Here is a 42,468-nt window from a genome sequence, read left to right as displayed (position 1 = left end):
GGCCAGGTAGGGCGATAATCTGGAACAGCTTTCCCGACTTGCGAGAGGTTTGGATATGTTTCGGGCATAGCCAGAAGATCGCCGGAGTAAAAAATCGTTGAGGGTTTGCCTGGCTGCACTTTCACCGCCGGTTTGAAAGTTGCTCTGGGCTGATCGCCAGCTGCTGGGTAAATCTCGCAAATGAAAGCTTGCGAGGCAGCTTTCGTTTGAAAGCTTGCCGCGAATGAGCTCGGGGTCAATAACATGGCAGGGTGCGGACATATGCTGCATCCAATTACGATTCCAGCCCCGACGATTTCGTCGACCGCGTTGCACGCCGTTGGTCGGAAACTCACCCCATGGGATTGCGTGTTCCTTGAGGATCTTTCCCACGTCGCGATCCCGGGCGAAGGTTTTCTCCAGCCCCGTTTCTTCGTAGGAATGAACACTTTGAATCTGTCCGTTAGTGGCGAGGGCCTGAAAAACTTCCCGCGGGTCTCCACAGCAGACTTGCAGGGATTTGCTCTCGGGCGCAAGAGCACGATGCATATCGAGGAGTGATTGCCAAACAAAGCGCCAGTGGCGCTCGTCATAGTGCGGGTCGCTCAGGAGTTCCGGTTCAAAACAGTAGAGCAGCAGCACCGGAGAGCCCGTGGCTAAAGCGGCCTCGATAGCTGCGTTATCCTGAAGGCGTAAGTCTCGTTTCAGCCAGACAAGGGCGTTCATGCGGATTGCTGATCTGCGCCGTTGTCCACGGGTTTACTGATCGATGAATTCCCCGTCGCGAAAGGATTCGCAATAGCTTCGCCACTGAGTCCATCCAGTAGCTGACCAGAGCTTTGACGAAGAGAGCGTACCGCTATTCGGTAGGTATCCCGATCAAAGACTAAATCGCTGCCTCGTTTGGCACTCTGACGAGCGCGATCTCGCCGCTCATAGGTCCCGAGGTAGGACCAGTGATTAATCAGATGAAACTGTCGCGGCGGCTGGAGTGCCGTATTTTTGCCGTCGTACTTACTATCCCTGGCGCGTTCTTCCATTAGCAGTACAGGACCTGCAAAGGGCCAGGCGGCGATGCGCTGTTTTTCCAGAGCCAAGAGCAGTCGCACATTGTGTTCCTCTGCAGTTTCTTTTCCGGCGCAAGCGCCGTTACAACGACCTACCTGATGCTGGAAGCATGCTCCGCGTCCGCGCTCAGCACCCAGCATGCGGAGGCATAGCCCGTGATCTCGTGCAATGCTGCGGAGGGAATCGTCGATGTGCTTCCGTGATCGAAACAGGCCGAATACGGATTCGATGCGCTCGCCCGCGGGGCAAAAGTCGCTGGGGATTACCTGCAGGAAGCCTTCAACATCCTGCTGCAAGCGTTGGGTCCAGAGCTTTCGGCTGCGCCTCTGACGCCGGTTATACAATGGCGCCTCATCCTTGATCGCAGCGTTTTCGATGAGCAGTGCACCGATCTCTCCCGCGGTGAGCTGACAATCGATGCGATGCACGCCGGACATCATGCTCTGCTGGCGCCCTGGCTCCCGGGCGTCGGCAAAGTGGCTGTTCAAACGCGTTGCAATGTCTATGCTTTTGCCGATGTAAAGCAAAGCGTTTTCCTTGTTGTAAAAACGATAGACACCGGAGCATCGTGGCGCAGCATCAACGGCTACACCGTTGCAGCTGTAGCGGGTTTGTTTACGATCTATGAGCATCAGTTCTTCGGGGTTTGTCCTTGGCTGCAATGGTGACGCAAATGTTCCAATGGCGATGGGTGATGATTGGGATCGTCCATCTTTTGTCAGAATCCTCGCGGTAACTCTTGTTCATTTTGCCGGTTTGTCGGCGATCTTTCCCCTTAATCGGGGCACACTGTCGCTTCCTGCGACAGGTGTTGGAGCTTTTCATGAAAGTAACGCTTAAAGAGCTTAAGTCCCGATCGATTGATCGTGTTGTTATCGAATCTGTAGATTTGAGTCTCTACATCGCGCATGCGGATTCGGCCGAAGGCCGGCTACTCATTGTCGATGGTGATGGAAAGCCCCTTAAGACAAAGAATCTTCTGGATATGAAATCTGCACTGTCGAGCCTTCGTGGTGTCGATATGGTGCTGGTGCAACGCAGCGCTTATGACGAAATGGTCGGGCAGTCCTACATACCCACGGACAATGCCATGGAGATCTCTCTGGCCCCCGGGTTCGAGACCTTACCCAGCTGGGAGCACTGAGCTCTAGGGATATTGGCGCAGGGTCAGGGTATTGCCTCGCTGCGTGAACTCTATGTATTTCAAGAAGCTCATACCGAGGAGTACTTCGCGCATTTGCAGTCCCGGTGTGATCGAAGCCTCAACATTCTGCAGGCGAATATCACCGACAGCGACTTCATCGAGTCGTGTGAGGTAGCTGCGGGTACTGCCGTTAGCCGTGTTGGTCATAATCGAGCGTCCTTTCGGCAATGAAAGACGCTCGGCGAGCGCAGCGGGGATGGCGACACCCGTTGCGCCGGTGTCCAGGAGGAATACGACGTCTTCGCCGTTAATGGTGCCCGCGCTGACGTAGTGCCCCATACGGTTTCTTTTGAGCTCTACTTCGCGCACACCCGCGGCTGTCACTTCAGTATCTACGCTGCGATTGGGGTTGCGCTGTCGTTCAAGAACATCCCCGAAGTACAGCATTAGCAGCGCCATGACCGCCAGCCACGCAAACACCTGCATGACGCGGCCCATGCGCTGACGTTCTTGTCGTGGTTCTTCCACTGGGGGTAACTACCTCTTGAAGATGCTTAGTTTGGTACGTTTCCTGTACAAGATAGACCAGTTTACTCGCGCTTAGTTGCTCCACCGCAGGGACGTTGTGACTGGTATGATGAACCGGAGCAGGTTCAGCATTGTGCATAATAAAAAACCACCGCGTACGCCGCGGACAATAAGGGCCCCTTTATGACAAGCCAGCCCTGGCAGAATTTGAAAGACAGTGAACAGGTCATTGCGGTGCTCGATGTTGCGCACGGCGTTGAACAAAGCGAGCTCGAGCAGTTTCTGCGAAATTCCATTAGTGAACATGCGGTCACCGCTGAGGTTCATGAATGCGTTTTGCCGATGGTGCGGGACCGGGAAAATCCCGTGACGACTAATTTGCGTCCGCTTTTGGAGCTTCCCGGCGACACAATGGTGCTTCCTTTGCGCGTCGTGTGGCGTACTTCGTTGCAGGAGAAAAACACACGGCCGAGACCACGCGACCTGCTTTTTGGTAACCCGCGACATCCCGGCCCCTTGCGTGCGCGTCGCATCTTGCGTCAGCACCCTGAGCGCGTGGTGTGTATTGCGGGAGAGCCGGCAACGATTAATCAATTGAAGGATCGCCTGGAGCAGCTCCGAGGCGGTGATGTAACCACTGATGAACTCGCTTCCTTTGTCGCGGGGCAGGCGGGCCTGGCTCTGGATGTTTCTGAGCGTCGTCTGCGCGGAAGTCGCTACAAGGTTCCTTTGCGAGTAGCCGACACCTTGCTGGCAAGCGCGAAGTTTCGCGGGTCTTTGGAGCAGGTGTCCGCTGAGACCGGCCGCAGTATGGACGATCTCCTGCATGAGTCCGAGGAGATCATGAAAGAGCTGATCTCGAAACCGCAGCCTTTTTGGCTTGATGTTATGGCGCAGCTGAATCACTGGGTGATGCGGCTCGGCTACGACGCAGATGTGGTCATCAATAAAGAGGGTTTGGAGCGGGTGCGGCAGTGGTCCCGCGAATACCCCACGGCTCTACTGTGGACTCACAAAACTCACGTGGATGGTTTTGCCGTTAATGCCATGTGTGCAGACAATGATTTTCCGGCACCGCATATTCTTGGTGGTGTGAACATGGCCTTTGCGGGATTGGGGTTTATTGCCCGTCGCGCCGGCGCCATTTTTATCCGACGTAGTTTTCAGGATGATCTTCTTTACAAAGCGGTGTTACGCCAATACATCGGCTATTTGATGGAGAAGCGCTTTCCTTTGTCCTGGGCCTTTGAGGGAACCCGTTCCCGCGTAGGAAAACTCATGCCGCCGCGCTACGGACTACTCAAGTATGTGATGGATTCTGCGCATGCAACGGGTGCCGAGAATCTCCACATCATTCCTATTTCTATCAGCTACGACATGATTGGGGATGTGAAGGACTACGCTGCCATGGAGTCCGGCGCCACCAAAAGGCCCGAGAGCCTCAGTTGGTTTATTGGGTATTTGCGCGGCCTTCGCCAGCCCATGGGGAAGATCTATTTTGATTTTGGAGAGCCCGTAGTTCTGCCTAAGGCGCCTTCACCTGATGATCCCAGGGAGTTGCAGCGAGTTGCCTTTGCTGTCGGCGTTGCGGTGAATAAGGTATCCCCGATTACGCTTCCCTCGCTTATCAGTATGGTTTTGTTGGGAGCGGCGCCTCGTGCACTGACAGCAGATGAGCTTCGTTTAGAGGTGGTCGCTCTTACAGACTGGGCGCGCAAGCGACACATTGGGCTTACCCGGGATTTGGACGATCAGGATGCGGCGCAGGTCTCTGATCTGATCGACAAAATGATCGCCAGCGGTCTTTTGACGCGCTATGACGACGGTCCGGAGCAGGTGTTCACCATCGCGGCAGAACAACACGTGGTGGCCAGCTACTATCGCAACATGGTGATTCATTACTTTTTAAATAAGTCGATCATCGAGCTCGCATTGATGAACATGGCGCAGCTGGAGCAAAGCGGCAGCGATGCATTCTGGGAAGAGGCTGAACGTCTCCGTGACTATTTTAAGTTCGAGTTTTTCTACGCACCTAAAGATGAGTTCCGTCGGGATGTCAGTGAGGAGCTGTCCCGTTACCAACCCGCATGGGAGGCGGCGCTTGACGAGCCCGGCGCTGCGCAGGCTATTTTTTCACGACTGCAACCGCGTATGGCGCACTCCGTTTTACTACCTTTTGTAGAGGCATACCGGGTGGTAGCCGATGTGTTAGCGAGGCAGGCTTTGGGTGATCCTCTGGATGAAAAGGATTGCATTCAGAAGTCCCTGGCTTATGGGCGACAGGCTTACCTGCAGCGGCGCATCAGTTCCGAGGCCTCTATCGGTAGATTGTTGTTTAGCAATGCTTACCGACTTATGGACAATCTAGAGCTGATCAAAGGTGAGGGCGATGATCTGGCAGAGCGTCGTTTACAGCTCGCGCAGAATTTTAGGGAATTGCAACGACGGATTGAACGTGTGCGCGCGGCAGCGTTGCCTTAATGTCGGCGCTCATATTTGCGAGATGCGCTAAGCGGAAAGACGAGGTGGAGAGATATGCATCAGCTTAGTCCCCAGGATGCCCAGTTTCTTTATGCGGAGACCGAGCACAACCTTACCCATGTAACCAGCGTCGCGATTTACGATCCGTCGACGGTTCCCGGGGGCGAGACGGTGCGATTTACTGACATCATCGCGCACGTTCGGGAGCGTCTGGCTTACAACCCGGTGTTTTTCCGTCGCTTGTTACGGCTGCCTTTGGAAATAGACTACCCCTACTGGGTCGAAGACGAGTATTTCGATCTTGAGTACCACATGCAGCATGGCCGCCTGCCTGAGCCAGGCGACTGGCGGCAGTTTTGTATCCACATGGCTCGATATCACAGTCGGCCCTTGGACATGAATCGCCCGCCATGGGAGATTTTTGTAGTTGAGGGTCTGGATCACGTCAAAGGACTCCCAAAGGGCTGTTATGCCCTGGCGACAAAGATTCACCACGCCGCGGTCGATGGTGCATCCTTGATGAAGTTCTTTGCGAGCATGGCGGACGGGGATAATCTCGGCACGCCTTTGGTGCCGCTAGAGTCAGTAGATGTGGGGTCCGGAGAGATTCCCGCAATGCCAGCGCTGATTTCCCAGGCCTTTAAGAACAACCTGCGTTCCCCCCTGCGGGTCGCCGAGACAGTGATGCGTGCAGCGCCGGGTTTGGTGCAAGCGGCCCAGGATTCCATAGCCAAGCGCGAGAGCAGCGACAAGCATCCGGTCCCGCCCACACGTTTTAATGTCGACCTTTCGCCGCACAAAATGTTTGATGCTCGGGTGGTGCCGCTAGATGATCTGAAGCGTATTCGGCAATTGCATCCCGGCGTCACCATTAACGATGTGGTGCTAGCCATTTGCTCGGGCGCTTTGCGACGCTATCTATCCCATCATGATGAATTGCCCGAGGAATCGATTATCGCTTGGGTGCCCATCAACGCCCGGCCCCGCGGCGCTGATGGGAAGGATCTTCCCGGTAACAACATCTCGGCGATGACGACGCCGATTTTTACTAATGAAGAGAACCCCGTTGAGCGGTTGAGGCTTATACGCAAGTCTACGCAGGCGAGTAAAGAGGCGCGCTCGGGAGTGTCCGCGCGTTTAATGACTGACATCACTCGTCATGTGCCGGCTGCAACCCAGGTCCTTGCAAGTCGTCTTCTCCTGCGCAGTGGCGCGGCAGCGCGCATGTGTAACCTGTTTATCTCTAACGTGCCGGGGCCCCAGATACCCATGTATATGAACGGCGCGCGCATGGTTCGTAGCGTAGGTCTGGCTCCCCTCGCTGATGGTATGGGCCTCTTTATTGGCACGCCCAGCTATGACGGGGAGATGAGCTTCAGCGTCATTTCGACGCGGGAACTGCTTCCGGATATTGAGTTCTTCATGGATTGTCTCGAAGCTTCCGTCGCGGAATTACTAGCGCTGGCGGATGCAGCGGCTAAACCGGAAAAGAGAGCGAAAGCGAAAGCGAAGGCCAAGACGAAAACCAAGGCCAAAGCTCGTCCAAAGGCTTCCCCCAAGGCGCGATCAAAGGCCGCGGCCAAGAAGCGCCCGACGGCCAAGAAGAGCCCCGCAACCAAAAGAGCGCCGAGCGCTAAATAGAACCAAGAAAGACACCCGAATCCGGCCGCAATGGAGAACGTGAGTGATGATTACTAGAGCAAGGCTCATGGTCTTTGGCGATTATCTGTACAAGGCGGTGTTCGTGATGCTGTTTTGCGCATCAGGAGCCGCGAGCGCGCAGAACCTGTATCTCACTCTCGCCAGTCAGCCTCCCACGAGTGGCGTGATTAGCACGCGGGACAGTGACAGCCTGACGTTGACGGTGATGTCCGGGAGCCGGGTGAGCTTTGCACGGGCGAGCGGTCGGGATTATCAGCTGCAGGCCAGCGGTGGGTTTTTCTGGACCCAGGTTCAGGAGCAGCCTCGGGATGCGGATTCTGTCGCCTTGGCGCCGACTTTGCGTGATGACGGCGCTATTGAGGTGATTGTGGACGTTGCGCAAAAAATCGACCGGCGACAGCAAAGCTACAGTTCTACGCTGCTTGCACAGCCGGGTGAATGGTTGCAGCTGTTGGGTCCCTCTCAGCAGCAGCCAAGAGGGACGAAGGTTTACGGCACGCAAACCGTTGCCGAAGAATCACTGTTCTTGTTGGTTGAAACTCGCTGAGTGATTCCATCGGGGAATCTGGCGTTCGTTATCTGTCTTCAAGCGTATCGACGCTGCGCTCCAGTCGCTGGCTGACCTTCTCCAGTCGTTCGGTGAGTAGCTCAGCATCGCTGTTGGGACGATCATTGTCGTGCAAGCCCTCCCAGATCGGCACGAGCAAGGCATCGACATAGTCTTCCATCCCCTCGTTACCATGGTGATACAGGTGGGTGCGCATACCGTACTCGAGGGTTCCAAAAAACAGGTCTCGCAGGGGTCGTACTTGCAGATTACTGCGCAGGTCTCCCCGCTCAATGCCTTCGCGCACAGCCCGATCCAGATGACCAACGTAGCGCCGGTTGAGGGGGCGAAGAGAAGAGAGCTGGTCCTGGCCTACGACTTCAAGCTCTACTCCTACATAGACCTGAAGTAAACGCAGCATCAGGGCGTTGTCTGCAGAGAGGGCAGCAACATGATGAAGAGCGAACTCCCGCAACCGGCTACGGGTGTCCATTACGGTATCCAGTATCTCCGCCGCTCTGGGATTCAGCACTTCGTTATAGAAACGGTCGAGAATCCCCAGCATCAGCTCATTTTTACTGCCGAAGTAATGAAAAACGGTTCCTTCAGAAACCCCCGCAGCCGCTGCTATCTTGCGAGTAGATGTTGCATGAAAGCCGGCGGTGGCAAACAGCTTGGTTGCGGCGTCGAGAATGCCGCGTTCGCGTTCCTCAAGGCGTTCCCGTGATCGTCGCCGTGCATTGTCAGTCATGGAGACTCCAGCTCATGATTCTCTCTTCAGCATAAAGGGTGGAAATACCGACGTAAATGAAATATTGAGCGATACTTGATAATTGTTGAGTATTGCATAATTATTCGACCTCCCTCGGTACTTGAGTAGAGATAGCCATGACAGCTGACGCACGTATTCGAATCGGTGGTGCCTCAGGCTATTGGGGTGACGCGGCCCTGGCAACTCCGCAGTTGCTTGCGACGGGCAATCTCGATTTCATCGTTTACGACTATCTAGCCGAAGTCACGATGTCGATTATGGCGCGAGCTCGCGCAGCAGATCCTCAAAAGGGCTATGCAACAGACTTTGTAAGCGCCGCGATGAGGCCGAACCTTCGGCAAATCGCGGATCAAGGCGTCAAGGTTCTGGCTAACGCGGGAGGGGTAAACCCCCGTGCCTGCGCCGAGGCGCTCAAAGCTTTGATTTCCGAGGAGGGATTAGACCTCAAGGTTGCCGTGGTTTTAGGCGATGACCTTGCTGATCGAGCAGGCGAATTTGCCGGTGCTACCGAGATGTTCTCGGGCGAGGCATTTCCGGATCCATCGCGCGTAGCGAGCATCAATGCCTACCTGGGTGCCTTTCCTATTGCGGCGGCCCTTGATGCCGGAGCAGACATCGTCATCACCGGTCGTTGCGTTGATAGTGCAGTTACCCTAGGCGCGTGTATTCATGCCTTTCAGTGGCAGCCCTCGGACTTTGATCAGCTGGCCCAAGGGAGCCTCGCGGGGCACATCCTTGAGTGCGGCACCCAGGCGACGGGCGGCAATTTCACTGATTGGGAGTCTATCGTCGATACCTTGGGATCCGCTGGCTACCCCATAGCAGAGCTCTCATCCAATGGCAGTTTCACTGTCAGTAAGCCCGAGGGCTCTGGAGGTCTGGTCAGCGTGGGAACTGTGGGTGAGCAAATGCTGTATGAGATCGGCGATCCCGGTGCTTACTTCCTCCCGGATGTTGTCTGCGACTTTACTCAGGTAGAGCTCTCTCAACTTGGACCTGACCTTGTGAGTGTCAGCGGGGCTCGAGGGCATGGAGCTCCCTTTAGCTACAAGGTGAGTTCAACCTGGTCAGATGGATTCAGGGCCGGGCAAATCTGGACAATGATTGGTAGGGCGGCCCCGCAGAAGGCACAGCACCTGGCTGAAAGCATTTTTGCCCGTACAGAGCTCATGTTGGCTCAGGCGGGACTTGAGCCGCTCCAGGAAACCAGTGTTGAGGTATTGGGTGTCGAATCTCACTTTGGTGCTGCCGTACGCTACTTCAGAAGTCGCGAGGTGGACGTCAAGATTGCGGTTAAGCACGCCAGCCCCAAGGGCGTGGGGATTTTTTTGAAAGAGATGGTGGGTCTCGCACTAACCGCGCCGCCGGGCCTTGCAAGCTTTGCCGGCGCAAGACCGAAGCCCACGCCGGTGGTTAGGCTGTTTTCCATGCTGATTCCCAAGGATCAGGTGAACATTGTCATCGAAGTTGATGGTAAGACGATAGCGACGCCGCAACAGTTGCCGGGTGATTCCATCGCTCTGCCGCAGCCCATGGCTGTCCCCAAGTCAGATACGCCCCTCGACGATAGCGTGTCAGTTCCTTTGGAGCTCCTTGCCTTTGGCCGCAGTGGGGATAAGGGTGATAAAGCCAACATTGGGGTCATGGCCAGGCATCCGGATTTTTTGCCGTGGATAGCCGCGGCCCTCTCTCCCGAGAAGATCGCAACTTATTTCGAGCACTTTCTGAAACCCGGCCAGTCAGTTCCTGTGGAGCGCTTTTATCTGCCGGGCACCGATGCCCTTAATTTTCTGCTTCATGATGTTTTAGGTGGAGGTGGCGTCGCTAGTTTGCGCGCAGATCCTCAGGGCAAGGCCTATGCCCAGCTCCTCCTTACGGAGCGTGTTTCTATTCCCCGAGAACTTGCTGAGCGTCACCGCTTGGCGATTCCCGAATAACGTCGAGAGAATATTCCCATGGCCCATCAGTCACAGCCCTTTCGCTCATCGATCAGTAATGCCGCCGACACTTTTGCGCGCAATACAGAAGACCACCTTGCGCTCATAGACAAAATGAACGGCATTCTTGAGCGTTCCAGAACCCTATCCGACGCTGCGCGCCCGCGCTTTGAAAAGCGTGGTCAGCTCTTACCGAGAGAGCGATTGGCGCGTCTTTTGGATCCCGGATCCCCGTTTCTGGAAATCGGCAATATGGCTGGTTATCTCCTGGATGACAGTAATCCCGATACCTCTGTTCCCGGGGCAACGCAGATTGCCGGCATCGGTTATGTGTCGGGCACCCGCTGCATGATTCAGGTGGATGACTCCGGAATCAATGCAGGATCGATGACGCGCACATCGACGCGCAAAGGTTGCCGGGTCATGGATATCGCCCTGCAACAGAAGTTGCCCTTCGTGCACCTTGTCGAGAGCGCTGGTGCGAACCTTCTGGAGTACGAGGTTGAGATGTGGATGGCCGGTGGCGGAATCTTCGCCCGCCTGGCGCGCTTATCCGCCGCGGGTCTTCCTGTCATCACCGTGTTGCATGGAGCCTCTGCCGCTGGCGGGGCCTATATGCCGGGCCTCAGTGATTACGTGGTGGGTGTGAAAGACAATGGTAAGGCCTATCTTGCGGGCCCCGCGCTACTAAAAGCCGCGACTGGTGAAGTCGCCGATGATGCGGAGCTTGGAGGTGCAGCCATGCACTCCCAGGTGACTGGCTTGGTGGAGTATCTGGCGGAGGACGATGCTCATGGTTTGCAGTTGTGTCGCGAAGTGCTAGGGCGCATCAACTGGAACAAGCGCTGTGCGCAGCCGGGGGCACAAGAATTTGATGAGCCGGTGTATCCCACAGAAGAACTGCTGGGCGTGGTGCCTGTCGATTACCGCCAGCCCTATGACGCCAGGGAAGTTATCGCCCGGTTAGTGGATGGTTCCAGCTTTTTGGAGTTCAAACCAGCCTACGGGATCACGCTGGTGTGTATGCAGGCCAGCATCTACGGCATGCCTGTGGGGATCGTTTGTAACAACGGTCCCATTGACCCCAACGGGGCCACCAAGGCGGCGCAATTTATCCAGCTCTGCGATCAGTCTGATACACCTCTTCTGTTTGTGCAGAACATTACCGGCTACATGGTGGGTGCCCAGTACGAGCAGGCGGGAATGATCAAACACGGCGCGAAAATGATTCAGGCCGTGACCAATGCCCGGGTGCCTCGTTTAACCCTCATGATCGGAGCAAGTTTTGGCGCGGGCAACTACGGCATGTGTGGTCAGGGCTACGATCCTGATTTTGTCTTTTCCTGGCCGAATATCCAGATCGGCGTGATGGGCGGTGAGCAAGCAGCAAAGACTATGTCCGAGGTGTTCCGAGCCGGCGCGGCACGCAAGGGAAGGGAGGTCGACGAATCAATGTTGAGCGCCCAGGAAGAAAAAGTGATCGCCCATTACGATCGTCAATCGGATGCTTTTTATACCTCGGGTCGCATGCTGGATGATGGTCTCATTGACCCGCGGGATAGTCGCAAAGTTATCGCTATGGCATTGCAAACTTGCTGGGAGGGTCGCAATCGTGAAGTGAGCCCGAACGCCTTTGGCGTTGGTCGAATGTGATCGATCTGAGAATAACCTGAGAATAACGACAAGGAAGCGCCATGTTACCCGCTGTTGAAAATTTATTACTGGAGCCGAAGGGTGACACTCTCGTCATCTGGTTCAATCGCCCCGAGACCCGGAACGCGCTGTCCGCGGCGATGGCTGATGAACTGGCCGCCGTGCTTGAGGCGCTCCCAAGCGCTCCCTTCCGATTTGTCGTGCTGCGAGGGAAGGGCGGTGCATTCTGCTCTGGCGGCGACCTGAAGATGTTTCGTAACGTTTTCCAAGCGGGTATGCCGCGAGAAGATATTGTCGCTTTCAATGCGGATTTTGGACGCATGATGGTAGCGATTCGCCAGCTTCCACAGTTGTTTATCGTTGCGATCGAGGGGGCGGCTATGGCGGGTGGCTTGGGTATCGCATGCTTGGCTGATGTGGTGGTAACCACTGCCGATGCCAAGTTTGCGCTTACAGAGGTCACCTTGGGTATCCCACCTGCTCAGATAACGCCGGTCGTGATTAGCCGTATTGGTGCTTCCCAAGCGCGGAGACTGCTTCTGACTGCCCAACGTTTCGATGGCCTGGAGGCCCATCGTTTGGGTTTTGCACACTTTGTGGAACCTGACAGAGAAGCTCTGGAAGCGCGCTTAACGTCTGTTTTAAGTGACGCCCATAAGGGTGCTCCGGGAGCTATCGCCCTCACCAAGCAAATCATCTCGGCAAGCGAGGAGTTGGAGTGTGGAGAGCTCGTACAGTTCGCGGCTGAACGCTTCGCCGATGCCATGCTGGGGGATGAAGCGCGCGAGGGTATGCAGGCTTTTGCCGAGAAACGACGTCCGTCCTGGGGATCAGCCGATACCAGTACAAAAGGAAGCAACACCGGGAGTCAGTCATGACTAAACAGTTCGACAGCGTATTGGTCGCAAACCGCGGTGAGATTGCGGTACGCGTGATTCGCAGCGCTCAGGCCTCAGGCTATCGCACCATCGCGGTGTACTCGGAAGCCGATGTAGATGCGCCCCACGTCGCTCTCGCGGACGAGGCTGTGCTCATCGGTCCAGCGCCAGTGAAGAAATCTTATCTTGACCCCCAGCGGATACTCGAAGCCGCGGAGCGAACGGGTGCGCAGGCTATTCATCCGGGATACGGCTTTTTGTCCGAGAACGCGGAGTTTGCCCAGGCCTGCGTAGACGCGGGCCTGGTGTTTATCGGTCCCTCCGCTGAGGCGATTGATCTCATGGGGAATAAGGCCGCAGCAAAGCGACGCATGCTGGATGCGCAGGTCCCCTGTATTCCCGGATATCAATCCGAAGATCAGTCAGACGACACACTCCTCGCGGCGGCAGCCGAGATTGGAGTGCCCATTATGGTCAAAGCGGCAGCGGGTGGCGGCGGACGAGGCATGCGCCTGGTCACGACGATGGAAGAGTTTATTCCGGCGCTTGCGGCGGCGCGCTCCGAAGCAGAGAACGCTTTTGGCAGCGCAGAGTTGATTTTGGAAAAGGCGGTAATGCAGCCTCGCCACGTGGAGTTGCAAGTTTTTGGGGACTCTCAGGGAAATGTCATACACCTTGGTGAGCGTGACTGCTCTGTGCAGCGGCGACACCAAAAAGTCGTCGAGGAAGCGCCTTGCCCTGTCATGAGTCCGGAGCTGCGCGCCGCGATGGGCGCTGCTGCGGTTGCTGCCGCAAAGAGTATCTCGTATGTCGGCGCCGGCACGGTGGAGTTCCTCCTTGATGCCGATGAGCAGTTTTACTTTCTCGAGATGAACACGCGTTTGCAGGTAGAGCACCCCGTAACCGAGTTGGTTACCGGTTTGGATCTGGTGGATTTGCAGTTGCACGTTGCCCAGGGTGGCGCGCTTCCCTGCACGCAGGAAGAGGTAGGTTTAAGAGGGCATGCCATTGAGGTGCGGCTCTATGCTGAGGACACGCTGAATGATTTTTTACCGGCAAGCGGACAAGCGATTGCCTGGGAACCTCCGGTTGGAGTAGGAATAAGAGTTGATCACGGTTTGTTTCCAGGTCAGATGGTCTCTCCCTTTTACGACCCTATGGTTGCGAAGATCATTGCCTATGGCGAGGATCGAGCCACTGCCAGACGACGCCTGATTCGAGCCCTGCGTCAAACGGTGCTGTTTGGAATTTCCACAAACAGGGAGTTCCTTATCGATGTTCTGGAGCGCGAAAGCTTTGCAAATGGTGAAGCAACAACCGCCTTCATCGCAGAGGAGTTTCCCGATGGCATTCAGGAGGCCTCACCGCAGGAACGAGAACTCTCCATTGCGGCGCTGTTGCACTACCTTCAGGGAGAAGAGAGCGGTCTGGAGGAGCGTATCTTTGACGATGCACTGCTCACCGGCAGTACTGGCGCGCGGACCATCGACAGCAGCTTCGCGTACTTTGTCGACGGGGATTTGCGACCTGTGAGCGTCCGGTCCGATGGGCTCGATAGCTACACGGTGAAAATAGCTGAGAGTCAGCGACAGCTGGAGCTTTTGGACTCTTCGCGGGAGGGATATTTACGTGTAGCTATCGACGGTTGGCAGCAGGACGTTGCCTACTGTTTTGTTGATCAGAGCGCCGTCGCCCTGCAGAGTCGGGGAAGAGCATTCTTAATGACCAACGAGCTGGCACTCTCGGCTGCAGATCGGGATGCTGAGGGTTCCGGCGCGGTCACTGCTCCCATGCACGGTAATCTTCTCGCGCTGCGGGTTGCGGTCGGAGATAAGGTTAGCGTCGGTGACGAATTGGCCATCATGGAGGCCATGAAAATGGAACATCGGCTGGTCGCACAGATCGACGGCTTGGTCAGTGTGGTCTTTGGCGTTGAGGGTGAGCAGATGGCTGCTGGCGCAGTGGTGCTGGAGATCGAGCCAGAGGAGGGCTAGGAGTATTGCCAAATGCTTGCGTCTAGACGCTAGTCATTAGCCTCAGAACGCCAGTGCTCATCGCTGGTATTGCCCAATAGCCCCTCGAGGAAGTCCACCGCAGCGGTGATACTTGCATCCACACTGGGTGCTATATCCTCCGTCGATTCATCAGAGGGTAGCGGCAGGGTGAGTCGAAAACTCGGCGGCAAAGTCCCCTGACGACCGATGGTGGCTAGTGCGTGGAGGAGATCTCCAGGGATGACGGTGTCGGCCACGGGTAGTATCGGTGCCTTTCCATCACCGGGGATCTCCATGAATTCAAACGGTGCTTTGCCGTGTAGGTGCGTGTCGATAAACACCGCAAGGTCGTTGGGCCGCAAGTCCAAGGCATGTTCCAAACGAAGCGCGGCATCTTCTATGAGCGTCAGCCACCAGCTATCTGCGATTGAACGTTCTCTAAGCCTCTCCAGAAGTAATGACGCAACGCGAGAATCAGCATCGGCGTCTCTTCCATAGGCGATAATAAGTATGCGGCGCAACTGCTTATTTGCGTTATTAGCTGCGTCGTTGCCTGCACTCATAATGGCAGCCCCTTAACAACAACGAGGGCGAAGTATAGACCAAGGAGGGCTCTTAAAAACCCAGCAATGCAAAGGGTCTTATACTTGACTAAAATAGTAGGGAATGAAACACTTCGCGACCCTCGCCGAGCCCCCGGGATTCTAAATATGCGCCTCACCACAAAAGGACGATATGCCGTTACTGCCATGTTGGACCTCGCCTTAAATGAGGCGCGGGGACCCATTCGTCTTGCAGCAATTTCCGAGCGTCAGGGTATTTCCCTCTCCTATTTGGAACAGCTTTTTGCTCACCTCCGTCGCCAGAATCTGGTGCGCAGTGTGCGCGGCCCTGGGGGCGGATATCGTCTTAAGCGCGATGCTCAAGAAATCAGCGTCGCCGAAGTGATATCGGCGGTCAATGAGGATACCGACGCGACTCGTTGCGGTGGTAAGGGCGATTGTCAGGAAGGTGATACCTGCCTGACGCACCACCTTTGGATGGACCTCTCCGATCGTATTAAGGAGTTTCTCTCCGATATCAGTTTGGCGGATCTCGTTGCTCGACGCGAAATCCAGGACATATCTGATAAGCAGGTACTGCGGAACCAGGCCGAGGATCAACTTGCTGGCATTCTTGTTCGAACCGCCTGAAGTAGACCTAAGAGTAGAAGGGAATAAAGCATGTCTCAGGAAGTAATCGACAGCCGCATTGATAAAGAGTACTCGGCGGGTTTTGTTAGCGATATCGAGTCCGATACGCTCGCCCCGGGTCTCGATGAAGATGTAATACGGTTTATCTCCAACAAAAAGGGAGAGCCTGAATGGTTGTTGGAATGGCGTCTTGAGGCCTACCGCGACTGGTTAGAGATGGAGACGCCGGAGTGGGCTCACGTCCATTACCCCCGAGTCGACTTCAACGCTCTTTCTTATTATTCCGCGCCCAAGAGCATGGAGGATGGCCCCCAGAGTCTTGATGAAGTAGATCCGGAACTTTTGGAGATTTACAACAAACTCGGTATTCCTCTCCATGAGCAGGAAATGCTCGCGGGCGTCGCCGTGGATGCGGTTTTTGATTCGGTGTCTGTTGCCACTACGTTTCGCAGCAAACTTGCGGAGGCTGGCGTGATTTTCTGCCCGATCTCCGAAGCCGTGCATGAATATCCAGAACTTGTTCGTAAGTATCTGGGCAGTGTGGTTCCGCGCCGCGACAATTTTTACGCGGCTCTGAACAGTGCCGTTTTTAGCGATGGATCTTTCGTGTACATCCCTAAAGGCGTACGTTGCCCCATGGAACTGTCTACCTACTTCCGCATTAACGAGGCAAAAACCGGGCAGTTTGAGCGAACCCTGATTATTGCTGACGAAGCCAGTCACGTCAGCTATCTAGAAGGCTGCACGGCGCCCATGCGTGATGAAAACCAATTGCACGCGGCGGTGGTCGAACTGGTTGCTTTGGATGATGCCGAGATCAAGTACTCCACGGTTCAGAATTGGTATCCGGGCGATGCCGAGGGGAAAGGCGGCATCTACAACTTTGTGACCAAACGCGGCGTTGCGCATACCAACAGTAAGATTTCCTGGACTCAGGTGGAGACCGGATCAGCGGTCACCTGGAAGTACCCGTCCTGCATTCTTCGGGGTGATAACAGCGTTGGCGAGTTTTATTCCGTGGCGCTGACCAACAATATGCAGCAGGCCGATACTGGCACCAAGATGATTCATCTTGGGAAGAACACACGCTCAACGATTATTTCCAAGGGTATTTCTGCAGGAAAAAGCTCCAATGCCTACAGAGGTCTTGTGCGCATGAGTCCGCGAGCTGAGGGAGCGCGCAACTATACCCAGTGCGATTCTTTGCTCATTGGAGATCGCTGCGCTGCACATACCTTCCCCTACATCGAGAGCAGGAACCCCAGCGCGGTGGTGGAGCATGAAGCGACCACCTCAAAGGTGAGTGATGATCAAATGTATTTATGCCAGCAGCGCGGCCTGGATGCGGAGAAAGCCGTGTCCATGATTGTGAATGGCTTCTGCAAAGAGGTGTTCCGGGAGCTTCCCATGGAGTTCGCCGTTGAAGCCGGAAAGCTGTTGGAAGTGAGCCTGGAAGGCTCGGTCGGATAACACGGTGCCCTTGAGCGTCGTTTTAGGAGTAGTGAAACAATGTTAAAGATCGACAATCTGCACGCGCGAGTCGAAGGTAAGGATATTCTTCGTGGCCTGAGTCTTGAGGTAGCGGCAGGAGAGGTGCACGCCATCATGGGGCCTAACGGCTCCGGCAAGAGCACTTTGGGGCATGTGCTGGCGGGACGTCCCGGCTACGAAGTCACGGAGGGCAGTATCACTTTTAATGGCGAGAATTTGCTGGAGATGGACACCGAAGAGCGATCTCGTTCCGGTCTTTTTTTGGCGTTTCAATATCCGGTAGAGATTCCCGGCGTAAGCAATATGGAGTTCCTTAAGGCGTCGGTAGATGCTGTGCGCGAGCACCGCGGTCTGGAAGCGCTGGATGCGGTGAGTTTTATGAAGCGCGCTCGTGAAGCGAGCAAGGCAGCAAATCTTCCCGCTGATTTTCTGAAGCGCGGCGTGAATGAAGGTTTTTCCGGTGGCGAGAAAAAGCGTAACGAACTTATTCAGATGATGCTGCTTGAGCCAAGCTTATGCTTATTGGACGAGACGGACAGTGGTCTTGATATCGATGCATTGCAGGTCGTTGCTCAGGGTGTAAACGCTATGCGCAGCGAAGATCGGGCTTTTGTACTGGTAACCCACTATCAGCGCTTACTGGATTTTGTCGAACCTGATCGAGTTCATGTGTTGGCTGAAGGGCGGATTGTTCGCTCGGGGGACAAAGAGCTGGCACTGCATCTGGAAGATAAAGGCTACGCCTGGCTTGAGGATGAGGTCGCCTGATGTCCAGCTTTATGCAGCAACCCCTGGCCGAAGCTAGTCGGCGAGTACCGCACTGGCTTCAGTCCGTGCAGGCTCGAGGTCTGTCGTTTTGGGAAGGCGCTACCATGCCAACCCGGCGGACGGAGAATTGGAAGTACACCGGTTTATCTGTCCTTCGGGATGACTACCAGCTAGCCGACGCCGGTGCGACTCTCGAAGTTCTGCCAGAGCAGCTCGCTGCAGGATTCGGTGGCAGCCGTATGGTGTTTGTGGACGGTGTCTATCAAGCGGAGCTATCCAATATCGAAAATGCCGAAGGCGTATCGGTTTGTCGATTTGAGGACGCCAGCGAAGCGCAGGCAGCGAGTATTGCCGGGCATCTTAACGGCTGCCTGAGCGTCGAGGATCATCTCTTTGCCGCTCTGAACACCGCAACTCTTCGAGATGGCGTGTTTGTAGAGTTCGCGGCCAACACCTCCAATAAGGCTCCCGTAGAGTTTTTGTGGTTGGTTAGTGCAGCGGACGCGCCGACGGCAATAAACCAGCGTTTACTGGTTTTGGCCCAGCCAGGATCCGAGGCAACAATTGTCGAGCACTTCGCGTCTTTGGACGGTGCGCAAGACAGTTTTTGTAATGGGCTGACAGAGCTCATCGTCGCAGCCAATGCAAAGCTTAACCACTATCGCATCCACGAAGAATCTGGAAACGCCATTCATATCGGCGGTGTACACGCGCGGCTGGATCGCGATGCCCAGCTGGAAAGCTTTCATCTGGCTTTGGGTAGCGTGCTTAAGCGTTTTGATCTCATCGTGAACCATGCAGGGCCGGGGGCCTATGCCTCCCTGAATGGAGTGTATCTACCCCGAGGTGATGAGCACATCGATTATCACAGCATCATTGAACACGCCGTGCCCCACTGCAGTTCCGACGAGGTCTTTCGAGGGATTATTGCGGATAGCGCGACGGCAGTATTCAACGGCCGTATCCACATTCACCCCCATGCGCAAAAGACCCGAGCAGAGTTATCCAACCGGAATCTTCTTACCAGCGCTGAGGCGACGGTAAACAGTAAGCCAGAACTGGAGATTTACGCCGACGATGTGCAGTGTGCCCACGGCACTACGGTTGCGCAGCTTGATGAAACGGCTATGCACTATCTTCGAACTCGCGGTGTGTCGCAGGAAGAGGCGGAGGTTATGCTGAGCTTTGGGTTCATCAACGAACTTATTGAAGGGCTGGCTCTTGAATCGTTGCAGAATTATCTGAGACCGCTGTTAGCGTCGCGCTTTGCGCGTAACTCTGAGTTATCGAGGCACTTGTTGTGAGCACCTTGAAAGCCGTGACATCCCCCGGTTTTGACGCCGCTACGGTACGCGCTGATTTTCCTATCTTTGGGGAGATGATTAACGGACAGCCCCTGGTGTATTTGGATAATGCTGCGACCACGCAAAAGCCCAACGCGGTCATTGACGCCATTGCTAACTACTACCGGCACGATAACGCTAATGTCCACCGAGGCGTGCATACACTATCGGATCGTGCAACGCGGCACTTTGAAGATGCCCGGGAGAAAGTCTCGGGCTTTCTAAACAGTCCTTCGAGTCGTCAGATTATCTGGACGCGCGGTACTACCGAGGCAATCAATCTGGTTGCCTACAGCTGGGGTCTGAGCAATCTGAAAGCCGGAGATCGCATTCTTGTGTCCTGGCTGGAGCACCATTCGGATATCGTGCCCTGGCAGCTTGCTGCAGAGCGTGTGGGCGCTGAAGTCGTGCCCATCCCCGTCACCAGTAACGCTGAGATCGACCTGGATGCGTTCGACGGTTTACTGGATGAGCGGGTGAAACTGGTAGCGATTAATCATGTGTCAAATGCTATCGGCACAGTGAACCCGGTAGAAGAGGTCTGCACCAAAGCTCGCGCGATGGGTGCCCTTACCCTCGTTGATGGTGCGCAGGCGGTGGGCCATTGGGATGTCGATGTGCAAGCCTTGGGCTGTGACTTCTACTGCTTCTCGGGTCACAAGCTTTTTGCGCCTACGGGGATTGGTGTGCTTTGGGGTCGCGAGGATCTTCTTGAGGCTATGCCGCCGTTTTTGGGTGGTGGCGAGATGATCGAAACAGTCAGCTTTGAGGGGACGACCTTCAACACGCTGCCCTTTAAATTTGAGGCTGGGACCCCCAATATTGCAGGAGCTGTGGGATTAGGCGCAGCTATCGACTACTTGTCACTCATTGATCGTAGCGCTGCAGCTGCACACGAAAATGCCTTACTGGCTGCGACCCTTGAGGCCGCGTTAGAGATTCCGGGAGTACAACGCATTGGTGCTCCGAAGCAAAGCGCGGGCATATTCAGCTTTGTTATGGAGGGATGTCATCCCTCTGATGTGGGTATGTTGCTGGATGAGCAGGGCATTGCGGTACGCACGGGGCACCACTGCACCCAGCCACTTATGTCGCACTTTGAGCTGCCTGGCACCGTTCGCGCATCGTTTTCGATGTACAACACGCTTGATGACGTAGATAGATTGATCGAGGGACTGAAGAAAGCACAGTCCCTTTTTGGTCCTCGCTAATAGGGCTTCAGTGGCCCCGCCGGTTTTGGATCGAGCGAATAGGAGATTACAGACAGTGACTGTCGAGACATTTGAAGTAGAAGGTCCGCTGCGTTTTACCGACGCGGCGTCGGAGCACTTCCGCAACAGCCTCTCATCTGCAGGTAAGTCGGCGGTGCGAATCAGCGTGCAAGAAAGCGGCTGCACCGGTTTCAAGTACGTTATGGAAGAGGTCGATGGCGGTGAGTCAAGCGATGCGCAGTTGGCACTGAGTAACGGGGTGACGGTTTTTGTGGCCGAGGATGCTCTGGAGTTTCTCCGTGGCACCGAGGTGGATCTCAGTCGTGAAGGCATCAACAAGGTGCTCAAGTTTAATAATCCTAACGTGGTTGCAGAGTGCGGCTGCGGTGAAAGCTTTAGCGTAGGCTAGGCATGTCTTCCCAAGAGAGAACACTACTGACAGTGCGTCGTGAAGTTCAGGGGCGTTTGGTACCCGTTGGCGACCCGGTCACGGTGCCTGCCGACAGCTTCGTAACTTTGACCCAATCCCTGGGTGGCAATTACACGATTGTTCACAATGGCAATATGGTGCGCATTGATGGCACAGATGCTGATGCATTGGGACTGGAGGGATTGTCCCTCAGCTTCGAACCTCCCGGTGATGGAAAGATTAGTGAGTCGCAGGTCTGGGAGGCTCTACACACCGTTTTCGATCCGGAGATCCCTGTAGACCTTGTTAATCTCGGCCTTATCTACAGCGTAAAGATTGATCAGGGTAGCCGTCGTATTGCGGTAGCCATGACGCTTACAGCGCCGGGCTGCGGAATGGGGCCAGTGTTGGTGGGGGATGTAGAGCATCGCCTGCGCATGGTGCCTTTTGTAGACGATGTGGATGTCGAACTTGTATTTGATCCTCCCTGGAGCCGAGACATGATGTCCGAGGAAGCGCAGCTCGAAACGGGCATGTTCTACTAGGCATCGTATGACTACTGCACAGAATCCTTTTGGAGTGTCGATCTCCGTCGACGACATCATCGAGAATCTCGGTTTCTTTGACAGCTGGGAGGACCGGTATCGCTACATTATCGATTTGGGCAGAGAGCTGCCGGAGATGCCAACAGAGCTTCGCAGCGACGATCGTCTGGTTCGCGGTTGCCAAAGTCAGGTGTGGATTGATGTCGCCGACAATGAAAACCGACTCCACCTAACCGTCGACAGCGATGCGTTCATTGTGAAGGGGCTGCTTGCCGTTGTGCTTGCCGCGTTTAACAACAAGACACCTTCTGAGGTTCTTGCCTTTGATATCGGTAACTACTTTGAAGAGTTAGGTCTGATGCGACATTTGTCTCCGACCCGCGGCAATGGGCTTCAGGCAATGGTGGCGCGAATTCGTGACGAGGCCACCAGGCGCCAGTAGCTCTGTGACTAGTCTTCGCGAGCGCGAAGCCGCCGCTCCGGAGCCCAACGCCTGATCAATGCAGCGGTGGTTGTTCCCTGGACCAGTAAGCTAAATAACACCACGCCAAACACCATGGACTGGATTGTGTACCAATAATCGAGTTCGGTCGGCAGGGACAGTGCCAATGCTAGCGCAATCACGCCCCTTTGCCCGCCCCACACCATGATGAATTGCCAAGGCCTTGGAATCCTTCGTCCCGTAAACCCGGTAATTACGCCACAGGCTGCGACAGCACAAAGCCGAGCGATGAGGGCTGCTCCAATGGCGATTAGCATTGCCAGCCAGTGTGATTCGAACATGCCCAAGGTAATCACAAGGCCCATAATCACGAAGAGAATGCTATTGAGAAGCTCGCCGGACCAGGCCCAGGTGTGCGCCAGTCCGCTAGCTACTGTGTTCTCGACCTCTTTGAGAAAGCTGCGCGCAATTAGAGCGGCGACCATAACTGCCATGATTCCCGAGACATGGAAAAAGTGTTCTGCGAGAAAGAAGCTGCCAAAGGCGGTGAACAATAGAACTATTGTGGTGCTGGATGGGCGCCCAAGTAACAGTAACAAGATGCTGGCGAGGAGTCCGGTAACAAGGCCCAGGCAAGCGCCACCAAGAAATACCGCAGTAAACAGGCTGAAGCCGTTACCGTGCATGACCTCCGGCGTTAGCGCCATCGTCAGCACTAATGAAAACAAGACAACTGCGGTCGCATCATTAAAAAGACTTTCGCCTTCGAAGAGCGTCGCTAGGTCTTCGGGTGCGCGAGCAGTTTTTAGTTGATCAATGACAGAGACTGGGTCCGTCGCAGCGAGAATAGCGCCGGTTAGCAGTGCGGCGACCCAGGGGAAACCGCTGGGATGATTAATGCCTAAGAAAGACAGCCCCGCCGCAACGATGCTGCTGATGAGCATGCCGAGGGTGGCGAGGAGTAGCACGGGCCACAACCAGCGGCGTAAAAGTTTTGCATCCAGGTGCCAGGCCGCTTCGAAGACGAGCACCGGAAGGATCACGTAGAAGACAATGTCCTGTAGGTTGCTGGCGCGTATTCCGGTGTCAAAGCCGATAAAACTTATGAGCTGTCCCGCCGCGAATCCCACCAGTACACAAGCTAGTGGAAGATCCAGCTTGGTAAGGCGTTGAACCAAGCCAGCGATCAGGGTAAACCCCACCAGCGCGAGGATTTGCTCGACGATAATAGCGATCATGAATTAGACGTGCTGATGACCTGCTCGTACTCACTGCGCACAGATTGAACCGGAAATCGGTCGAGCATGTTGTGAGAAGAGCCGCCCGCCTCGATGATCCTCATGTGTTGTCGTTCAAGTCCCCTGGGCTCCGGGGCCCCGCAAGAGTGGGCGATGACGCCGACCCCTCGGGCTACGGCTTTTGCATAGGCTGCCACGCGCTTGCGTTTTTCTTCAGGGACCAATCCCCGCTGTAGCTCTTTGTCGTGCGTTGTAATGCCCGTGGGGCAAGTGTTCTTGTTGCATTGCAGTGCCTGAATACAACCCAGTGCAAACATAAAGCCTCGGGCCGAGGTGCAAAAATCAGCGCCGCAGGCTAAGGCCCAGGCGACTTTTCCGGGATTAATCATCTTGCCCGATGCAATGACTTTGATGCGATCGCGTAAGCCGTACTGCTGTAGTAGATCGACGACGATAGGAAGAGACTCTGTGAGCGGCATACCCACATAGTCGATGAGCTCTTCGGGCGCAGCGCCGGTTCCACCATCGGCGCTGTCGATAGTAATGAAGTCTGGCGCGGAGCCGATGCCCCTTTGGTGAATTGTCGCAAAAAGATCTTCAAAGAAATTTAACTGTCCGACTACCATCTTGAAGCCCGTCGGTTTACCCGTCACGCTTCTTACGCGCTCGATCATGTTCAAGAGATCATCCACCGATCTCACGTCCACATGGCCATTGGGGCTGATGGAATCCGTGTGTCTCTCGATACCTCGGATCTTTGCGATCTCTTTTGTGACCTTGCCGCCCGGGAGAATTCCGCCCTTGCCAGGCTTGGCTCCCTGGCTCATCTTAATCTCGAACATCCTCACCTGTTCGTGGGCGGCAACTTCGCGAAGCTTATCGTCGTCTAGCTTGCCGCTGGCATCTCTAACGCCATACTTGGCAGTTCCGATCTGGAAGACAATGTCGCAACCGCCTTCCAGATGGTAAGGAGACAAACCTCCCTCACCGGTGTTCATCCAGATACCCGCCTCTCCAGCACCTTCCGCCAGCGCCGTAACCGCTGGACGGGAAATAGCGCCGTAGCTCATTCCAGATATGTTGAGAATCGAAGATGTGGTGTAGGGCTTTTGACAGTAGTCTGCGCCGACGGTGACTGGCCGTGGCTCCACCGTGTCCTCTTCAAGGGTGGGAAAAGCGCTATTCAGAAAAATGACATCACCTTCCTGCGTAAGAGGGCGGGTGGAGCCAAAGGCCACCATGGAGTCTACCTGCTTGGCGGCGCGATAGACCCAACTGCGCTCGGCTCGGTTGAAGGGGAGCTCTTCTCGATCGAGGGCAAAAAAGTATTGGCGAAAAAACTCGCCAAGGTGTTCGAAGAAATAGCGAAAACGACCGACGACGGGATAGTTTCGACGGATGGTTTGTTCCGTCTGCGTAATGTCGACTAGATACATGACGAGAACAGTGAGTGCGGCGATGACTACCAGGAAAGCAAGGAGCAGTGCGCCGCCTTCTATGATTCCCTGAGCTAGGCGATGCAGTTCGGACAATTCCATGTTGTATTCCCCGGCGAACGTTTTGTTATTGGACGGAGCACAGGTTCGGGCTACTTCGAACCCACGCGCTCACTATAGCCGATCAGGCCGGTGCGGAATAACGGGTCTTAATTACAAATTCATAGGCTATTAGCTTGGACTGTCACAAGTCTTACGCATGGCTTTTAAAGCTTGTAGGGGCTTTTCCCAGCTTTAAACGTGCAAACTCATGTTCGGCAGACTCGATCATCGTAGCCAGGATTCTGTCGAGTAGTTCTTGGGAAGGAGACAGCTTGTGTAGAAACACACTTCGTTTTTCGAAAAAGGCCCGACACAGTCTTTTAAAAGCCTGTTGGTCACTTGTGCCCCGACGCATTGCATACATTGATATTTCGTCGGCGAACTTAACAATCTCAACTATTTTTAGCTTGTCTTCCTTAATCGACACTGTGCGCAAGTCGGAGTGGTGATGCTCTATGGCACCAATCACATAGTCTGGGAGAGACCACGCATGTCCTGCGATAGAGCCGAGCTGTACGTGATCGTGCCCAAAGGCTTCAGCTTCTGCAATCAGAAGTTCTGCAGGGTCCTCGTAGCCAACCATGTCTACCTCTGACGGGGATTTTGAGAGACGCTCAAAGTCCACTAGTCGTCCTATGTCGTGCAGTAATCCAGCTAGATAGGCGTCGTTTCGGTCTACATTCAATGACCGAAAGGACTGGGCGAGCTGCGCACTGGCGATCGCTACCTGAATGAAATGCAGCCACATGCAAGTGTCGGAGTGAGACGTGGGTACAAAAACTTGCACAGAAGATCGATTTGTTACCAACGCCTTCAAAGACACCGTACCGATACGATTGAGAGCTTTTTCGAGTGAAGTGACAGCAACCGAGCTGTCGCTCTTGACGCGAAGCGTTCGCAAGACCTCGAGGGCGAGCCCGGGGTCTACCTTTGCCAAGCTTAAAAGCTCAGCGAACGCGTCATCATTGTCGATGTCCAGGCTCATCAGTGTCGTTACCACTACTGGAAGCACTGGTAGTTCCGTGGCTTTGCGCGACCATTTACTGATGTGTTCGGAGGTTATAACAGTGCCCTCGTAAGTCTGATCGCTCTCCCTGCGCAGTCACTGACTCTTTTCTTGGGTCAGATGACGCTGCTGTTATGAGCGCTTATCTGTAGAGGCTAGTGGCTTTACAACAAAATGCAATGTTGCAAAAACTGGTGTTTGCGGCCTAGTTAGTGTGTCTGAGGCCGCGGTTGTGGTTGGCACGTAGGAAAAAGCCGGGCTGCAAGGCCCGGCATTTAACTAGGGGCATGGAAGTGCTGATGCACTCCCTGGTACTAAGGCTAGAATTTAGGCGGCGTTCTGCTCCAGCAATTCGTTCTTACCCAATCCTTCGATAGCGATTTTCCGAGGTTTCATCGCCTCCGGAACTTCGCGCTCCAGGGCAACGTGCAGCAGTCCGTTCTCCAGTTTTGCGGAGACGACCTTCACGTGCTCGGCAAGCTGAAACTTGCGCTCGAAATCCCGGTTCGCAATGCCGCGGTGCAGGTAGTTCCGGCTTTCGCCGTCACCCTGATGGCGCCCGCTGATTACAAGGCTGTTTTGCTCGCTGGTAATCTCCAGTTCGTCTTCGGTAAAACCGGCGACGGCCATGGTGATTCGGTATTGGTTCTCTTCGACCTGCTCAATGTTGTAGGGCGGATAGCTCGGTTTGCTGTCGCGCGCTACGGTGTCCAGAAGGGACGCCATACGATCAAAGCCAATCGCTGAGTGGTAAAGAGGGGAAAAATCAATTGTGTTACGCATAATCATATTCTCCATAAGAAGCAATATTGTTTATCGGGCCTCCCAATTGAGCACCCGTGTTTTAGATATGCGGACGGTTAAGTATTTTTCAAGAGTACTACTCCAGTGAATTTCAGAGACTCACTTTTACTGCCGTGGCGGCTGTGCGCGCTTTAACCCGGGCATTGTCGCTATCGGTCCCGCGCGCAAGGGCTACACCCATGCGCCGACGTCCTGCAATTGCGGGTTTACCAAAGAGCCGCAAGTCCGTGTCAACCTGGCTAAGAGCGTTGGCGAGATTGCCGTACTGAATGTTTTCCGAGTCGCCCTCGGGCAAGATCACCGCCGATGCCGAGGGTCCGTGGAGTTGTATTCCGGGGACTGGTAAGCCTAAAAAGGCTCGAACATGTAGCGCAAACTCTGACAGGTCCTGCGAGATGAGTGTGACCATGCCAGTGTCGTGCGGCCTGGGGGAAACTTCGCTGAAGTAAACATCCTTTCCGCTAATGAAAAATTCAACACCAAATAGGCCGTTGCCACCCAGTGCTGAGGTTACCCGCGCAGCGATGTCCTCGCATTCTTTGAGTACGTCAGGGTTCATAGGGTGAGGTTGCCAGGACTCTCGATAGTCTCCATCTTCCTGACGGTGCCCGATGGGCGCACAAAAGCTGACGCCGGAACTGTGCTGCACGGTGAGTAGAGTGATTTCGTAATCAAAATCCACAAAGCCTTCCACAATGAGACGGCCCGCGCCTGCGCGACCGCCTTCCTGGCCAATTTCCCAGGATTTTTGAATGTCTTGGACGCCTCGAACCACGCTCTGCCCTTTACCAGAGGAGCTCATGATCGGTTTTATAACGCAGGGCATACCTATTTCATCAATAGCCTTTGCGAAGGCATCGGGTGTGTCGGCAAAGCGGTAGGGTGAGGTGCGTATATCCAAAGACTCTGCGACGAGTCGACGTATACCCTCGCGATTCATTGTGAGTTGAGCGGCCCGGGCAGAGGGAACCACGTTGAAACCCTCGTTTTCCAGCTCAACCAGCGTGCTCGTATCAATGGCCTCGATCTCCGGCACGATGAAGGCGGGTTTCTCCATCTCGATAACCGCTCGCAAACGTTCGCCGTCTAGCATCGGAAAAACGTAGCTGCGATCAGCAACCTGCATAGCCGGCGCATCGGCATAGCGATCACAGGCAATTACCTCGATACCCAAGCGCTGAAGCTCAATGGCGACTTCTTTGCCGAGCTCTCCTGCACCGCACAGAAGTGCTCGCGTGGCCGACGCAGTGAAGGGTGTTCCAATTGTTGGCATAGGATCTTTACCTTTTGGCTCGTTTTCTTTGTTCAGGAGTTTGTTGCTGTTACCAGCCACACGGCACCCGGTAGAGACAGCTGTTTGTTCTGATAGTAGGGCGCTAGCGTTGCGGCGGCCGCGGCATGCACGGCTTCGCGAGTCTCTTCGTCAACATCAATCAACAAACGCCCCACCGGTCCTGTATTGACTAATTCTCTTGCAGTGGCATCGAAGCCACCACTACCTTCCCAGTCCATGCTGATCGTGTGGGGCGTTACAACAACATCGCTCCAGCCCGCATCGCCCAGCAGAGATTCGATGTACTCGGACTCGGCAAATGCAAAGGGCCCGGGGGCCCGCGGCTTTGGCGCTGGAGGAGGGGGTAATACCGATAATGCAGCCTTTAGTGGCAGCGCCGTCCAAGGATTATTTGTCAGCGCCTGCCAGCAGGCAAAGGCCAATCGCCCCCCGGGCTGCATGGCCGTTCGCAGGTGCGCAAACGCAGCAGTGGCATCATCGAAGAACATAACGCCAAAGCGGGAAAATAATAGGTCGAACTGCTGTTCGCCAAAGTCATGGTTTGACGCATCTGCTTCAACAAAGCCGACGCCCTTTCCGGCGTCTCCCATGCTGGCGAGTTCGGCTCTGGCAACTTCAAGGAGTGGCGCAGAAACATCCACACCAAGTACGCAGGCTTCTGGCCCTAAGCGTTTGGCGAGCATAAGTGTCTCGCTTCCACCGCCACAACCAACATCCAGTACTGCCTTGGCTGTGTCCACTTGCGCGTGTTCTATCAAGGCTTCTGCTACGGGAGCCAGCATCCGCGACATCATTGCGTCGCGTTGGGCCCACTTCCTTCCAGCATCACCGTTCCAGTAGGCTATTTGTTCGTCATTGCTCATTAGGGTTTCTCCTGACAGATACCCAAGTGTAAACCGAACCCGGTGGCAATTGAGAAGCGCAAGGCGCTGTCGTATTGTGACGATCGAATCTATCAACGAGTAAGCATCCAGATGAAAGCAATCGTTGCGTTCTTTGTTTTCCTGCTAATAACCGCGTGCGCCGCTAGCACGCCCCAGATTTCTTCCTCAGGGGAGAGCGCCGACAGGCAACTTTCCGCTCTCTATGAGCGTGAGTGGCAGTGGCGGCAAAACGAGTTTGGAAAAGAGCGGGACAGCAACGGCAAGTGGGTCAAGAAGGCGAGCTTGCCGGATGTCAGTCATGCCGCTCAGCAGCGTCGTCTGGTTTATTGGGAGAAGACGCTAATCGAGCTAGATGCCATTGATCTTGATGCGCTTAGCGCCGAAGAAGCGATTAACGCCGAGGTTTTTCGTCAGATAGTAGAAACCCTTGCGAATGACGCGCGCTATCGCACTTACGAGGCGCCTCTTAACTCGGATAGTTTTTTCTGGAGTGGGTTACATCCTCAAAACAGTGGTTTTTCAGATGTAGATAGCTATCGACGGTACCTTGGCCGACTTCGGGATCTCCCAAGATTCTTTGCGCAGCACAGCGCCAATATGCGAGCCGGTATGGCACGCGGCTACACCGTGCCGGCAGTAAGTATGAAAGGTCGCGAACAATCCATAGAAGCCTATCTTTTGCCCGGTAGTGATAATCCGTTTTGGATTCCCCTGGAGATGTTCCCCGCCATGATAGATGAGAGTGAGGGTGAACGCCTGCAAGTCGAGGCACGAGAGCTTATCGCCACACAGGTCGTGCCGGCCTATACCGCGTTGCTGAAGTTCATGCGAGAAGATTACCTTCCCAATGCGCGAGAAAGCCTTGCGGCACGGGATCTTCCCGATGGCGAGGCCTTTTACCAGTCACAGATTCATGGATTCACCACCTTGGATCTAACGGCTGAAGAAATTCATAACACGGGACTTCGTGAAGTCGAGCGGCTCCGCGCCGAGATGGAGCTGATACTTGCAGAGCTGGATTACGACGGCGATATGGCTGAGTTCTTTGAATTTCTTCGTACAGACCCGCAGTTCTATGCCAAGACACCCGATGAGCTCATGGGCTATTCGGCTTATGTTGCGAAGCGGATGGATGGAAAGCTCTCGGACGTGTTGGGGTTTTTACCTCGCAGACGTTTTGCTATTAACCCTGTACCTCCCGCTATCGCGCCTATATATACCGGTGGCCGCGGCGGCCTGAATGCCTGTCTTATGAACACCTACAACCTGGCTGCGCGACCTCTCTACACGCTCCCCGCTTTGACACTCCATGAATGTGCTCCGGGGCATGCATTGCAGGCGGCCATTGCGCTTGAAGCACCGGGAGAAATCCCAGAGTTTCGGGCACAGAATTACTTTTCGGGTTACGGGGAGGGTTGGGGGCTCTATACCGAATGGTTGGGGGGCGAGATTGGTATCTATCGTACGCCTTACGAGCGCTTTGGGCAGCTTACCTATGAAATGTGGCGCGCCTGCCGTTTGGTGATCGACACGGGTTTACATCAATACGGTTGGAGTCGAGATCAGGCGATCGCCTACCTGCGGGACAATGCCGCTATGTCAGAACACGAAATCACCACCGAGATTGACCGTTACATTTCCTGGCCCGGTCAGGCGCTCGCGTACAAGCTGGGAGAAATGCTGATCAGGGAAAAACGCCTCAAGGCTGAGGCTGCCCTAGGCTCAGAATTCGATCAGCGTTATTTTCACGATACGATCCTGGGATTGCGTTCGGTGCCCCTCTCGGTGTTGGCCACGGAGCTGGATGCGTGGATAGATGCGGGAGGGCCGAATCCTTATCCCGGGGTTCGGTAGTACGCAGTGGCGATTTCGAATATTAGAGGAGGGCTCTTCCGGGGATCGCCTTTAGAAGTTGCTGTGTGTAGGCCTCTTGCGGGGCATTGAAGAGTGATTCCCCCGTGCCTTCCTCGACAATCTTTCCTTGATAGAGAACGATGATGCGATCAGCCAAGTGTTTCACTACGGCCAGATCGTGGGATACAAATAGCATCGTAAGACCGTATTCCTTGCCCAGCGCCAACATCAGATCCAGTATCTGTGCCTGAATAGTGACGTCCAGCGCCGATACGGGTTCGTCGGCAACAATGAACTCCGGCCGCGTTGCCAACGCGCGGCCAATTGCAATGCGCTGGCGCTGCCCGCCGGAAAACTCGTGGGGATACTTGCGCACAAAGGCCCGGGCGAGGCCTACGTCATCCATGAGTTTAAGCACGCCGTCAGCAACGCTGCGCCGATCTTCGATACCGTGGAGCAAGAGAGGCTCCGCGAGGGTGTCAAAAACTGTCATACGGGGATTGAGCGATGCAAAAGGATCCTGGAAGATCATTTGCATCCGCCGGCGCATGCTTTTGAGTGCGGGCCCTTGAAGTCCGGTGACGTCAGTTCCGTCAAAATTGACTTCCCCACCGCTCACGGGTACCAAACGGAGCAAGGAACGACCAATGGTTGATTTTCCTGAACCGGATTCACCCACCAGTCCTAAAATTTCGCCCTTATGAATATCAAAGCTGACATCATCTACGGCTTTAACCGTGTCGCCCTTGGCTACTTCAAACCAGGTCTTTAAATTGCGAACACTAATGAGAGGCTCAGAATCCTGCGACTGCGCTACCTTTGTACCCGCAGGAATTGCAGAGAGCAGCTTCTGCGTATAGGGGTGCTCAGCGTTACTGAAAATTGCCTCGCGATTGCCGGCCTCAACAATTTTTCCTTGCTGCATCACGCAAATTTCGTCAGCGATGTCAGCCACCACCGCTAAATCGTGACTGATAAAAATGACGCCAATGTCTCTCTTGCGTTGAAGATCGGCAATGAGCTCAAGAATCTGCGCCTGAATGGTGACATCCAGGGCGGTCGTCGGTTCATCAGCAATCAGTAGCTTGGGTTCGTTAATCAGCGCCATGGCAATCATGACCCGCTGACGCATGCCTCCGGAAAATTCATGGGGAAAGCAATCCACCGTGCTTTCCGGATTCCGTATACCCACTTCCCCTAAGAGTTCGATGGCTCGTGCGCGAGCTTCTGCCTTGCTAATACCTTTGTGATAAACGATGGGCTCAGCCATCTGCTTACCGATGGTCATATAGGGATTCAGGCAGGTCATGGGGTCCTGGAAGATCATTGCGATATCACGGCCACGGGTTTTGCGCAGTTGCCGCTCGGAGCACTGGAGCAAATCCTTACCGTCGAACAGCGCCTGTCCACCATCAATGCGTCCCGGTGGCATTGGAATGAGGCCGAGCATGCTGTAACAGGCTACTGACTTACCGGACCCGGATTCGCCGATGATGGCGGTGATCTTTCCTGACTCCACTGCGAAGGAGATATCGTCAACTGCTTTGTTAACGCCATTGCGGGTTACAAAACTCACCGCTAAGTTTTTTACTTCAAGTAAGGCCATAGCGATTAGTCCTTTGATCCGCGAACGTCCAGCGCATCGCGCAAGCCGTCACCCAGGAAGTTCAGCGAAAAGAGTGTGACCGTCAGAGCGAGTCCAGGAAAAATCAGTAGCCAGGGGTACTCTTCCATAGTCTCGGCGCCATAGGATATGAGTAGTCCCCAGGATGTCTGGGGAGGCTGCACGCCTAAGCCAAGGAAGCTCAGGAAGGCCTCAAGTAGCATTACGCTGGGAATCGTCAGCGTTGTATAGACGATGATGGGACCCAGAGCGTTGGGGATCAGGTGCCGACGGATGATGGTGCCCGGAGATAAGCCCAGAGATATGGCGGCCTCCACAAACTCTTGCTGCCTGAGCGACTGTACCTGGCCTCTCATGATTCTCGCCATAGTTAGCCACTCCACCGCCCCGATCGCTAAAAACAGCAGTAGCAGGTTGCGCCCGAAGACGACCATCAGAAGAATAATGAAAATCATGAAGGGCAGTGCATAGAGAATATCCACGAGGCGCATCATCACAGCATCGACTCGGCCACCGGCATAACCCGCAATGGCTCCCCAGGTGATGCCTATAAGCAAGGCGACAGCGGTGGCTATGAAGCCGACAGCTAGCGATATACGTCCCCCGTAAAGAATCTGGGTAAGCATGTCGCGGCCGAAAATGTCTGTGCCCAGCCAGTGTGCGGTCGAGGGTGGTGTCGCGCCTAAGTCAAGATCCTGAGCATCGTAGGCATAGGGCGCGATAAGCGGAGTCAGCAATGCGAGCACTATGCACACCAGGAGTACGCAAAGACCAATAATGGCGAGACGGTTTTTACGCAGGCGTAACCAGGCGTCTTTCCATAGCGAAGTGCCTTCCTCAGCAGCGGCGATATCCGTTAGTACACTAGTATTCATGATGCGCCCCCAAGTTGATGACGAAGTCTTGGGTTCATCCAGGCAGCGACGATGTCCGACAGCAAGTTGAAGAGCACGATAAGCGTTGAGAGGAATACAGTGGTTCCAAGAATCATTGTGTAGTCACGGTTAAACGCGGCCTGTACGTAGAACCTGCCAAGGCCGGGTATCTGGAAAATGGTTTCGACTACAAAGGAGCCTGCAAGGAGTCCTGCAAAAGCCGGCCCCAGGAAAGTGACCACCGGCATGAGCCCGCCGCGCAGTGCGTGTTTGGTGACGACCTGCCATTCAGGCAAGCCTTTGGCACGGGCGGTACGGATATAGTCCTGAGAGAGCACCTCCAGCATGCCCGCACGAGAGAGGCGGGCGATGTAAGCGGCATAGCCTGCGCCCAGGGTGATACTGGGGAGAATCTTATCTCCGGGTATATCGCCCCAGCCCGAGACCGGTAACCACTCCAGTTCTATGCCAAACAACAGTACTAACAAGGGGCCCAAAAGAAAGGACGGCATACATATCCCGATCATCGCTAAACTCATAGGAATGTAGTCTTGGGACGTATTGGGCCGTAGCGATGCGATGGCGCCAGCAAGTCCTCCAATTAACACCGCGACCAGAAGTGCATAGAAGCCGAGCTCCGCCGTGACGGGTAATCCTGCGCCAATGAGTTCATTGACGCTTCGCCCCGGATACTTAAAAGAGGGTCCAAACTCTCCTGAGGCTAGGTCTCCAAGGTACGCGGTGTACTGCTGAAACAGTGGCAGGTCCAGTCGGTACTGTTTTTCTAACGCGGCTTTTACTTCTGGAATAACTGCTTTTTCACTATCAAAAGGCCCGCCTGGCGCAACTCTCACCAGAAAAAACGTCACGGTGATGACGGCCAGCAAGACCGGAATGGCCTGCAGTAATCGAACGCTGATGAATCGCCACATAAATTAAGTTTCCGGAGATTGCCATGTCCACGCGGTAGCGTCGGGATCGAGCTCCACGTATTTGTAAATGTAACCACTTACTACACGACCATGCATGCCCTTGACGCTGGGTTGTAACAGGCGCTTTTCGGTGTAGGTTGCGACGGGGAGCAGTGGTGCTTCCCTGAGAAGTATTTCTTCGGCTTCTCTGTAAATAGACATGATTTCTGACAGGTCGCCGGTGCTTCTGGCTTGATTGATCACAAGGTCATCGTAAACGCTGTTCGCGAAGCCTGTGTTGTTGATGGGCGAATCACTAATCATGTAATCCAGGAAGCTGTTAGGTGTCACATCACCGTTCCAGCCTCTTCGCGCAATCTCAAAGTTACCCTCGCGAACTGCGGTTAGGTATACCTGCCATTCCTGGTTTTCCAGGGTGATGTCGATGTTCAGGTGCTTCTTCCACATCTGTTGCACTGCTACAGCAATGGTTCGATGATCCTCGCTGGTGTTGTAGAGCAGCGAAACTTCTGGGAAACCCTCGCCATTCGGAAAGCCCGCCTCGCTCAGTAAGCGTCGCGCTTCATCGGGATCAAAGCTGAGAGGATTGGGAGGGGAATAGTCGGGCATGCCAAAGGGAACATAACCACCCCAGGCGATGGCGGTGTCGTTCAAAACATTTGTCGCGAGCGTTTGCCGATCAACTGCCAGCGCCAATGCGCGACGTACTCGACGATCATCCATTGGAGGCACTTTCATATTGAATACATAAAAGTAGCTCGCCATTTGCGGCATTTGAACCAGCGGTGAGTTCGGCTGATTGCGATAGCCCGGCGTCTTGCTGTTGGGGACCATATTGGTGGCATGAAGCTGACCACTACGGAACATTTTTTCTTCAGTTGCCGCACCTTCAATAGGACGGAAGACGATGCCGTTCAGTCCAACGGCCGCGGCGTCCCAATAGTAAGGGTTGCGTTCTACGCGAAGGTATCGCTGTAGCTTCCAGTCAGAGAGTCTAAAAGGTCCGTTGCTGACGATGTTCTCCGGCCGAGTCCAATCTGAGTAGCGGACCCGTGTCCCTCCGTGTTTTTCGAGAGTAGCTCGATGTAAAGGCACCATGTACACGTAGGTGAAGTTGATGATGGCAAAGGGGTTGGGGTAGGCGAGTTCTACTCGTAATGTGTGTTCATCGATGACCGCTACACCGACCTCATTGAAGTCATCAATCTCTCCAAGGTGGTAGGCCTCCGCATTGCGGATAACGAAGAAGACATTAGCCAGCTGGTTGCCAAGAAGTGGGTTTAGGGCTCGCTCCCAAGACCAGTAAAAGTCCTCTGCGGTTATTGGCTCGCCATTTGACCATCGTGCTTCCGGGTTGAGATGGAAGTCGATAAACAGCCCGTCGTCGCTGAATTCCCAGCTTTGGGCGACTCCGGGAGAAATCGATTCATCGTAGGGATTACGAATGACCAGCGGTTCAAACAAAGCGTCTGCCACGTTCGCTTCAGGCGACCCCGAGAGCACATGGGGGTCAATGGTTTGAGGCTCTGTACCATTCCCCAGATACAGAATACCGTCCCGGTTGCCCTCCACGACGCGGGACTCTCCGGGAGAGCATCCCGTAAGAACAGCGAAAACTATCGCTATCAGCAGCGCGCCGGAGAACGGTGCGCAAGGCAGCATTATTTGCAGGGCTCCGATGAGCTGTTGCGGTTAGGATCAAGCCAGACGTAACGTAAATTCAGCGAGTCCATCAGGTTTGGTGTGAGGCCACAGACGCTGGGGTGTACCAAGTGCTTACTGGTGTAAGTGTAGATGGGGATAATGGGCATCTCTTCCATGAGCATTTTTTCTGCCTCGTAAAACACGGCGAAGCGCTCTTCACGGTTCTTCGCCTGCGGTGCCTTGAGTCGAATGAAGTCGTCATAGCTGGGATCCGCATATCCGGTGTTGTTGTTTCCGCCTTCTGTCAGATAGAGGTCCAGAAAGTTCTGCGGATCAACGAAGTCTCCGATCCAGCCCCGACGGGCGAGATCAAAGTCCATGTTTGTCACTGAATCCAGGTAGACCTTCCACTCCTGATTAGAGATCGTGACATCAATATTGAGAGCGTCTTTCCACATCTGCTGGAGCGCTACGGCGATCTTTCTGTGTGCTTCCTGAGTGTTGTAAACGATTTCTATGCCCGGCCAGCCTTCACCGTTGGGATAACCGGCTTCAGCCAAAAGTGCTCGGGCCGCGTTCAAATCGTAGTCAAAGGTTTTTGGTGGTTTGTACCCCAGCGCACCTGGCGGGGTAATGCTGTAGGCGGGTACCGCGGAGTTTTGCAGTACCGAGCGAATCAAGGTGGCCCGATCGACGCTCATTGCCAAAGCTCGACGCACGCGGGCATCATTCATGGGAGGCCGTTTGGTGTTAATGAGATAGAAGTAAGTCCCCAAATACGGGTCCTGACGATAGGGCGAGTCCGCCTGGGCCTGGTAAACGGGGATTTTATCCAGTGGCAGGGTTGCGGTGACGTGGAGCTGTCCTGAGCGAAATCCTCGTTCTTCTGATACGGCATTTTCTGTTGGGTAAAATATGACCTTGTTGAGGCTTACTCGATCGCGGTTCCAATAGGTATCGCTTTTGCGAACGGTGATACGACGGTTAAGCTTCCACTCTTCGAGCTGGAAAGGACCGTTGCTCACCATGTTTCCCTCACGGGTCCACTTCGTGAAACGGTCAGTAAATTTGCCGTACTTTTCGATTGTGGGTCGATGCACCGCGAAGGAACTGTAATGATCCATCAACTGGAGGAAGTACGGAGTCGGCTCGGTCAGTGTCACTACCAGAGTCTGCGGGTCTGGGGCTTTGACTCCTACTTCAGAAAAATCTGAAATCTCCCTGCTAAAAAATGCTTCAGCGTTCTTTACGGGAAAGAGCATGTAGGCATAGAGGTTGCCCATTTCCGGGTGCAGTGCCCGCATCCAGCTCCATACATAATCGTCGGCAGTGATTGGGTCGCCGTTTGACCAACGAGCTTCGGGGTTTATATGGAAGGTGATTTGGCGTCGGTCTTCGCTGAATTCCCAGCTTTCAGCGACACCCGGTTCAGGCTCTAAGGTCTCAGGGTTCTTCACAGCGAGTCCTTCAAACAATGAGCGAATCAAGATGTTTTCGGGTACGCCGGTGACCACGTGGGGGTCTAATCCCTGAGGCTCACTGCCATTACCGTAGTGAAGAACCCCCTCACGATTGCCTTTCTCGACATTCGACTCTCCACCGCCGCAGCCAGTGGCTAAGATCACTAGTAGTAGGGGTAGCGTAAGCATCTTGCGGCTTGCCTGAAAGCAAAAGGCCAACGCAGCGCGAAAGACGTGGATAACAGGGAGCGCGCCAGAAAAAAAACGAATCAAGAGGTACTACCGGTAACTGTCTGTTAATGGCCGAGTATACGCAAAGCTCAGAGAACTGACTAACACTTAGCCGTGACAGACCGGATACTAGCTACTGAGGTTTGACGGTTTCGCTTACCAGCAGGTATTCGAGACGACCATCGCCATGGAGTACACCTTGATCAATGCGCAGTTCACTGCCCAGAGCATCATTCACTATTTTCCGATTGTGTGGGTAGAGCTTGGCGGCGGTTTGTTGATGCACGGCGATAAGGTTGTCTCCAGCCATACCCATGTGCCTGAGAAGCTGCTCTGTACCGCGTTTGTGCAGCATGAAACCGTGGCCACGGCAGTCTGCAGTGAGGTAGCGACGGAGAAATCCGGAAAATGCCGTAAGCGAATGCTCATGAAGATGATTAAGCGTATCCCAGAAAAACACCAGGTCGTAGCGGTAGGCACCCATGGACGACAGTATGCCACTGAGCTCTAGCTGCATTTGCTGATTAGATGGCGGGTCTTCCATTCGGGCTTCGAGACCGGCAGACCATTCAAGGAGACTATCGGCCGCGTCTAATACACACAGGCGGCAGGAAAACTGGTTAAAGAATTCCAGGCTGCCGCTATTTGCGCGACCGAAGTCCAGGATATTCAATGTTCCGAGAGCGGCCAGACGTTTTTCGTCGAGCATCACCGGCAGCAATCGACTGGTGATTGTCGCCGGTGGATCGTTGCGATCGGACCTCTTGCCGGATAGACCGGCCACTGGGTTTGCTTACCCTGCTTTTTCGATAGTGTGAACTTCGGATGCAGCGCTGGGTGTGGGTTTCGCCGCTGCGGCTGGCTTGCTGCCTCCCATATCGATGCTGCCTTTGAAGCGTCCGCCGTCTTCGAGCATCACTCGGGGAGAGCTGACATTGCCCTGCACATTCCCTGACGCACAAATTACGACACGTTCGCTGCCGTCTATGTCGCCTTTGACCTCGCCCTCGATGCGTACGGTCTTCGCGCTGATGTTGGCTTGAACACGACCGGAAGTGCCGACGACTAATTCGTTATCTGACAGGGTGATGGTGCCCGTCACTTCGCCCTCGACTAGCAGGTCTTCGCTGCTCATGATGTCGCCGTTGACTTTAACCTTGGATCCGATCACTGCAGTTACTCCCTGTGGGCGTTTAGCCGGTGTAGTTGGTTTGGTCACGGCGGGTTGCTCCGACGTGGTGGTGGCAGCGGGACTTTGGTCCGGCGACTGCGGTTTATTACTTTTGCGCTCAAACATTACTCTGCTCTTTTTTAAAACGGGTGACCGCCTTGCGTTACCCGAGGGGGTGCTTTGGGAGCAAGACGGCCATCAGCTGGCGTTAAGCCAGCGCTTTATCCTAATTCAAGCCTTTGCGAGCCGCAAACGACGCCGTGCAGTCATCGCAAAGCCCAGACCCAGAAATGCAATACCTGCGCCCAGTGCCGCGTAAAGTGGCGAGGCGGTCTTCGGCATGGCGACCACGGTAGCCTCTTCAATACTGATCAGCTCTTCATCACCATCAAAAGCGCCATCGTCAACGGCGAGAGCGAAGCGGTCTTCAGGAATGTAAACATTCAATTCCTGTCCGGGCAGAAGCTCGCCCGCGCGATAGGTTCGACCTTCTATGTTCGCACGCCAGCTGTTGTCCACGGTGATGCTGCGCTGTGCACCCTGAGATCCGTCGGTATGCTGGGGTCGAAAAGTCAGTCGGTTACCTCGTACTCGAGTCAACTCAATGGTGACCTTGGCATAAAGCTCATCGTTCCGGGCGTAAACGCCCTGACAGGACAAAGCAATATCTGGATTAGCTGATAGAACTTGCGCGGACCACACCAGGTCATCGCACGTTGGCGCATCCTGTGCCAAAGCCTGTCCACTCATTGCGAGAGCGATTGCAGCACCTATGATGTGTTTTTTCATATTTTGCTCCTTCAGGAAGATTGACCAGTGGTCAGTGGTTTTTGCACCGGTGTGGCGCGTACGAGAAAACGTTGGGGGGCACTACCCGCATAGTAAAAGGGGTAACAAGTAACGATGGTTAAACGGGAGTCCTGCGAGTCTTGTAGATACTCAAGCTCGTCAGGCTCAATGATGCGCAAGTCCTCGACGATAAAGTGTCGCTCCCCATTGAGAGTATCCAAGACCAGATTGTCGCCAACGGCGACGTCCTTGAGTATGCGGAAGTAACCATCACGATGGCCGGCAATACCGATATGTCCCGGCTCGTGAGGGTAGGCCATACCATCTATTACTCCTGCGCCTCGATCCATATTCAGATCACTAGCGCTGTTGTAAACAGGCACACTCAGGCCGAGGCTTGGCGCCCGTAACACCGCTAAAACAGGCGAGTCTTCTGCTTCGATGGCTCGGAGATAAGCATCTTTACGAATGTCCGACCACAGCTGCATATCGGGAAAGGCATTGATGGACTGCGCGGCGCGCACTTCACTGCGCAGAAACACGACGGCCACAAAGGCGATTAGCAGCGACCCTAGTAAATAACAGGCCACTTCCGGAAAGGCTTTGGCAGCGTCTCTCCGAGATAGATTCAAGGGGCTATTTTTACGATCAACAGCAAGCACTTTTAGTCATCCAAAAATTTGTGGAGTGTAGACTCTGATCAACGAGCTACGCGCATAGGTTGCTCTCATCAATCTAAACTAGACCTGAGTGGCGTTAATCTCAAGTCATAATTTGATTCGGCAGCTTTCGACGGATTCTCTCTTTAACGACGTATGAGTAGGTGACATTCAATAGTCTTAATGATTTGGAGTAGCACGATGAAGAAAACATTGCTTGTACTGTCGGGAACCGCTGTGCTGTGTGTATCAGCCGCCATCATGGCCCAGCCAAAAGGCGGGATGTTTAACTTGGACACCGATGGCGATGGACGTATCAGCCGTGAAGAGTTTCAGCCGCGAGGTGATCGAGGAGGCCCCAAGATGTTTAAGCGAGCGGATACCGATGGTGATGGAGATATCACGAGAGATGAGATGCTGGCAGCCGTAGCAGCGTCCGAAGAGCGTCAACAGGAGATGCAGTTGAAGATTCCAGAGGCGTTTGACGCCATGGACACAGACGGGAACGGTGTCGTGAGTAGTGCGGAAGCACAGGACCATGCCTTTGGGCGCCTGGACGTCGACGGAGATGGTTTTGTCAGCGAGGCGGAGTTAAAAACCATGCGTGACAAGCGCGGTGAGCGCCGGAAGCGAACTAGTGGAGAAGATCCCAGTCCTTCCTGAGCGCTGTAGAAGTTTAGGCGTTCATGAATCGAGAAAATGAGGCATTGCTGGTAGGGCGCGTCGCCAAGGGTGACCGGGCGGCGTTCGCCCTGTTGTTGCAGGCACACCAGCAACCTCTGATTCGCTATGCCAGGCGCATGCTTTCGGATAGTAGCGGTGCCGACGATATCGTTCAGGAAACCTTTATCCGACTGTGGACTCGTGCTGGGAGCTTCAATAGCAGCAGCGCGCGTCTCACCACCTGGCTCCATAATATTGCCCATAATTTGTGTATCGATAGTTTTCGCCGCAACGCGCGGCTATCGTTTACCGGCGAGGAGGTGGTGACTGAAGTCAGCGATGTGGGGCCCGAAAGCGGACTGGAGGCCACCGAAAAATCTGATCTGGTTCGCAGCGCACTACAAAAGCTTCCCGAGCGGCAGCGGAGCGCGCTGTTGATGTGTCACTACCAGGGTTTGTCCAATCGAGAAGCGGCAAACATTCTGGACGTATCGGTAGACGCCCTTGAGTCACTGTTGGCTCGGGCACGTCGCCGATTAAAAGAGGAGTTGCTAAGCAATGATGAGTCCTGAGCGATTTCAGGAGCTGCTGGATACCTATGGTGGTCGTGAAGAGCACTGGCCAGACGAGCAGCGCAAAGCTATGCACAGCTGTGTCGAGGGCCATCCTGAGCTCGGCCTGCAGTTGCGGGAGGCGCAGGAGCTGGATCGAATGTTAGATAGCTACGTGCCCGCTACTACTGATCTACAGCAGCGAGTTATCGCGGCATTACCCATCCCTTTCGCGGATCGAATTTTGGCCTGGTTGGTGCCCCAGGCCCCTCAGCTTTGGTGGCGTCCGGTTATGGCGGCTTCCCTGCCTCTTGCAATGGGTCTTGCTATTGGTATGGGCTCTCCAGGTATTGCGCTCACCGATTGGGAGTCACAAGAACGAAGCTTACTTATGCCTGCGACAGCCGAGGTTTGGTATGAATAGAAACAATTACATTGTCATTGCGCTGTTAGTGTCTTTAGCAGCAAATCTGCTGATCGTGGGTTTCATGGTCGGCAAGAATCGCAATGCTAATAGGGCGCCACCCCCCATGGCGTGGATGGCCGAGCAGCTTTCACCGGAGACGCAACGTAGAGTTCGCGGACAGATGCGTTCACAGCTCTCTGAGGTGCGTCCATTACGGGAGGATATGCGCAAGGCTCAGGCGGCAGTTCGTAAAGCGGTCTCAGCGGAAGACTTTGACTCCCAGGCTTTGGAGCGTGCTTTGCAGCAATCTCGGGCAGTGAGTGGTCGTTATCAGGCGCTGATACATGAAAATCTGGCTGCAGTTGCGGCGGAGTTGCCTAAAGAGCAGCGCATTGCCTTGGTCAGGGCCGTTTTGCAGCGCGGGCAGAATGCAAAAAAGCCGCCACGCAAACCAGACAGTGTCCGGTGATTGTGACGGCCAAGCTTTTGGTGGAACCTGGTGCTTCTCGTTAGAGCTCGGTTTTAGAGCTCAATGTCTACTGAGTAAGATACAACGACCTTGTACTCATCATTGTCGTAACCGCCGTCAGCGGCTGGACCTGACACGTTAGTGTCTGTGAACATAAATCCAAATCCGCCTTTAGAAAGGCTGATGTTGTAGTCGTAGTAACCACCATCCGATCCGTTAAAGGCTTCCGCGAAATCTCCATCGTGGTAGCCCACGTGCAAGCCGATCCCAATGCCATCGCCGATTTCGAAACCGTAGTCCGCAGACAGGTAGTAGGTGCCACCAGCGCCAA

At 54.6% G+C, this 42,468-nt stretch carries 42 protein-coding genes and 1 pseudogene; 22 read left to right on the top strand and 21 right to left on the bottom strand.

The window, feature by feature from the left end; genetic code table 11:
• Together AB8B76_RS06245 and AB8B76_RS06240 are read right to left on the bottom strand one after the other, a co-directional pair.
• Positions 1-705 (bottom strand): deoxyribodipyrimidine photo-lyase (locus tag AB8B76_RS06245; protein WP_405271155.1); only part of this gene is annotated, 705 nt, incomplete at its 3' end.
• On the bottom strand, positions 702-1,679 hold the full coding sequence (locus AB8B76_RS06240; protein WP_405271154.1) for a GIY-YIG nuclease family protein: 978 nt from the start codon (positions 1,677-1,679) through the stop codon (positions 702-704). The genes AB8B76_RS06240 and AB8B76_RS06245, both read right to left, overlap by 4 nt.
• Between AB8B76_RS06240 and AB8B76_RS06235 the strand changes: the two genes are divergently transcribed.
• Together AB8B76_RS06235 and AB8B76_RS06230 are read left to right on the top strand one after the other, a co-directional pair.
• On the top strand, positions 1,672-1,887 hold the full coding sequence (locus AB8B76_RS06235) for a hypothetical protein (protein ID WP_405271153.1): 216 nt from the start codon (positions 1,672-1,674) through the stop codon (positions 1,885-1,887). The genes AB8B76_RS06240 and AB8B76_RS06235 overlap by 8 nt on opposite strands.
• Positions 1,871-2,191 carry a DUF6482 family protein gene (locus tag AB8B76_RS06230; RefSeq protein WP_405271152.1) on the top strand — a complete coding sequence of 107 codons (321 nt, stop codon included), beginning with the start codon at positions 1,871-1,873 and terminating at the stop codon, positions 2,189-2,191. The genes AB8B76_RS06235 and AB8B76_RS06230 overlap by 17 nt, the downstream gene beginning before the upstream one ends.
• A gap of 3 nt (positions 2,192-2,194) precedes the next feature.
• On the opposite strand, the gene AB8B76_RS06225 is transcribed toward AB8B76_RS06230, so the two are convergent.
• Entirely contained in the window at positions 2,195-2,719 is a 525-nt protein-coding gene (locus AB8B76_RS06225) for a TIGR02281 family clan AA aspartic protease (RefSeq protein ID WP_405271151.1), read from the bottom strand.
• A 183-nt stretch (positions 2,720-2,902) separates the two neighbouring features.
• Between AB8B76_RS06225 and AB8B76_RS06220 the strand changes: the two genes are divergently transcribed.
• Genes AB8B76_RS06220 through AB8B76_RS06210 form a run of 3 tightly spaced genes read left to right on the top strand, consistent with a single transcriptional unit; the run spans position 2,903 to position 7,409 of the window.
• Complete coding sequence (locus tag AB8B76_RS06220) at positions 2,903-5,200, top strand: glycerol-3-phosphate 1-O-acyltransferase (protein ID WP_405271150.1); 2,298 nt, start codon at positions 2,903-2,905, stop codon at positions 5,198-5,200.
• A gap of 54 nt (positions 5,201-5,254) precedes the next feature.
• Positions 5,255-6,841, top strand: coding sequence for a wax ester/triacylglycerol synthase family O-acyltransferase (locus tag AB8B76_RS06215; protein ID WP_405271149.1), 1,587 nt, complete (start codon positions 5,255-5,257; stop codon positions 6,839-6,841).
• 46 nt (positions 6,842-6,887) lie between these two features.
• Positions 6,888-7,409, top strand: a complete 522-nt coding sequence (locus AB8B76_RS06210) for a hypothetical protein (protein WP_405271156.1) — start codon at positions 6,888-6,890, stop codon at positions 7,407-7,409.
• Positions 7,410-7,437: 28 nt separating this feature from the next.
• Here the strand turns inward: AB8B76_RS06210 and AB8B76_RS06205 are convergent, their stop codons facing one another.
• On the bottom strand, positions 7,438-8,160 hold the full coding sequence (locus tag AB8B76_RS06205; protein ID WP_405271148.1) for a TetR/AcrR family transcriptional regulator: 723 nt from the start codon (positions 8,158-8,160) through the stop codon (positions 7,438-7,440).
• A gap of 137 nt (positions 8,161-8,297) precedes the next feature.
• On the opposite strand from AB8B76_RS06205, the gene AB8B76_RS06200 reads away from it, so the two are divergent.
• Genes AB8B76_RS06200 through AB8B76_RS06185 form a run of 4 tightly spaced genes read left to right on the top strand, consistent with a single transcriptional unit; the run spans position 8,298 to position 14,643 of the window.
• Positions 8,298-10,118, top strand: coding sequence for an acyclic terpene utilization AtuA family protein (locus AB8B76_RS06200; protein ID WP_405271147.1), 1,821 nt, complete (start codon positions 8,298-8,300; stop codon positions 10,116-10,118).
• A gap of 18 nt (positions 10,119-10,136) precedes the next feature.
• Positions 10,137-11,771: an acyl-CoA carboxylase subunit beta gene (locus tag AB8B76_RS06195; RefSeq protein WP_405271146.1), complete on the top strand. Its 1,635-nt coding sequence runs from the start codon at positions 10,137-10,139 to the stop codon at positions 11,769-11,771.
• A gap of 41 nt (positions 11,772-11,812) precedes the next feature.
• Complete coding sequence (locus tag AB8B76_RS06190; protein WP_405271145.1) at positions 11,813-12,649, top strand: enoyl-CoA hydratase/isomerase family protein; 837 nt, start codon at positions 11,813-11,815, stop codon at positions 12,647-12,649.
• Complete coding sequence (locus tag AB8B76_RS06185; RefSeq protein ID WP_405271144.1) at positions 12,646-14,643, top strand: acetyl/propionyl/methylcrotonyl-CoA carboxylase subunit alpha; 1,998 nt, start codon at positions 12,646-12,648, stop codon at positions 14,641-14,643. Before AB8B76_RS06190 ends, AB8B76_RS06185 begins: the two co-directional genes overlap by 4 nt.
• 29 nt (positions 14,644-14,672) lie before the next feature.
• Here AB8B76_RS06185 and AB8B76_RS06180 read toward each other — a convergent pair whose 3' ends face one another.
• Entirely contained in the window at positions 14,673-15,206 is a 534-nt protein-coding gene (locus AB8B76_RS06180) for a homospermidine synthase (RefSeq protein WP_405271143.1), read from the bottom strand.
• A gap of 147 nt (positions 15,207-15,353) precedes the next feature.
• Here AB8B76_RS06180 and iscR point away from each other — a divergent pair, with 147 nt between their 5' ends.
• Genes iscR through AB8B76_RS06140 form a run of 8 tightly spaced genes read left to right on the top strand, consistent with a single transcriptional unit; the run spans position 15,354 to position 22,045 of the window.
• Entirely contained in the window at positions 15,354-15,836 is a 483-nt protein-coding gene (gene iscR / locus AB8B76_RS06175) for a Fe-S cluster assembly transcriptional regulator IscR (protein WP_405271142.1), read from the top strand.
• 30 nt (positions 15,837-15,866) lie between these two features.
• A complete protein-coding gene (gene sufB / locus AB8B76_RS06170; protein ID WP_405271141.1) occupies positions 15,867-17,306 on the top strand; it encodes a Fe-S cluster assembly protein SufB in 1,440 nt (479 codons plus the stop codon).
• 39 nt (positions 17,307-17,345) lie between these two features.
• Positions 17,346-18,095 carry a Fe-S cluster assembly ATPase SufC gene (sufC, locus tag AB8B76_RS06165; RefSeq protein ID WP_405271140.1) on the top strand — a complete coding sequence of 250 codons (750 nt, stop codon included), beginning with the start codon at positions 17,346-17,348 and terminating at the stop codon, positions 18,093-18,095.
• Positions 18,095-19,399, top strand: a complete 1,305-nt coding sequence (gene sufD, locus AB8B76_RS06160; RefSeq protein WP_405271139.1) for a Fe-S cluster assembly protein SufD — start codon at positions 18,095-18,097, stop codon at positions 19,397-19,399. Before sufC ends, sufD begins: the two co-directional genes overlap by 1 nt.
• Positions 19,396-20,649 carry a cysteine desulfurase gene (locus AB8B76_RS06155; protein ID WP_405271138.1) on the top strand — a complete coding sequence of 418 codons (1,254 nt, stop codon included), beginning with the start codon at positions 19,396-19,398 and terminating at the stop codon, positions 20,647-20,649. The genes sufD and AB8B76_RS06155 overlap by 4 nt, the downstream gene beginning before the upstream one ends.
• Positions 20,650-20,704: 55 nt before the next feature.
• Complete coding sequence (locus AB8B76_RS06150; protein ID WP_405271137.1) at positions 20,705-21,058, top strand: HesB/IscA family protein; 354 nt, start codon at positions 20,705-20,707, stop codon at positions 21,056-21,058.
• A gap of 2 nt (positions 21,059-21,060) precedes the next feature.
• Complete coding sequence (gene sufT, locus AB8B76_RS06145; protein WP_405271136.1) at positions 21,061-21,603, top strand: putative Fe-S cluster assembly protein SufT; 543 nt, start codon at positions 21,061-21,063, stop codon at positions 21,601-21,603.
• Between the two features lie 7 nt (positions 21,604-21,610).
• Entirely contained in the window at positions 21,611-22,045 is a 435-nt protein-coding gene (locus AB8B76_RS06140) for a SufE family protein (RefSeq protein ID WP_405271135.1), read from the top strand.
• Positions 22,046-22,053: 8 nt separating this feature from the next.
• Here the strand turns inward: AB8B76_RS06140 and AB8B76_RS06135 are convergent, their stop codons facing one another.
• The 6 genes from AB8B76_RS06135 to AB8B76_RS06110 form a co-directional block, all read right to left on the bottom strand.
• Positions 22,054-23,283 (bottom strand): cation:proton antiporter, encoded by a 1,230-nt coding sequence (locus AB8B76_RS06135; RefSeq protein ID WP_405271134.1) that lies wholly within the window; start codon positions 23,281-23,283, stop codon positions 22,054-22,056.
• Positions 23,280-24,821 (bottom strand): FMN-binding glutamate synthase family protein, encoded by a 1,542-nt coding sequence (locus tag AB8B76_RS06130; RefSeq protein ID WP_405271133.1) that lies wholly within the window; start codon positions 24,819-24,821, stop codon positions 23,280-23,282. The genes AB8B76_RS06135 and AB8B76_RS06130 overlap by 4 nt, the downstream gene beginning before the upstream one ends.
• A 151-nt stretch (positions 24,822-24,972) precedes the next feature.
• Positions 24,973-25,833 carry an HDOD domain-containing protein gene (locus AB8B76_RS06125; protein ID WP_405271132.1) on the bottom strand — a complete coding sequence of 287 codons (861 nt, stop codon included), beginning with the start codon at positions 25,831-25,833 and terminating at the stop codon, positions 24,973-24,975.
• A 321-nt stretch (positions 25,834-26,154) separates the two neighbouring features.
• Positions 26,155-26,610 (bottom strand): Hsp20 family protein, encoded by a 456-nt coding sequence (locus AB8B76_RS06120; protein ID WP_405271131.1) that lies wholly within the window; start codon positions 26,608-26,610, stop codon positions 26,155-26,157.
• Between the two features lie 112 nt (positions 26,611-26,722).
• The gene (purT, locus tag AB8B76_RS06115) at positions 26,723-27,904 is read right to left on the bottom strand and encodes a formate-dependent phosphoribosylglycinamide formyltransferase (protein WP_405271130.1); all 1,182 of its coding nucleotides are present in this window, start codon (positions 27,902-27,904) and stop codon (positions 26,723-26,725) included.
• A gap of 32 nt (positions 27,905-27,936) precedes the next feature.
• Positions 27,937-28,788, bottom strand: a complete 852-nt coding sequence (locus tag AB8B76_RS06110) for a class I SAM-dependent methyltransferase (RefSeq protein ID WP_405271129.1) — start codon at positions 28,786-28,788, stop codon at positions 27,937-27,939.
• 111 nt (positions 28,789-28,899) lie between these two features.
• On the opposite strand from AB8B76_RS06110, the gene AB8B76_RS06105 reads away from it, so the two are divergent.
• On the top strand, positions 28,900-30,663 hold the full coding sequence (locus AB8B76_RS06105) for a DUF885 domain-containing protein (protein ID WP_405271128.1): 1,764 nt from the start codon (positions 28,900-28,902) through the stop codon (positions 30,661-30,663).
• Positions 30,664-30,685: 22 nt separating this feature from the next.
• Here AB8B76_RS06105 and AB8B76_RS06100 read toward each other — a convergent pair whose 3' ends face one another.
• The 9 genes from AB8B76_RS06100 to AB8B76_RS06060 all read right to left on the bottom strand — a co-directional run bounded on the left by AB8B76_RS06100 (position 30,686) and on the right by AB8B76_RS06060 (position 40,051).
• Positions 30,686-32,269 carry an ABC transporter ATP-binding protein gene (locus tag AB8B76_RS06100; RefSeq protein ID WP_405271127.1) on the bottom strand — a complete coding sequence of 528 codons (1,584 nt, stop codon included), beginning with the start codon at positions 32,267-32,269 and terminating at the stop codon, positions 30,686-30,688.
• 5 nt (positions 32,270-32,274) lie between these two features.
• Positions 32,275-33,162, bottom strand: a complete 888-nt coding sequence (locus AB8B76_RS06095) for an ABC transporter permease (protein WP_405271126.1) — start codon at positions 33,160-33,162, stop codon at positions 32,275-32,277.
• Positions 33,159-34,094 (bottom strand): ABC transporter permease, encoded by a 936-nt coding sequence (locus tag AB8B76_RS06090; protein WP_405271125.1) that lies wholly within the window; start codon positions 34,092-34,094, stop codon positions 33,159-33,161. The genes AB8B76_RS06095 and AB8B76_RS06090 overlap by 4 nt, the downstream gene beginning before the upstream one ends.
• Positions 34,095-34,097: 3 nt before the next feature.
• The gene (locus AB8B76_RS06085) at positions 34,098-35,756 is read right to left on the bottom strand and encodes a peptide ABC transporter substrate-binding protein (RefSeq protein WP_405271124.1); all 1,659 of its coding nucleotides are present in this window, start codon (positions 35,754-35,756) and stop codon (positions 34,098-34,100) included.
• Positions 35,756-37,387 carry a peptide ABC transporter substrate-binding protein gene (locus AB8B76_RS06080; RefSeq protein ID WP_405271123.1) on the bottom strand — a complete coding sequence of 544 codons (1,632 nt, stop codon included), beginning with the start codon at positions 37,385-37,387 and terminating at the stop codon, positions 35,756-35,758. The genes AB8B76_RS06085 and AB8B76_RS06080 overlap by 1 nt, the downstream gene beginning before the upstream one ends.
• 175 nt (positions 37,388-37,562) lie before the next feature.
• Positions 37,563-38,213, bottom strand: coding sequence for a hypothetical protein (locus AB8B76_RS06075; RefSeq protein WP_405271122.1), 651 nt, complete (start codon positions 38,211-38,213; stop codon positions 37,563-37,565).
• 9 nt (positions 38,214-38,222) lie between these two features.
• Positions 38,223-38,726, bottom strand: a complete 504-nt coding sequence (locus tag AB8B76_RS06070; RefSeq protein WP_405271121.1) for a polymer-forming cytoskeletal protein — start codon at positions 38,724-38,726, stop codon at positions 38,223-38,225.
• Between the two features lie 105 nt (positions 38,727-38,831).
• Complete coding sequence (locus tag AB8B76_RS06065; RefSeq protein ID WP_405271120.1) at positions 38,832-39,389, bottom strand: hypothetical protein; 558 nt, start codon at positions 39,387-39,389, stop codon at positions 38,832-38,834.
• Positions 39,390-39,400: 11 nt separating this feature from the next.
• On the bottom strand, positions 39,401-40,051 hold the full coding sequence (locus AB8B76_RS06060) for a class D sortase (protein ID WP_405271119.1): 651 nt from the start codon (positions 40,049-40,051) through the stop codon (positions 39,401-39,403).
• A 198-nt stretch (positions 40,052-40,249) separates the two neighbouring features.
• Between AB8B76_RS06060 and AB8B76_RS06055 the strand changes: the two genes are divergently transcribed.
• From AB8B76_RS06055 to AB8B76_RS06040, 4 genes are read left to right on the top strand one after another with little or no spacing between them, the layout of a single operon-like run.
• Positions 40,250-40,711, top strand: a complete 462-nt coding sequence (locus AB8B76_RS06055; RefSeq protein WP_405271118.1) for an EF-hand domain-containing protein — start codon at positions 40,250-40,252, stop codon at positions 40,709-40,711.
• Between the two features lie 23 nt (positions 40,712-40,734).
• Complete coding sequence (locus tag AB8B76_RS06050) at positions 40,735-41,283, top strand: sigma-70 family RNA polymerase sigma factor (protein ID WP_405271117.1); 549 nt, start codon at positions 40,735-40,737, stop codon at positions 41,281-41,283.
• A complete protein-coding gene (locus AB8B76_RS06045; protein ID WP_405271116.1) occupies positions 41,270-41,686 on the top strand; it encodes a hypothetical protein in 417 nt (138 codons plus the stop codon). The genes AB8B76_RS06050 and AB8B76_RS06045 overlap by 14 nt, the downstream gene beginning before the upstream one ends.
• On the top strand, positions 41,679-42,137 hold the full coding sequence (locus AB8B76_RS06040; protein WP_405271115.1) for a periplasmic heavy metal sensor: 459 nt from the start codon (positions 41,679-41,681) through the stop codon (positions 42,135-42,137). Before AB8B76_RS06045 ends, AB8B76_RS06040 begins: the two co-directional genes overlap by 8 nt.
• 53 nt (positions 42,138-42,190) lie before the next feature.
• Here the strand turns inward: AB8B76_RS06040 and AB8B76_RS06035 are convergent.
• Positions 42,191-42,468: pseudogene (locus tag AB8B76_RS06035) on the bottom strand (hypothetical protein); the annotation flags it as partial.

Source organism: Congregibacter sp. (assembly GCF_045107095.1).
Taxonomy (GTDB): Bacteria; Pseudomonadota; Gammaproteobacteria; order Pseudomonadales; family Halieaceae; genus Congregibacter.
Note: the sequence above shows the minus strand (reverse complement) of the source record. Positions and strands in the feature narration are given on the sequence as shown.

Excerpts from the sequence above, each read along its gene's own strand:
- iscR (WP_405271142.1), top strand. The coding sequence starts at position 15,354 with ATGCGCCTCACCACAAAAGGACGATATGCCGTTACTGCCATGTTGGAC.
- AB8B76_RS06195 (WP_405271146.1), top strand. The coding sequence starts at position 10,137 with ATGGCCCATCAGTCACAGCCCTTTCGCTCATCGATCAGTAATGCCGCC.
- AB8B76_RS06235 (WP_405271153.1), top strand. The coding sequence starts at position 1,672 with ATGAGCATCAGTTCTTCGGGGTTTGTCCTTGGCTGCAATGGTGACGCA.
- AB8B76_RS06185 (WP_405271144.1), top strand. The coding sequence starts at position 12,646 with ATGACTAAACAGTTCGACAGCGTATTGGTCGCAAACCGCGGTGAGATT.
- AB8B76_RS06140 (WP_405271135.1), top strand. The coding sequence starts at position 21,611 with ATGACTACTGCACAGAATCCTTTTGGAGTGTCGATCTCCGTCGACGAC.
- AB8B76_RS06065 (WP_405271120.1), bottom strand. The coding sequence starts at position 39,389 with ATGAAAAAACACATCATAGGTGCTGCAATCGCTCTCGCAATGAGTGGA.
- AB8B76_RS06070 (WP_405271121.1), bottom strand. The coding sequence starts at position 38,726 with ATGTTTGAGCGCAAAAGTAATAAACCGCAGTCGCCGGACCAAAGTCCC.
- purT (WP_405271130.1), bottom strand. The coding sequence starts at position 27,904 with ATGCCAACAATTGGAACACCCTTCACTGCGTCGGCCACGCGAGCACTT.
- AB8B76_RS06080 (WP_405271123.1), bottom strand. The coding sequence starts at position 37,387 with ATGCTTACGCTACCCCTACTACTAGTGATCTTAGCCACTGGCTGCGGC.
- AB8B76_RS06210 (WP_405271156.1), top strand. The coding sequence starts at position 6,888 with ATGATTACTAGAGCAAGGCTCATGGTCTTTGGCGATTATCTGTACAAG.
- sufB (WP_405271141.1), top strand. The coding sequence starts at position 15,867 with ATGTCTCAGGAAGTAATCGACAGCCGCATTGATAAAGAGTACTCGGCG.
- AB8B76_RS06220 (WP_405271150.1), top strand. The coding sequence starts at position 2,903 with ATGACAAGCCAGCCCTGGCAGAATTTGAAAGACAGTGAACAGGTCATT.
- AB8B76_RS06100 (WP_405271127.1), bottom strand. The coding sequence starts at position 32,269 with ATGGCCTTACTTGAAGTAAAAAACTTAGCGGTGAGTTTTGTAACCCGC.
- sufC (WP_405271140.1), top strand. The coding sequence starts at position 17,346 with ATGTTAAAGATCGACAATCTGCACGCGCGAGTCGAAGGTAAGGATATT.
- AB8B76_RS06180 (WP_405271143.1), bottom strand. The coding sequence starts at position 15,206 with ATGAGTGCAGGCAACGACGCAGCTAATAACGCAAATAAGCAGTTGCGC.
- AB8B76_RS06095 (WP_405271126.1), bottom strand. The coding sequence starts at position 33,162 with ATGAATACTAGTGTACTAACGGATATCGCCGCTGCTGAGGAAGGCACT.
- AB8B76_RS06240 (WP_405271154.1), bottom strand. The coding sequence starts at position 1,679 with ATGCTCATAGATCGTAAACAAACCCGCTACAGCTGCAACGGTGTAGCC.
- AB8B76_RS06130 (WP_405271133.1), bottom strand. The coding sequence starts at position 24,821 with ATGGAATTGTCCGAACTGCATCGCCTAGCTCAGGGAATCATAGAAGGC.
- AB8B76_RS06105 (WP_405271128.1), top strand. The coding sequence starts at position 28,900 with ATGAAAGCAATCGTTGCGTTCTTTGTTTTCCTGCTAATAACCGCGTGC.
- AB8B76_RS06215 (WP_405271149.1), top strand. The coding sequence starts at position 5,255 with ATGCATCAGCTTAGTCCCCAGGATGCCCAGTTTCTTTATGCGGAGACC.
- AB8B76_RS06120 (WP_405271131.1), bottom strand. The coding sequence starts at position 26,610 with ATGCGTAACACAATTGATTTTTCCCCTCTTTACCACTCAGCGATTGGC.
- AB8B76_RS06045 (WP_405271116.1), top strand. The coding sequence starts at position 41,270 with ATGATGAGTCCTGAGCGATTTCAGGAGCTGCTGGATACCTATGGTGGT.
- AB8B76_RS06135 (WP_405271134.1), bottom strand. The coding sequence starts at position 23,283 with ATGATCGCTATTATCGTCGAGCAAATCCTCGCGCTGGTGGGGTTTACC.
- sufD (WP_405271139.1), top strand. The coding sequence starts at position 18,095 with ATGTCCAGCTTTATGCAGCAACCCCTGGCCGAAGCTAGTCGGCGAGTA.
- AB8B76_RS06205 (WP_405271148.1), bottom strand. The coding sequence starts at position 8,160 with ATGACTGACAATGCACGGCGACGATCACGGGAACGCCTTGAGGAACGC.
- AB8B76_RS06200 (WP_405271147.1), top strand. The coding sequence starts at position 8,298 with ATGACAGCTGACGCACGTATTCGAATCGGTGGTGCCTCAGGCTATTGG.
- AB8B76_RS06050 (WP_405271117.1), top strand. The coding sequence starts at position 40,735 with ATGAATCGAGAAAATGAGGCATTGCTGGTAGGGCGCGTCGCCAAGGGT.
- AB8B76_RS06230 (WP_405271152.1), top strand. The coding sequence starts at position 1,871 with ATGAAAGTAACGCTTAAAGAGCTTAAGTCCCGATCGATTGATCGTGTT.
- AB8B76_RS06085 (WP_405271124.1), bottom strand. The coding sequence starts at position 35,756 with ATGCTGCCTTGCGCACCGTTCTCCGGCGCGCTGCTGATAGCGATAGTT.
- AB8B76_RS06090 (WP_405271125.1), bottom strand. The coding sequence starts at position 34,094 with ATGTGGCGATTCATCAGCGTTCGATTACTGCAGGCCATTCCGGTCTTG.
- AB8B76_RS06040 (WP_405271115.1), top strand. The coding sequence starts at position 41,679 with ATGAATAGAAACAATTACATTGTCATTGCGCTGTTAGTGTCTTTAGCA.
- AB8B76_RS06190 (WP_405271145.1), top strand. The coding sequence starts at position 11,813 with ATGTTACCCGCTGTTGAAAATTTATTACTGGAGCCGAAGGGTGACACT.
- AB8B76_RS06055 (WP_405271118.1), top strand. The coding sequence starts at position 40,250 with ATGAAGAAAACATTGCTTGTACTGTCGGGAACCGCTGTGCTGTGTGTA.
- sufT (WP_405271136.1), top strand. The coding sequence starts at position 21,061 with ATGTCTTCCCAAGAGAGAACACTACTGACAGTGCGTCGTGAAGTTCAG.
- AB8B76_RS06110 (WP_405271129.1), bottom strand. The coding sequence starts at position 28,788 with ATGAGCAATGACGAACAAATAGCCTACTGGAACGGTGATGCTGGAAGG.